Source organism: Adhaeribacter pallidiroseus (assembly GCF_003340495.1).
Classification (GTDB): Bacteria; Bacteroidota; Bacteroidia; order Cytophagales; family Hymenobacteraceae; genus Adhaeribacter; species Adhaeribacter pallidiroseus.
Window position 1 is genome coordinate 3515914 of record NZ_QASA01000001.1, and the last position, 57671, is coordinate 3573584.

The window sequence follows — 57671 nt, forward strand, 5'->3', positions numbered from 1 at the left end:
CTTTGCTCGAGGAAGCAGTACAACAAAAAGATTACCGACGCGCTATCCGGCTATATTATTTACATACGCTCAAACAACTCACCGACCAGGCACTTATTAACTGGCAACCGGGTAAAACCAACCGCAGTTACATTCGCGAAATTCAGCCGAGTAAACTGCGGAAAGATTTTGAAAAAATTACCGCTTTGTTTGAATACGTATGGTACGGTGGTTCGCCGGTAGATGAAACGCATTACAACATTACGCGGCAGGCATTTGTCACGTTTAACCAACTTATTGGCCGCCATGCGTAACTACCGAATTAGTTTGGCCTTGCTGGGTATATTATTTGCGGCGTTGGTAACCGTAGAATACTACCAACCCAAACCCATTGATTGGCGGCAAACCTTCGTGAACCAGGATAAAATACCTTACGGCACCTACGTGCTTTACCAATTGCTCCCCAATCTGTTCCGGAACCAGGAAATTACCACGGTCCGGCAACCCATTTTAAACCAACTGGAAGAAGCTCCCGTCCGGAATACAAATTATATTTTTATTAACAACGAGTTTGATTTAGATTCTTTAGATCAACAAGCTTTGCTGGCCCATGTAGCCCGCGGTAACCAGGTTTTTATTGCCGCTGAATCCTTCGCCAGAAAGTTTACCGATACTTTGGGTTTTACGGTACGCTTTACCTATAAAAAACCGGTTAAAGATCGATTCGAAATATATTTTATCAACCCCAACCTGGGTAAGCAGCGGTATTTTTTAAAAAAAGAGAAGTCCGAAGGGTATATTACCCTCCGGAAAAAAGCACAAGCAACAGCTTTAGGTAGAAATTCCGCTGGTTTACTTAATTTTATCGCTATCCGCTTCGGAAAAGGCGTTTTTTATTTAAACACGGTGCCGGCGGCATTTACTAATTATTACGTGCTTTCGCCCCAGCACGCCAATTACGCGGCAACGGCTTTATCTTACCTACCTACGCAACCTGTTTTCTGGGACGAGTACCAGAAACAAGGCGGGATGGGCGAGCAATCAGTTTTTCGGGTGTTATTGGCACATCCGCCGCTGCGCTGGGCTTACTATATTACGCTGGTTGCTTTGGTGTTGTACGTGTTGTTCGAAGGGAAACGCACGCAACGGGTAATCCCTATTCTGGAGCCACCTGCCAACGAAACATTAGCTTTTGTACGGGTGGTTGGCAACTTGTATTTTAATAATCGTAACCATAAAAACATTGCCGAGAAAAAAATCCGCTATTTCCTGGAATACCTGCGGCTGCACTTCTACGAAACATCACCGGTTAACGATCCGGAAGCGCAGGAACGCATCGCGGCCCGTTCCGGCGTGGCCCTTATCGAAGTAAATGAATTGTTTTATCTGCTGCAGAAAATTCATACCGTACCCATTATCACCGACGAAAATCTGGGGCAACTAAACCAACAGCTAGAAGCATTTTATCATCAAACCAAACAGTAACGAACAACTAAACGAAACAAATTATTTCATCGGGCAGAAGGAACAGTTACCACACACTTCTTTAGGGGAACTGTTCGGAAATTTAAAAAAATTTAGTTGCATGTCGTACATAAGCTTAAGTCGTGCACGTAATTTAAAATTTCAGGTAGATAGATAAGATCCTGAATAATGACAGCAATAGCTGAAAAGCATATTTTTAACTGCATTTAGCTCACTAAAACAAACGCTTGCAAGCCAAGTGGAACTGCAGCCACGCTATTACGTGTAACTAAGTTCGATTACCTTTACTTATATGGAAGAAACCTTTACCGATTTAGAACCCCGCGCGCAATTTTCGGAATTGCAGGAAGCCATGCTGGAGATAAAACAGACTATTGGCCGAATAATAGTAGGGCAAGAGGAAATGATTGAATTGCTCTTGGTGGCATTGCTCGCCGACGGGCACGTGCTGATTGAAGGCGTACCCGGGATTGCCAAAACTTTAACTGCCAAACTGCTGGCCCGCACCCTTGCCGTGCCGTTCAGCCGCATTCAATTTACGCCCGATATGATGCCTTCGGATGTGTTGGGTACGTCGGTGTTTCATCCGGGCACGGCCACCTTTGAATTTAAACCCGGGCCGATTTTTTCCAATATCATCCTGATCGACGAAATTAACCGGGCCCCTGCCAAAACGCAGGCTTCGTTGTTTGAGGTAATGGAAGAACGTCATATTACGCATAACGGCATAACCTATCCGCTTACCGAACCTTTTACCGTACTGGCCACCCAAAACCCGATCGAACAAGAAGGAACCTACCGCTTACCCGAAGCCCAGCTTGACCGGTTTATGTTTAAAATTGTGGTACCCTACCCGAACCTGAGCGAAGAAGTTGCCATCTTAAAAGTACACCATACCTATCCAGATATTAAAAACGACCTGGAAGCGGTACAGCCCTTATTAAATGCTGATAAAATAACCACATTGCGCCGGCAGGTGAAAACCGTACACCTCGACGAGAAACTGCTGGAATACATTGGGCAATTAGTAGTACAAACCCGGGCCCACAAAGCTTTATACTTGGGAGCCTCACCGCGGGCTTCTTTAGCTTTGCTTAATAGCGCAAAAGCATTAGCTGCTATGCGCGGTAGGAATTTTGTCACGCCCGAGGATGTGCAGGAGTTAGCGCCCGCCGTGTTGCGCCACCGCATTTTACTTACGCCCGATAAAGAAATGGAAGGTGCCCAACCCGACGACATTGTAAAACAGATTATCCAGAAAACCGAAGTACCCCGCTAGTGCAGTTTATTCGTCAACTCTATTTTACACCTCGCTGGTACTACTGCCTGGCCGCTTTAGTGGCTTTGTTGTTGCTATCTTTCTTCTTTCCGGCTTTATTTGGCGTAGCCCGCGTGCTGTGCGGCGTGTTGGCGTTGCTGGTAGTATTAGATGGTGCTTCTTTGTTCCGAACCAAACAAGGCCTATTTACCCAGCGCCAACTAGCCGAAAAACTTTCGAATGGCAGCGATAATGCGATAACCATTTACCTCGAAAACCATTATTCTTTTACCATTGCCGTAGAAGTAGTTGATGAGTTGCCGGTGCAACTACAGCTACGGGACAATATTTTTAAAATAAAAGTGCCGGCCGGCGAGGTGCATCGGATTACTTATCAGATCCGGCCGGTAAAGCGGGGAGTATATGCTTTTGGAGCGATAAATGCGTTCGTACGCGGTCCGTTAAGTTTAGTGCGTCGCCGGTACCAGTTTGCCCAGAACCAGGATGTGCCCGTGTATCCTTCTTTTATTCAGATGCGGCAGTTTGAATTACGGGCTTTTACAAGTCAGTTGGCGGAACATGGCCTGAAGAAAGTTCGCCGCGTGGGCCACCAGGCCGAGTTTGAGCAAATCCGACCGTACACGCCCGGCGACGATCCCCGGGTCATCAATTGGCAAGCGACGGCCCGCCGCTCCGAGCTCATGGTGAACAGTTTTCAGGACGAAAAATCACAACCCGTTTACTGCCTCATAGATAAAGGCCGGGTTATGCAAATGCCGTTTGAAGGATTAAGTTTGTTAGATTATGCCATTAATGCCGCTTTAGTGCTGGCCAATGTGGCCCTCAAAAAGCAAGACAAAGCCGGCATTATTACGTTTGCCGAAAAAGTAGGTACTATTTTACCCGCCGAAAGAAAAGCGGCCCACCTGCAAAAAATCTTGGATTTACTGTATCATCAGAAAACGCGCTACCTGGAGTCAAATTTTGAAAGTTTATACGCCGCGGTGCGCACCAAAATAAAACACCGGAGCTTGCTGGTATTATTTACGAACTTCGAAACCTTGCAGGCCGCTCAGCGCCAATTACCTTATTTAAAAAAACTGGCTCGCCATCACCTGGTATTAGTAGTATTTTTCGAGAACACCGAACTGCGCACTTTACTCGATGCCCCTGCCCGCACCACCGAAGAAATATACCTAAAAGCCATTGCCGAAAAGTTTGACTACGAAAAGCGGCAGATTGTGAAAGAATTTAACCGCTACGGCCTGCACGCTTTACTTACCGCACCCCACGTACTCACGGTAAATACCCTGAATAAATATTTAGAATTTAAAGCGCGGGGTTTGTTGTAAGCGCCGAGAAAGTATCGTTTATGGTTTAATCACAGTTACATAAATCAGTAAAAATTTAAAAAAATCAGCTTATTTCAGGATTTAGGGCTTCTTAAACACCGAAAGCTACACTAATTTTTATGCTGCTATATTGGAGATACAGCCTGTAACTATTAAGAATAGCTTCGACGGAGCTAAAAAACAAATAGCTTCTTGCAACTAGTTGCTGTAAAAATTTACATAAGATTGAATCCTATGCTTTACATACTAAGTATCGGGACAAAAATAAACGTAAGGATATTTCAAGGTAATGTTTTAGTTAGCAATAGTTTACAGGTCGAACAACGAACAACTAATAACGACCAACTACTTATTTAGTTAGCTTAGATACTCTACTTATTTTTAAATTGCTTCCCCGGTGCAGGTAGTGGTCGTATAGTTTATTAAACTTCCGAGGCAACTACGCCTATATAAATTAAGGTTACATGATTGAGCTGAAGCAAGTTTCTAAAACCTACGGTAGCGTAAAAGCGGTGCAGGATATTTCGTTTACGGTGGCCGAAGGGGAAACACTGATTTTGCTAGGAACCAGCGGTTGTGGTAAAACCACCGTACTCCGGATGCTGAATAAGCTTATCGAGCCTACCTCCGGGACGATTTTTTTAAAAAATCAACCCCTTAGCGCTATTCCAGCGGAACAATTGCGCCGTGGCATGGGCTACGTTTTGCAGCACACCGGCTTGTTTCCGCATTATACTATTGCCGAAAATATGGCCATTGTGCCCCGTTTGCTCCGCTGGAATTCGCGTCAGATTCAAGAGCGAACCATGGAGTTAATTCAGAAACTACATCTTTCCGCAGAACACCTGACCCAGTACCCCGACCAGCTGAGCGGTGGCCAAAAGCAACGCGTGGGTATTGCCCGGGCCTTAATGGCCGACCCACCGGTGTTACTTCTGGACGAACCTTTTGGCGCGCTCGACCCGATAACCCGCACGCACATTCGGCAAGAATTTTTACAACTCGACGAACTCAAACGCAAAACTGTGGTAATGGTAACCCATGATATTAGCGAAGCTTTTGAACTCGGCGACCGGATTTGCCTGATGCAGCAAGGCCGCATCGAACAAATAGGTACTCCCGAAGAATTAATTTTAAAACCAAAAAGTGATTTTGTAGCGTCGTTTTTAAGCGAACAACGCTTGCCCTTAGAATTAAAAACCTTAACTCTGGCTAATATTGGCTTCTCCGGCAATGAAGCACTTAATTCTAACCTAACCATCTGGGAAGCGCTTAGCACCTTACTCCCGGAAAAACCGGCCACCGGCACTCCGGAAGACAACGCTTCCGCTACCCAGGCAATTGATTTAAACAAGATTATGAAAGCTCTGCAACACTACCGGAAAAACTAATGGCCGCCGACTCTCCTACCCTGTTTTCGTTTATGCAGGAACAGTCCGGTAAATTGCTGGAACAAACCCTTACGCATACCGGTCTTACTTTTTTGTCTTTGCTGCTGGCCGTGGGCATTGGTTTACCGCTGGGAATTTTAATTGCCGACAAAAAAAAGTTAGCCAGTACCGTACTGGGTATCGCCGGAATTTTACAAACCATTCCCAGCATTGCTTTACTGGGTTTTTTAATTCCGGTGCTGGGCATTGGCGCCAAGCCGGCTATTGTGGCTTTATTTTTATACGCTTTACTACCCATTATTCGCAATACCTTTACCGGTATTACTGCCGTAGATGCTACCGTGAAAGATGCCGCTAAAGGCATGGGCATGACCAAATCCCAAATATTATTTCGGGTAGAATTGCCACTGGCCCTACCCGTTATTTTGGCTGGGATTCGCACGGCTACGGTTATTAACGTAGGCGTGGCTACGCTGGCCGCTTACATTGCGGCTGGTGGCCTTGGCGAATTTATTTTTGGCGGCATAGCTTTAAATAATGGTAATATGATTTTGGCCGGCGCTTTACCCGCTGCCGGTTTGGCTATTCTTTTTGATTTTTTACTAGGCCGGCTGCAAAATTTAAAATTCCGAAAAGTAAAGCGGATAATTTGGTTGCTACCGCTTGTTTTTTTGCTGCTGGCGGCATTTTACCTGGTACCACCAGCCTTTGGCACGAGCTTACTCGCCGGATTCACCCCGGAGTTTATGGGCCGGCAAGATGGATTCCTGGGTTTGCAGCAAAAATACGGGTTAAACATCCGCAACGTGGTTATCAGCGATGCGGTAATGTACCAGGCGGCTTTTGAAAAAGAACTCGACGTAATTAGCGGCTACTCTACCGATGGCCGGTTAAAAGCTTTTGACCTAATAATTCTGAAAGACGATAAGTTTATTTTTCCGCCTTATTACGCGGCACCTATTGTGCGGAATGCGGCATTACACCAATTTCCGGAATTAGCCGGTATTTTGAACAAGTTGGCCGGCCAGATAAATGATTCTATCATGACGGAATTAAATTACCGGGTAGATTACTTAAAGCAAACTCCGGAAACGGTAGCCCAGGATTTTTTAAAAAATAAGAAACTTTGGCAACCCCCTCGCCGGGGAAACAAAGGTACCGTGCGCATTGGGTCCAAGATTTTCGGGGAGCAGTATATCTTAGCCAGTATGTATACCCAGTTAATTCAGGGTTACTCAGATTACCAAGTAGAAACTAAAACTGGCTTGGGTGGTACCAAAATTTGCTTTGATGCTTTAATTAATAATCAAATTGATTTCTATCCCGAATACACCGGCACGGGTTTACTCGTAATTCTGCAACCTACTTCTAATCAGTTAAATCAATTAGGCACCAGTAAAGAAAAAGTATACCGGTTTGTACAATCAGAATTTCAAAAACAATATCAGATTACCTGGTTGCCCCCCATTGGGTTTAATAACGCTTATGCTTTAATGATGCGCCAGCAACAAGCACAAGCCACTAATATTAAAAGCATTTCGGATTTAAAAAATTATTTAAATAAGAAGTAATTGGTTAGCCTTTTTGTTGATCCTTTGGTTGGTTTTTGGAGCCGATTCCCGTCTCCATGCATTGGTGCTATCTAGTTTGACAAGCAACCAGTTTGCCTCATGGCCGGCGGGCCTCGTTTGGCTCTTCCGCACTGGCTAGTCTTCCTTTCCTCCTTACGTCGGAATACTGCTGCGTAGTACCGGAATCCTAGCAGGTGCTCCACAGCCAAACTGGTGTCAACTGCTCTTAGCTGCTGCTTTTGGGTTTGTTAGTTGATTTAGAACATTAATTAACCACATGTTATAGGATTAACTTTCTTGTTTAAAGTTAAGAAGTGAATGTTGCGAGAAATGACATTATTTAGAAAAAGCTTATGTATAAACAAAAAGCAATGGCTTTATTATTGAGAAAGTCATTCCCTTATTTTTTTTAATTTTGACAATCCTAGATTGCTGCAATAAGATCTTTTTAATTATGCTGATTTCTTTCAATCATTAGAAAAGCAGTAGCTAAGTGCAACTGACATCAGTTTGGCTATGGAGCACCTGCTAGGATTCCGGTACTGCGCAGCAGTATTCCGACGTGAGGAGAAAAGAAAGAAGTAGTAGCCACATCTCCTCCCTGTTTTTAGGGGAAGTGCCCTGTAGGGCGGAGGGGTTGAGGCCACGAGGCAATCTCAGCCCGTTCAAACTAGATAGCACCAACACATGGAGACGGGAACCGGCTCCAAAAAAACTAAAAACCCTCCCTCACACCCATCTACTTAAAAACTGGTTAAAATTTTCTTTGTACTGGTCACTAACGGCAATATGCATTTCGCCAATTTGTACCGTGTTGCGGGTAATGGCTTTAATTTTATCCAGAGCCACAATAAACGAACGGTGAATGCGCATAAACTGGCTCGATGGCAACTTTTCTTCTAAACTTTTTAGGCTGGTTAAAGATAACAAAGGCTTAGCCTCATTTTGCAGATGCACCTTCACATAATCTTTTAAGCCCTCGATGTACAAAATATCTTTATAAGCAATCCGGACTAGTTGGTACTCAATTTTTAAAAAAAGATACGCATCTTCTACTGGTGCCGTAACCGGGACAACGGGTTTAGAGACTGGTTGAATTAAATCGAAATAAGCTTTGGCTTTGGTGGCAGCTCGTAAAAATTCTTCGTAGTTAAACGGTTTTACTAAATAATCCAGGGCATATACCCGGTAACTTTCCAGGGCAAACTGGTTAAAGGCAGTGGTAAAAATTACGCGTGGGTTTTTACCGGGTTGGCCTTTATCCAGCACCCGGGCTAGTTCAATGCCGGTTAAATCGGGCATTTGAATATCCAGAAAAATCAGGTCTACTGGTTGAGCATGCAGGCCTTTTAAAGCTTCAATAGCGCTGGTATAACGGCCTGCTAAGTTCAGGAAAGGCGTTTGTTGAATAAAGGCACAAACCAGGCCCAGCGCCAATGGTTCGTCGTCGACGGCAATACAGGTCAGCATTAGGTTAGTTGTAAAGTTAAATTTACCCGGTATTCGTTTTCTACAGTGTTTTCCTGCACAGATAAGTTATACTGGTTCGGGTACAATAAATCTAAACGCCGCCGGGTATTTATCAGGCCAATGCCGTTACTTTCCTCCAGTACCAATTTTTTTTCGTTTACAATGGTATTGCTTACCTGCACCTGCAACTCGGCTCCCTGTTGCGCTACTTTTATCAGAATTGAACACGGTAAAACCGTACTCACTCCGTGCTTAAAAGCATTTTCCACGAAGGGCAACAACAACATGGGCGCAATCATTAAGTCATGCAAAGGGTTTGATTTTTCAAATACAACCCGCACGTTTTCGGTTAATCGTAACTGCATAAGTTGGATGTAATCTTCGATAAACAATAATTCTTTGCTGAGCAACGTGGTACCGCTGGTTGTTTCGTAGAGCACGTAGCGCATCATGCGCGATAAGGTATGCAAGGCCTGTCGCGACGAATCGACGTTGATCATCGTGAGGGCGTAGATATTATTCAGGGTATTAAAAAAGAAATGCGGATTGATTTGCGCTTTTAAAAAAGAAAGCTCCGTGCTGGTTTTTTCCTGTTCCAGCAATTGCCGCAGTTGGGCATCTTTCTGCCACTTCTGGACTGTGGTTATACTCGTGCCAATAGCCAATACCATTACCGTAACAAAAAAACTCCCGATAAGGGAATACCACAGCGGTCCGTTGCCCTCCCGCCTGGGCCGGCCCGGATGAAAAGCCTGGTGCATGAGTTCGGGTAAGTTTAATCCTATTTCTACCAAATAAATAATAACTACTGCCCCAACTGCCGTACCAAGCGCCGCCAGCACAAACCAGCCGATTTTGTTGGGTAATAAAAGCTTCGGTACCCATACGTAGGCATTTAAATAAAAGGCGCCCAGCCATAAACTAAACAGAATGGCTTGCTTAATCCACAATTGCACCGGCAATTTTACCTCGGAGGTTAGCGGTTGAAACAACAATAGTAAAAAGGCCACCAATACCCAGATTAAAATCTGAATCAGCAGGGAAATATTACGACGAATTAAAACAGCCATTAAGTTAAAGATACTCTTAAAAAGAATTTTACTGGCAAATTAATGATAATGCCACAAAACCTGCCGCCGCATCGACCAGCCACCTATTCACACCGACCAAAGAGCAGTATTTATCTATTAATCTTTTAATTTTTAAATTTTGTTCTTCTTCCCAGGTTTTATAGGCTTCTTTTTGGTTTTGGTCGATGTTTAAGGGGTGTTTATCTATTCCTTTTTTTAATCTGTGTCCGGCGCTATTGTTTTGTACTGTTCAGCTATTGTTTTGTACTGTTCATCGGCCGCAAATTCTTCTGGATTTAGTAAAACCAATAAATGGTTGCGGTAAAAAGAGGAGGTAGCTTTCAGGCATTTAAATTATACAACTAACATGAAAAATTTTATTTACACTTTTCTTTTAATCGTCTGGGGTAGTTCGTGGGCCCAGGCGCAGGTGCCGGTTGGCGCTCCCGGTGGTGCTGCGTCAGCAAGCAAATCGCCCACGGTTAAACTGGAACTTATTACCGATGTTCCTCGTGGTAATGCCAGTATCAGCGGCTCGGTCATGGATTCTACATTAAATAAAGCGGTAGAATTTGCCAACGTGGTGCTGTACAGCAAAGCTACCAATAAAGCTTTGGACGGCGTAATGGCCGATGACAAAGGAAGATTCACGTTGAGTAAAATCGCGCCCGGCGATTATAAATTGCAGATTTCTTTTATTGGCTACACCGATAAAATAATTGGTGCGGTACAGATTCAGAAAGGCCAGGAATTAAACTTAGGCGCCATTAAAATCCGGCCGAGTGTACTGGCCTTAAAAGAAGTTACCATTACGGCTCAAAAAGCCATGATTGAAGAAAAAGTGGATCGTCTGGTGTACAACGCCGAAAAAGATATTGCGGCTAAAGGCGGCGATGCCAGCGATGTACTCAAAAAAGTACCCATGCTCACGGTTGATCTGGATGGTAATGTATCGCTGCGGGGTAGTCAGAATATCCGGGTACTCATTAACAACAAACCGTCTACGATTATGGCTAGCAGCGTGGCCGATGCTTTAAAACAAATTCCGGCCGATATGATAAAAACGGTGGAAGTAATTACGTCGCCTTCGGCCAAGTACGACGCCGAAGGTTCCGGCGGGATTATTAATATCATCACCAAGAAAAATAACCTGGAAGGCCTTACCCTGAATATTGATTCGGGTGTAGGTAACCGGGCCTCTAACCTGAGCTTAAACGGCAGCTACCGGAAAGGCAAAATAGGCTTTAACTTAGGGGGCTTTGGGCGCGCCTTTTATAACAAAGCCGTATCTACCTTAAATCAGAGTACTTTTTTAAATAATGCTATTTTCCGGACTAATCAGAGTACCAATGCTTTTGATAATGGTTTGTTCGGGCAATATTCTTTGGGGTTCGACTACGATATTTCTAAAATCCAATCGCTCACCGCCGGTATTCGTTACGGCGTTCGCAACTTAACCCGGGACCAGGAAATGACTACCCATTTATTCACCAACGATAGCTTAATTTCTACTTTGTTTCGGAACGTAGATAATAAAGATTTATCGAATACCGTAGACGTAAACCTGGATTACCTGCGCACTTTTAAACCGCAGCAGGAATGGAGCATTTCCACGCAGTTTAGCCGCAACAACTTAACGAATAACTTTGATGCCGATATTCTGAACAACAGCGACAGCGAAATAACCGAACGGCAGCAAAACGTTAATAACAACATTAACCAGGAAGTAACCCTGCAAACCGATTACACTGATCCGATTGGCAAAAACCAAATGGTGGAAGTAGGCGCGAAAACCATCTTCCGGAGTGTAACCAGCGATTATTCGTATCTGGTAGCAGGTTCTACCGGCGACTTTACTTTCGACCCAAACCGCTTAGCGGGCTCTTTGGATTACAACCAGAACGTAGGCGCCGGTTATTTATCCTACACCTACACCACCGCAAATAAGTACTCCGTGAAAGTAGGTGCCCGATACGAACACACTGCCATTGAGGCCCAAACCCAGAATGCCGGGGAGTTTAGCCAAGATATTGTAATACCCAATTACAGCAACCTGGTGCCGAGTTTAAATATCTCGAAAACTTTAAAAAACGGTACTACTTTAAAGGCTGCTTACAACCGCCGCATTCAACGGCCAGGTTTACAGCAGTTAAATCCGAATTTTAACACCGCCAACACGCAAAACATTACCATTGGTAATCCTGCGCTACGCCCCGAACTCACCGATAATTTTGAATTAGGGATCAGTACCAACATTAAAAAAACGTACCTGAATGTAGCTTTATTTTCGCGCCTCACGGATAATGCCATTTCGCGGGTAATTATGCCCTATGATTCTATCACCGGGGCGGTAATTACTACTTACGAAAACATTGGCTCGCAACGAGCTTACGGCACCAATGTTTTCGGGAATATTAATATCACGCCTACCTGGAGCGTAAACGGCGGCATTGATCTATACTACTCTTTCTTGGAAGGGCAAACCGCCGGCCTGGATGGCACTTCGGTTACCGTACGCAACTCGGGTTTAAACACTAGCGGCCGTTTAATGACCCAGATTCAACTACCTAAAGGCTGGGGCATTCAAGGATTCAGCTTCTTCCGGGGCTCCATGGTGCAGTTGCAGGGTACGCAAAGTGGTTTTAAAATGTACTCGCTGGGCGTGAAAAAAGATTTTGCCGATAAAAAAGGCAGTATTGGTTTAGCCGCCGAAAACTTTGTAACCCGGGGCATGGTCCTTAAATCTGAATCTACGTCGCCGTTATTTACCCAAACCAGCAACATGCGCCTACTTAACCAAGGCGTAAAAGTTACTTTTAGCTATAAAATCGGGAAAATGAGCTTTGATGCGCCGCGCCGGAAAACCCGTTCGGTAAGCAACGACGACGTAAAAAGTGGCGATGATTCTGGCAACGGTGGCGGACAGCAAACTCCTAAGAAATAAAAACCATTACCAACAGCACCGCGGTTTAACCTCAGGAAATAATCGCCGAAAAATAAAAATTTAAAAAAAATAGACTTTAACCTAATTATTCATGAAAGCTACCGGGTAGTTTAAAACCCACTTTTATTCGGGAAATCTAACTTCGAAAAGTAAATTCAGTAACCAACCTGATAGCACTGGAAACGGAATAATACTTGAAAGTTAGATTCTCCCGATGAAAAGCTTCAGCAGAATTAAAAAAATTTTAAATTTTTGCTTCTTTATTTAAAAACAGGCTGGGGTACATGAACTATAGCTACTATTCTTACTTAAATTTCAACTTTTGTCTTTACCCAATAAACTCATCAACGCAGGGTATCAGGTTTTTAGATTTTCATTTGTATATTTAGTTATCCAGAGTTTTCCAGTTGAAAGTAAATGTAGTGGTATGGCCTTATTTAATACATCGCGGCGTAAGTTTCTGGCTTTAATAGCTACTTTGCCTTTGTTTGGCTTATGGGCTTTATACCCGAAAAAACAGGCCGTTACATTAATTCCAACTCCCGCCTGCGATGACCACGACGAGCCTACTCCTTCGCAAACCGAAGGTCCTTATTTTAAACCCGAGTCGCCGGAACGCCGCAGCTTTATGACAGGGAGTATTACCGGCACCAAGCTTATTGTAAGCGGCCAGGTATTAAATACTAATTGCCAGCCGGTGGCCAAAGCTTTACTCGATTGGTGGCACGCCGATGATGCCGGCAATTATGATAATACTGGCTTTAAGCTTCGCGGGCATCAATACACCGACCAGAAAGGCAATTTTTATTTAGAAACCATTGTACCGGGTTTGTATCCGGGCCGTACCCGGCACTTACACGTGAAAGTGCAGGCTCCCGGCCAGCAGGTTTTAACTACGCAATTGTATTTCCCGAACGAAGCTAAAAACACTCAAGATGGCATTTTTAACCAGGCGCTTACCATGCATATTAAATCAGCCCCTGATAAGTTGAAGGCCCATTTTGATTTTGTACTGGTAGCCTAAAAAACAAGTTTATTTTTAAAAAATCCGGATTTATTTGCTTTAATCCCTTGCAATTACCAGTAAAAACCTAATTTAGGTACTTATTTGATTTTAAACCATTAATTATACTTAGTCCATTTATGAAAAAATTTAAAATTTCTGTTTCGGCGTTAGCTTTGGCCTTATTGTTTGGCGGTACTACCGGTTTTATCGCTCCTAAAAACCCAGTTAAAAAAGAAACAAAAACCGCGGCAGTTACTACCCTGGAAGTGGACCCCGCAGCCAGCACGGTAGGTTGGACCGCGAAAAAAGTAGGTGGCCAGCACAACGGTACCGTAAAATTAGCTAAAGGCAGCTTACAGGTGAACGGTAAAAAACTGGTAGGAGGCAACTTTGTAATGGACATGACCTCGATTACCGACGTAGATATTACCAACGAAGAATTTAACAAAAAGCTTACTGGTCATTTAAAATCCGAAGACTTTTTCTCCGTCGAAAAAAATCCAAACTCTACTTTTAAAATTACGAAGGTAGCCCCTATAGCTAATGCCAAAGCCGGCGAACCTAATTATACCGTAACCGGTGACCTTACCATAAAAGGCACTACCAACCCGGTTACTTTTCCGGCTACCGTTAAAACCGATGGCAACAGTGCCGAAGCTACCGCTAAGATAGAAGTTGACCGGATTAAATACGACATTAAATACCGCTCCAGCTTATTAGGTACTGCCGCTGATAAAATTATCGACGATACCTTTGTGATGGATGTGAAATTAGTAGCGGGTAAATCTAAAACCGCTAAGTTGTAAGCATACTTGCTTGGTTAAGCACCCAACGCTTCGTTAAAAAGCAAAAAATTAAAAAATGCTTTCTGGCGGACAGTTATAATAAAAGGTAGTTAGTTCTAGCATTTAGAACCAACTACCTTTTTTATATTAAAGTAGTTTGAATGACCATACCGGCCTCTAAGGTTTTTTGAATAGGGCACCGGGAAGAGATATCTTTTAACCGGGAAATTTGCTCCGGGGTAAGGTCGCCGGTAAGTTGCAAGGTTTTACTGATTAAAGTACGCTTATCACCGGCAGCCAATGCACTTTCGGTGTTGGAAAGAGTTCTTTGTTGTAATGTTACCTCTGCCCGCTCTAATGGCCAATTTTTACGTTGAGCGTACATGTGCAGGGTAATTACGGTACAAGAACCTAAAGCACTCATAATGTAATCCATGGGTGTGGGTCCGGTATCTGCTCCTGTTTCCACTCCCGATTCGTCAATAACTGTAATTTGGTCGCCCATTTTAACCGTAGCTACCATGCCGGAATTACGATCTACACTAACAATTACGCCGCTCATTTGCTTTGTTAAGTAATAACTGATTACAAAATTTTTATTACGCGCCTGCCGGTTACAAGTTAGCCTCCAGGTTATATTCTGGCTTCGTTATTTTTTTGCCTATATCAGTGACTTCACTGACAACTCTTACACAGCGGTTTGGGCTACGTCGGTGCCGGCGGTTTCTACCCATTTCCGGGTGGCCGATCTCTGATTAGCATAACAGAATAGGTTGGTGGTAAACGCCAATCAGAGATTGGCCGCACCAAAACTGCTTAGAGCGCTTTCGCTAACTCTAAGCACAACTACGCGACTTTAAATAAACAGCTACACTCAAAATTATAACCGTGAACTATCGTCTATGGACTATGGACTAACCTTAATTCCGGACCGCAATCATTAAGCTGAGTTCTTTGTAGCGCATATTAAATTTCTTGGCAATCATTTCGTTGGTGAGGCTGCCTTTGTAAATGTACACCCCGCTGCGGTAATATTCGTGGGTAAATAAGGTTTCGTTCACGCCGCCGTATTTCGAGATTTCAATAAAAATAGGCGTGAAAATATTGCTTAAAGCATTGGTAGCCGTACGCGGTACCCGCGAGGCAATATTGGGCACGCAGTAATGGATAATATCGTATTTCCGGAAAACGGGCCGGCTGTGGGTAGTTAGCTCCGAGGTTTCAAAACAACCGCCCTGGTCAATACTCACATCAATAATAATGGAACCCGGATTCATTTGGGACACGATGGACTCGCTGATGATTAAAGAAGGTTTTCCATCTTTCACCGAAAAAGCGCCAACAACCACATCGGCCTGCTTAATCATATTATTCAGAATGGCTACATCCAGCGTAGAAGTAAACAACTGAGTGCCAATATTTTGCTTTAAACGGCGTAGTTTATAAATATGGTCGTCGAATACTTTTACTTCTGCGCCCAGACCCAGGGCGGCGCGGGTGGCGTATTCGGCCACGGTGCCGGCTCCCAGAATAACCACCTGCGTAGGGGGCACCCCGGTAATACCTCCCAAAATAACCCCTTTGCCCTCGTTGCTGGAACTTAAGTATTCCGCGGCTACCTGCATCACGGTGCTGCCGGCAATTTCGCTCATGGCCCGAACTACCGGGCGGGTGTCGGATTTATCTTTTAAAAATTCAAAGGCAATGGCGTTTATTTTTTTGCGGCACAAGGCATTAATGTATTCGGCGGTTAAGTTACCTTGTTGCAAAGCGGAGATTAAAGTTTGGCCGGGCCGGAAATTTTCAATTTCGTCGTAGGTAGGCGGGGCAATTTTTAAAATAATATCGGCTTCGTAAATTTCGCTCGTCGAATAAACCACGCGGGCGCCGGCTTCGGAAAATTCGTGGTCGGAATACCGGGAGGGGCTTCCGGCTCCGCTTTCTACCCATATTTCGTGCCCTTGATCGGTTAATTGCCGCACCGCTTCGGGCGTAAGCCCCAAACGGTTTTCCTGCAACGACGTTTCTTTGGGTAAACCAATAAATAACCGCTTGCGCCTGGTTTCCACCGCCAGCATCGATTCTTTCGGATAAAGCGCCCGACTGGCGGCATTTATAGCTTCAAAACCCGAAGGAATATGTTCCATCATACCTAATTAATGTTTCAACGTAATAGTACGCGCCTCCCCGGCACCAACTTCCAAAGTTACGAGCAAATACGTTTCGGGCAATAACGATTTTATCTTCGAAGGCCATTCCACCATACAGATGTTCCCGGAATCCAGGTAATCCAGCACGCCCATATCCAAAGCTTCTTCTTCGCTGTTGATGCGGTAAAAATCGAAATGGTACAGCTTTTCGCCCTGAGTGGTTTCATATTCGTTTACCAGGCTATACGTGGGACTGCTCACCGCATCAGTTACGCCTTTAACGGCCCCAATTGCTTTAATAAAAGTAGTTTTACCCGCTGCCATATCGCCTTCAAATAACCAAACTGTCTGAGTCGCGGCAAAACGGATGAGTTCGGCCGCGGCCCCGGGTAAATCTGCTTTTGATTGTACGTGTAAAACAAGGGAACTAGCTTCGGGCTTATCCATTCTTCGGCGACAATGTCACAAAAGGAATAATTATTTCTTCTAAAGATACACCGCCATGCTGAAACGTATCTTTATAATAGTTAACATAATAATTAAAATTATTGGGGTAAGCAAAAAAGTAATCTTCTAAAGCAAAAACGTAGGCCGTCGAAATGTTTTCTTTAGGCAGGAAAATGCGTTCGGGTTTGCGTACCACGTACACGTCTTTATCGGTAAAGCCCAGGTTTTTGCCGTGCTTGTAGCGCAAGTTGGTATTGGTGTTGCGGTCGCCGATAATTTTAAAGGGCCGCTTGCACCGGATCGTGCCGTGGTCGGTGGTAATAATCAGTTTGCCTTTTTTATCGGCTATTAATTTTAATGTTTCAAACAACGGGGAGTGCAAAAACCACGAGCGGGTAAGCGAGCGGTACGCCGACTCATCCGGGGCCAGTTCGCGCACCATGGTGCTATCGGTGCGGGCATGCGACAGCATATCCACGAAATTGTACACGATAACATTTAATTTATTTTTATCCAGGTTGCTGAATTTACTTACCAAATCTTTACCCGCCTGAATGTTGGTAATTTTATTGTAGCTAAATTTTTCCTGGATGCGGTTTTGCTGAAGTAAAATTTCCAGAAATTGCGATTCCTGCAAGTTTTTCCCTTCTTCATCGTCGTCGTTTACCCACAGGTTGGGGTATTTTTTCTGAATATCGGAAGGCATCATACCGGCAAAAATAGCGTTACGGGCGTAAGCCGTGGTGGTGGGTAAAATGGAATAATACATTTCCTCGTTATCCACCGTAAAATATTCCGCAATAATCGGTTCCAGCACTTTCCACTGGTCGTAGCGCAAATTATCAATGAGCACAAAATAAACCGGCTGCTGGCTTTCTTTCAGCATCGGGAATACCCGTTCTTTAAAGATTTCGTGCGACATGAGCGGGCGTTCGTCGGCTTCGTCGTTAATCCATTCTTCGTAATTATCCATCACAAACTTGGCGAAGTTGGAATTGGCTTCGTCTTTTTGCATGCTAATGACTTCGGCCATGCTTTTACCTTCGGTTTCGTCAATTTCCAGCTCCCAGCGCACCAGTTTCTTATAATTTTCGGCCCATTCTTCGTGGCTCAAGCGCTCCCCAAAGGCCATACCCAAAGTGCGGAAATCGCGTTGGTAACTGCTGTTGGTTTTTTCGGAAACCAGCCGTTTGTTGTCCAGTATCTTTTTAACGGAAAGTAAAATCTGATTCGGATTTAATGGTTTAATGAGGTAATCGGCGATTTTAGCCCCAATGGCTTCTTCCATAATGTGCTCTTCCTCGCTCTTGGTAATCATTACCACTGGAATGGTGGGCTTAATGGCTTTAATTTCCGATAATGTTTCCAGACCCGAAATGCCGGGCATATTTTCGTCCAGAAAAACCACATCGTAATTATTTTCCGAACATTTTTCAATAGCATCGGCCCCGCTGGGTACGGGCGTTATATCGTAGCCTTTATCTTCCAGAAAAAGAATGTGCGGCTTCAATAAGTCTATCTCGTCATCGGCCCATAAAATATTATATCTTTGCATAGTTTTATTTTTAAAACAAATCGTGCTTTTTACTGGTTTTGGCCACTGCTGATTTTAAAAAAGTAATGGCGGTAATTATTATTTAACAGTGAATACGCGTAAACAGTTATTATTTCCGGAACGCAGCACCGTTATTTACAAATATTTACTAGCTAAAATCGCCAACCATCAACGGTTAACTCCTTAATTCATTGAATAAGAAAAAAATTTTTAATGACCCCGTATACGGATTTATTACCGTTCCGTCGGAGCTTTTATTTGATATTATTGAACATCCGTATTTTCAGCGCCTGCGCCGGATTAAACAATTAGGTTTAACGGACTTTGTTTATCCGGGAGCCCTGCATACGCGGTTTCACCACGCGGTGGGTGCCATGCACCTCATGAACAATGCGTTACAAACTTTAAGCAGCAAAAATAACGAAATTTCGGAGAAAGAATGCGAAGCTTCGCTGATAGCTATTTTGCTGCACGATGTGGGCCATGGCCCGTTTTCGCACGCGCTGGAAACTTCTATTTTTAAAAATGTATCGCACGAACAGCTTTCGGTGCACATCATGCACCAGTTAAACGAAGTATTCGGCGGAAGATTGAGTTTGGCCATTAAAATTTTTACGGATACCTATCCACGCCGCTTTTTTCACCAGTTAGTGTCGAGCCAACTCGATGTGGATCGCTTGGATTACCTGAACCGCGATTCGTTTTATACCGGTGTGCTGGAAGGTAAAATCGGGGCCGACCGCATTATTAAAATGCTGAACGTGCACGAAGACCAGTTGGTAGTAGAAGAAAAAGCGATTTACTCCATCGAGAATTTTCTGGTAAGCCGGCGGCTGATGTACTGGCAGGTGTATTTGCACAAAACGGTATTAAGCGCCGAACACATGCTGATTAAACTGGTACAACGAGCCCGCTTTTTGCATCAGTCCGGGGTAGAGATTCCGGCTAGCGCGGCGTTGCATTTTTTCTTGTCCGAAAATATCTCTCTGGCCGATTTTAAAGCCGAAAATAACATTCTGCAAAAATTTACCGCCCTGGACGATTACGATATCTGGCTAGGAATTAAAACCTGGTGCGCGCATCCGGATAAAATATTAGCGCTTTTAGCTACCAGCCTGCTCGAACGAAAATTATTTAAAATTTTAATTTCCAGTAAGCCTTTCGACGAAGATATGCTCCTGGGGATTGCCGAACTGGTGCAGGAACAATTTCGTGTAAATGAGTTTGAAGTACCTTATCTCATGATTTCGGGCAAAATCAGCAACAACGCTTACGAAGGTCATGGCAAATCTATTGATGTGCTTACCAAAATAGGCCACGTAGTAGACGTTGCCGATGCCTCGGATTTACCGAATATTCATGCCCTGAGCACTACCGTAGAAAAGTACTTTGTGTGTTACCCGAAGGAAATTGCGTTGTAAGTTTTTTAAATTTTTTAAAATCTTACAAGTCTTACATAAAAGGTACTTAATAGTTTTTAAGATAGGGAGGCGTTTAAACCTAAAATAATCTTTACTTTTGCGCCGTGCACAAAATGGCTTTTCTTTTATCAGTACTGGTTCTGCTATTGGCAACAATTCCTTGTTGTTTAGCGGATAATTGCCTGAACGAAAAGCCCGCATCCGATAAAACCAAGAAAGATAAAGACGCTGGTCCGGAAGCGGAAGGTGGCCTTTGTTCCCCGTTTTTCCAATGCCAGAGTTGCCACACGTTAGCTTTTACCCCGCCAATGTCCCGGGTGGTGATGCTTTTTTTCCCGGAAGCCAGCTGTTACCCGGTTTACTCCCCAACCTTTTTTTATCAATTTCTTTCTACTATCTGGCAACCGCCTAAAATTGCCTAATCCTTTCTGAAAAGCCTTTCTGCTATTTACTAGTAGCAGTTATCAGTACTTTTTTAAATTTTTAATGGATTTAGAGCAATGAAAAAGATAATGCTTTTTATAATAGCATTGGTTAGCACTTTGGTGGCCAATGGGCAAAACACCTTAACGGCTTATATTAAAGACGCCGAAAATCAATCGCCCTTAGTGGGAGCTACTGCTTTATTAAACAACTCGCCAATTGGTACTACCGCTGACGCTACCGGCCAGGTAGTTATTAAAAATATACCAAACGGATCGCAAACTTTCCGATTCTCTTTTGTGGGTTACCAGGAGCAGGTAGCGCACATTACCTTCCCCAGAACAACTGCCGAACCGATTATTATTTTACTGGAAGCAAGCGGCTCCGAGCTGGAAGCCGTGGAAATCACGTCCACCCGCAGCACCCGCACCATCCAAGATATACCTACCCGGGTAGAGTTTATGGCGGGCGAAGAACTGGAAGAAAAAGGCAACATGAAACCCGGCGACATCCGGATGATTTTAAGCGAAAGTACGGGCATTCAAACCCAGCAAACGTCGGCCACGTCGGCCAATGCCAGTATCCGGATTCAGGGTTTAGATGGCCGGTACACGCAAATTTTAAAAGATGGCTTTCCTTTGTATGCCGGTTACTCGGGTGGTTTGGGCTTGTTGCAAACGCCTCCGCTGGATTTAAAGCAAGTAGAAATCATAAAAGGCTCGGCTTCTACGTTGTACGGCGGTGGCGCCATTGCCGGGTTGGTAAACTTAATTTCGAAAACTCCGCCGGAAAAGCCCGAGCTCCGTTTTTTGTTCAATGGCACCTCGGCGGGCGGCCTGGATTTAAATGGTTTTTATGGCCGGCGTTTTAAGAAAACCGGACTAACTATTTATGGAGCCCGGAACAGTAATGCCGCATACGACCCTTCCGGAACCGATTTATCGGCGATTCCTCAATTTAGCCGGTATACTTTCAATCCGCGTTTGTTTTTTTACCCCACCCAGAAAACCCAACTAAACCTGGGCATTAACACCGTTTTTGAAAATCGCTTAGGGGGCGATATGCATTATATTAAAGGCGAACAACCAAACAATCATTCCTATTTTGAGCAAAACAAAACCCAACGGCTCTCTACGCAATTTGCCGGGAGTTATCACTTCAATAACTGTAGCCAGATAAATTTAAAAAACAGCGTTAGTTATTTTAACCGGACACTTACGCTACCCCAATATGCCTTTGCAGGAGCGCAAGTAAGCACTTTCAGCGAAGCTACTTATTCGCGACAAGGAGAACAAGCCGACTGGGTTACGGGAGTTAACCTTTGGACGGAACAATTCCGGGAAAAACAGTTGCCAGCTACGCCGCTCCGGAATTATAACCAGACCACCGCAGGCGCTTTTGTGCAAAGTAGCATTAAAGCTACCGATTGGCTACATCTGGAAACTGGTCTTCGGTCGGATTACGTGGCAGATTATGGCTTTGCTTTTTTACCCCGCATTTCGGCTTTGTTTAAAATAAAGCCGAACTTAACTTCCAGGTTGGGCGGTGGCTTAGGCTACAAGGCTCCTACTATTTTTACCGAGGAAAGCGAACGCTTGCAATACCAAGGAGTTTTACCCATAAGCCCGGATAACAATAAATTAGAGCGTAGTTACGGGGGTAATCTGGATTTTACCTACCGGGCTACTTTGGCTAACGATGCCATTAGTTTTAATATTAACCACTTATTCTTTTATACTTTTCTGAAAAACCCTTTAACGCTGGTGCCTTCGGCGAACAAATTATACCAGTTACAAAATCGCTTAGGGCACTTAGATACCGAAGGAACCGAAACCAATATAAAAATCGGTTACGAGGGCTTTAACTTATTTCTGGGTTATACCTTTACGGACACCAAAATTCACGAAGGTGAGGTTAAAACAATTAATCCCTTAACACCCAAACACCGGATAAATGCGGTATTGCTGTACGAAGTGGCAGAAAAATGGAAACTGGGATTAGAGTCGTATTACTTTAGCCGGCAAAAGCTTAGCGATAATACCACGGGCAAATCGTACGTAATTTCTGGCTTTATGGCAGAAAAGCGCTGGGAACAGTTTTCCGTTTATGTTAATTTTGAAAATTTCTTAGATGTCCGGCAAACCCGGTTTGATTCCATTTATACCGGTAGCATTACCAATCCGGCTTTCCGGGATATTTATGCGCCCTTAGATGGTTTTATGGTGAATGGCGGCTTGAAACTTCGTTTGTAGAAGAACACTACTCGCTTAAAAAAATCAGGTTTGAAATTACTAAAAAGCAGTTTTAAGCCTGATTTTTTAAATTTTTTAATTCCATCAGCCGACTTTGCAGTGTTTTTTTTCGCAATTACTAAAATACTGTTTATAAGCAATGGCGGTAATTAAGCAACTCGTCTTTTAAAGATTCTTCCCGTTCTTTAGCTTGGTTAATGTTATTTAATAAGGCAGTTCTATCCGCACCCTGGCTGTTAGGCAACTGTGCTTCCAACAACAATATTTCTTTTTGAATGGCTTCTACCTGGGTAATTAAACCCGAAAGAAACGATGGGCTGGGGCATTCTACTAAAGGTTCATCATCATCGCCGGAGCAGCCAACTAGGCCGGAAAGTAACCCGGAAAGCAGTAAAAGCATTAAAAATTGTTTCATGCAAGTATTACAAATAGCTTTCAATCTAATTTTATTCGGGGTAATTTATAAAGATAAACTATTTAATAAGAAATCAGAATAGCATTTTACGAGCGGTTAACAGCTTGTCGAACCTGCTTCAGCACCCATAATCTTATTTAAGGTTGGTTTTTAAAATTTATTGCTCTTAGTGGCTTTTTAAATGCATGTAATCCTACTTTAATTCTGCTGGCGTTTATATTCTCCATAATCTTCTAAACTAATGGGATCAGACTTAAAAGACAAGGGCTCCATTTTCAATTTTATAAAATATTAAAAATCAAACAATTAAAAATAAACGCCCAGAAATCACCTGATTATTCTGGGCAATTTAACAACAATATTCCCGCGCCTATCTTAAAGAAATGGCACTTTAATTAAATTCTTTATTATTTTTGGCGCATGAAATTTACCGTCGGACAAATAGCTGAATTATTGGGAGGAACCGTAGAAGGCAGTGCAACAGCTTCCGTGTACAAACTGGAAAAGATTGAAGAAGCCCAGGAAGGCTCACTGGCGTTTTTATCCAACCTGAAATACGAAAACTTTTTATATACCACAGCCGCTTCGGCGGTAATTGTATCGCACCAACTAGAATTAAAACAAGCCACCCAAGCCGCGCTTATCCGGGTAGATGATCCGTACCTGAGTTTTACCCGTTTGTTAGAAGAATACCAAAAGCTAAAAGGCCGTTTGATGCAGGGAGTAGAAAACCCGAGCTTTATCGGCGAAAACGTAAGCATTGGCGAAGCGCATTACCGGGGCGCCTTTTCGTATATTGGCCATAATTGCCGCATTGGCGATCAGGTGCGCATTTACCCGCAAGCTTACGTGGGCGATAATGTAACTATTGGCAATAACACCACTATTTTTGCCGGTGCCAAAATTTACGCCGATTGTGTGATTGGCAATGACTGTATTATTCATGCGGGAGCCGTTATTGGTAGCCCGGGTTTTGGCTTTGCCCCCCAAAAAGACGGCACCTACCGCGATATTCCGCAACTGGGCAATGTAATTCTGGAAGATAAGGTAAATATTGGCGCCAACACCACCATCGATTGCGCCACCATGGGCTCCACCATTGTGCGCGAAGGCACTAAAATAGATAATTTAGTGATGTTGGCGCATAATGTAGAAGTGGGCCGGCATACCGTAATTGCGGCCCAAACCGGCATTTCGGGTTCTACTAAAATTGGTGACCATTGCGTTATTGCCGGCCAGGTGGGAATTGTGGGCCATATTGCGCTGGCTAATAAAACTACGGTGGGTGCCCAATCCGGGGTTTCTAAATCCATCAAAGAAGAAGGTACTTTTATACAAGGTTCGCCGGCTTTTGATTATAAACAAAACTTACGCGCTTTAGCCGTACTGCGGCGCTTGCCGGAAATTGAAAAACAAGTAAACGAACTGAAAGAAAAGATTTAACTTGCACCGGTAATTCGAAATAAAAGCTTAATTAATGGGGACATTAGTCAATCTTTTATTTATGAATTAAGATATTATAACGTAAAACGTACCACTTAACACGTTACGCGTACCTAGTAAATGAACGATAAGCAACACACCATACAATCGCCGGTAACGGTTTCGGGCATTGGCCTGCACACGGGCGTAATGGCCAACATGACTTTTTTACCCGCGCCGGTAAATCATGGGTATAAATTTCAGCGCATTGATTTACCGGGCCAGCCCATTGTAACTGCCGATGTAGATAACGTAGTTGATTTATCGCGGGGCACTACCATTGAACAAAACGGCGCCCGGGTAAACACCGTGGAGCACACTTTGGCCGCCGTGGTAGGTTTGCAAATCGATAATGTGCTGATTCAGCTGGATGGCCCGGAACCACCCATTATGGATGGTTCTTCTATTGAATTTATTCTGGCTTTAGAAGCCGCCGGTTTAGAAGAACAAAATGCCCTCCGCAATTATTTCGAAATTCCGCAGGGCATTCATTACCGGGATGGGGAACGTGAAGTAGAATTAGCGGCTTTACCCCTAAACGACTACCGCGTTACCGTAATGGTAGATTATAATTCGCCGGTATTGGGTAGCCAGCACGCTTCTATCACTGATATTAATCAGTTCCGGGACCAGATTGCCTCGAGCCGCACTTTTTGCTTTTTGCACGAACTCGAAGCGCTTTACAAACAAAATTTAATTAAAGGTGGCGATTTAGCCAATGCTATTGTGGTAGTAGACCGGGTTGTTACCGAAGAAGAACTGACCAACTTAGCTACTCTGCTGAACAAACCCAAAGTAGCGGTAAAGAAAGAAGGAATTTTAAATAACGTAGAACTGCGTTATAAAAACGAACCCGCCCGCCACAAACTACTCGATTTAATTGGTGATTTAGCTTTAGTGGGCCGGCCTTTAAAAGGCCAGATTTTAGCGGCTCGTCCGGGCCACGCGGCTAACGTAGCTTTCGCCAAAAAAATTAAAAAACAAATGCAAGAAGCCGCTATTTCCAATGTGCCTACCTACGATCCTACCAAGGAACCCGTGATGGACATTAACAAAATAGCGCAAACGCTGCCGCACCGCTTTCCATTTCTGCTCATCGATAAAATCATTTACCTCGACGAAAATACCGTCATCGGGGTGAAGAACGTTACCTTGAACGAGCCGCAATTTCAGGGGCATTTTCCGGCCAACCCGGTTTATCCGGGGGTTTACCTGATTGAATCCATGGCGCAAACCGGGGGAATCTTAGTACTCAGCACTGTACCCGATCCGGAAAATTACTGGACCTATTTCTTGGGCGTAGATAAGTGCCGCTTCCGGCGTAAAGTTATTCCGGGAGATACCATTATTTTTAAATGCTGGCTACTGGCGCCAATTAAACGGGGTATTGCCAAAATGGAAGGCAAGGCTTTTGTAAACGGTAAAGTAGTTATGGAAGCCGAAATGTCGGCAAGCATCGTCCGAAAGGAAGGGGTGTAAAAGAATTATGAATTAGAAATTAGGAGTTAGAAATTTTTATCGATGCCTTTAGCATCTTTTTTGATCTACTAATTCCTGTTAAAACTGTTGGAACCAAACGCATGAATTTTTCCGGCATTAAAATTTCTAATTTTTAATTCATAATTTTTAATTTAACAGAAAGAATGAATCAACCATTAGCCTATATTCACCCGGAAGCTAAAATTGCGCAAAATGTAGTAGTAGAGCCTTTTTCTACCATCTACAAAAATGTAGAAATTGGCGAAGGCACCTGGGTTGGCCCCAATGTTACGATCATGGAGGGCGCCCGGATTGGTAAAAACTGCAAGTTATACCCGGGTTGTGTTATCTCGGCGGCTCCGCAAGATTTAAAGTACAAAGGCGAAGCCAGCACGGTACACATTGGGGATAATACCGTTATCCGGGAATGCGTTACCATTAACCGCGGTACGGCGATGGATAAAAATACCACTAATATCGGGGATAATTGTTTGGTAATGGCTTACGTGCACATTGCCCACGATTGTATTATCGGCAATAATGTAATTCTGGTAAACTCCGTACAATTGGCCGGCCACATTGAAATTCAGGATTTTGTGATTGTGGGGGGCACAACCGCTGTGCAGCAATTTGTAAAAATTGGGGCTCACGCCATGGTAGGTGGTGGCTCTTTGGTGCGGAAAGATGTGCCGCCTTTTGTAAAAGCCGCCCGCGAACCGCTAACCTACGCGGGTATAAATTCTATTGGCTTGCGACGCCGGGGTTTCTCGAACGAAAAAATTAACGAAATTCAGGATATTTACCGCACCTTATTCTTGGGTGGTTTAAATCATAGTAAAGCCCTGGATAAAATTGAACTGGAAATGGTACCTAGCGACGAACGCGACGAGATCATTAATTTTTTCCGGACTTCGGAACGGGGCGTCATCCGGGGATATTCGCAGAAAGATGCAGATTAAGCTCCTGGGGCTCGGCAAACGCTACAATTACGATTGGATTTTTCGGCACCTTTCTTATGAGTTTATACCGGATAAAGCTTACGCCATTCTGGGGTATAACGGCTCCGGTAAATCCACTTTTATCAATACCTTATCGGGCAATTTAGTACCCAGCGAAGGCACCATTCAGTACCAAAATAATTCCCAAACAATACTGGTCGAAGAAATTTACCGGTATTTATCTTTTTCAGCGCCCTACCTGGAATTGGTAGAAGAATTTACCTTAACCGAGTTACTGCAATTTCATACGCACTTTAAACCGCTGCGGCATCTTACTCCGAACCAGCTTATTGAGCGGATGTACCTGGAAAAAGCCCGGCATAAATACGTAAAAGATTTTTCGTCGGGTATGAAACAACGGCTAAAATTGGGATTGGCTATTTACACCGATGCTCCCCTCCTGCTTTTGGATGAACCCACCACCAATTTAGACCAGGCCGGGATAAACTGGTACCTCGAACACGTCAGCCAAAACCGGAAAGATCGCCTGGTAGTAGTTTGTTCCAATATTGCCCACGAATATCAATTCTGCGACGAAACGCTGGATATTACCCAATTTCATCCCGTTAAATAATTACCAAATGAAGGGGGTTACGAGAGTTGGAGACCAGAAAAGAATGGGTTCTGAAAGGAGCTATTCTTCTCTATAGATGTCATTCTGGAAGAATCTTATCGGTTACCTACTGGTTAGATTCTTCCAGAATGACCTCCGTAGACGGAAAGCAACAGGAGCACTGTCGTTTTATCGTTCTTATTAGCAATGCTAGTAGTTGTTGGTAAAAGTAAGTGAGTAGGGCCAACTCCCGTTAGTTATGTTTTCCGCAGGACAAGTTGATTGCCTGCAGAAAACATAAAATTTAAAAATTTACTGTTAATGCAGCTATTTTGAGCTTCTCCAATACAATTTGCTTCTGCTATCCTTATTCCTGAGTAGTAGACTCCACCGAACTTGACTGTGTTGGTACAGGGGCTGGAGTGGCATTGCTGGTACGAGCCGGTGTTGGTTTCTTGGCGGCTGGTGCCGGAGCAGCTTTCGGGCTTGCCGGACGAGCCACCGACCGAACAGGCGCTGGTTTTACGGCCGGGGCTGGGGTTTGTGGAGCTGTTTCAGCCGGAGCCGCTTCGTTCGAAGTATTTTCAGTAGCATTACTTTCGGCGGCTTTCGCCTTTTTGCCGGCTTTTTTCTCTTTCTTATCTTTTTTGCCGGTTACTGCTTCTTCTACATTTTCTACGGTAGATACAATCGAGTTCAATACGTCGTTCATCACAAACTCCGAGCCTTCGTTAATTTTGCGTTTGGCTTCTTTCAGCACGTTTTTAATGGTAGCCTCGGTTTCTTTTTTAATGTCGCGCACCAATACTTTCATGCGTTTATTAAAATCCCGTTGTAAGTCCTTGGAAGGTAATTTGTTCGTGGTACCGGCAGTTGGCTTTTTCTTGCCTGTTTTTTCCTTATCCGTTTTTTTCTTTTCTGTTTTTTTCATAATAGTGAAAGCGCTAAAATTATTCCTTTATAGTAGCAATTTAAACCTGGGATTGAACCACAAAATATCGCTTTAATTTATACTTATAAAATAGCTTATTAGATATTAAATTACTGTTATTTTTTATAAGTGCTATGCGCAATATATACTTGGGGAACTTGCTTTTGTTTTAGTATCAAAAGAGCTTCGGCAAAATCACGAAGCAATTTTCTATATTTGCACCCCAACTTGTAAAAAATGAATACTGCATATAAACGCTATACCATTACTGCCGCTTTGCCTTACGCTAATGGGCCGGTGCACATTGGCCATTTAGCCGGGGTATATATACCCGCCGATATTTACGCGCGCTACCTACGCTCGAAAGGAGCCGACGTAAAGTTTGTTTGCGGCTCCGACGAACACGGCGTACCCATTACCATCCGTGCCCAAAAAGAAGGCATTACCCCACAAGAAATTGTAGACAAGTACCACAACCAGATTAAAAATTCGTTCGCCGACTTTCATATTTCCTTTGATATTTATTCCCGCACTTCCAACGAAACGCACCGCGAAACCGCTTCCGGCTTTTTCACCAATTTACACGAAAAAGGCGTATTCGAAGAAAAAACGTCGCAGCAGTATTTCGACGAAAAAAGCCAGCAGTTCCTCGCCGATCGCTACATTGTAGGAACCTGTCCGCGCTGCGGCAACGAAAACGCGTACGGCGACCAATGCGAAAAATGCGGTTCTTCACTGAGCCCGACAGAGCTAATTAACCCCAAAAGTATGCTAAGCGGCGAACCGCCGGTATTAAAAGAAACCAAACACTGGTATTTGCCCCTGGATAAATACGAAGACTGGCTGCGCGAATGGATTGTAGAGGGTCATAAAAACGATTGGAAAACCAACGTATACGGCCAGTGTAAATCCTGGATCGACGGTGGTTTGCAGCCCCGCGCCGTAACCCGCGATCTGGATTGGGGCGTACCCGTGCCGCTCGAAGAAGCCCAGGGTAAAGTATTGTACGTGTGGTTCGATGCGCCGATTGGTTATATTTCGGCTACCAAAGATTTAACGCCGGATTGGAAAACGTACTGGCAAGACCCGGAAACCAAGCTGGTGCATTTTATCGGGAAAGATAATATTGTATTCCATTGCATTATTTTTCCGGTAATGTTAAAGGCGCACGGCGATTATATTTTACCAGACAACGTGCCGGCTAACGAATTTTTAAATTTAGAAGGCGATAAGATTTCTACGTCGCGCAACTGGGCGGTTTGGCTACACGAGTACCTGCAAGATTTCCCGGGCAAAGGCGATGTATTGCGTTACGTACTGTGCGCGAATGCCCCTGAAAACAAAGACAATGATTTTACCTGGAAAGACTTTCAGGCCCGTAATAATAACGAGTTACTGGCCATTTTCGGTAATTTCGTAAACCGGGCATTGGTGCTCACCCATAAGTATTTTAACGGTCAGGTTCCCGAGAAAGGAGCCTTAACCGATTTAGATCGGGAAGTCTTAAGTCAGTTCGAAACGTATCCGGATAAGGTGGCCGCCGCTCTGGAACAATACCGGTTTAAAGAAGCTTTACAGGAAGTAATGAATCTGGCCCGATTAGGCAATAAGTACCTGGCCGATACCGAACCCTGGAAAATCATTAAAACCGACGAAACCCGCGTTAAAACGATTTTAAATATTGCCCTGCAAATTGCCGGTTCTTTAAGTATTCTGATTGAACCGTTTTTACCAACGTCGGCGCAAAAACTGGCCGACATGCTGAACATTCATTTAGGTAAGTGGTACGAAGCCGGCATGACCGAGTTTATTATTCCGGGCCACTCGATTGGCGAAGCGAAGTTGTTGTTTGAGAAGATAGAAGATGCTACGGTAGAAGCCCAGGTGCAAAAACTGCTCGATACCAAACAAGCTAATATACTCGCCAACTCGGTAGCCGCACCGGCTAAAGAAAACATTTCTTTCGATGATTTTTCCCGAATGGACATCCGTATCGGTACCATTCTGGAAGCCGAAAAAGTAGCGAAAACCAAAAAATTACTCAAATTAAAGATTGATACGGGCCTGGACCAACGCACCATTGTGAGTGGCATTGCCGAATACTTTATTCCGGAAGCAATTATCGGGCAGCAAGTAGCCGTGTTGGTAAACTTAGCCCCTCGCGAGATTAAAGGCATCCAGAGCCAAGGCATGATTCTGATGGCCGAAAACGCCGACGGTTCCCTGGCCTTCGTACAACCTTCGGCAGTAGTGAAAAACGGCGGTACGGTATCGTAATTACAGGTTAAACTGATTTTAACATTACATTAAATTTTACATAAAAATAAAGAAGTTGTACCTACTTTAGAATTATTTGAAGTAGATACAACTTCTTTATTCTTTACACTACTTATTTTGCAATTGTAAAAAACACACAGTTAAGTGTTAAAAACAACAAGACATTAGTTCTTCTATTAGGATATTTAAAAATTATTTAAAAAATGGAACAAACTCAGTCAATAAAAGACCTCATAGTTGACATTGATGAAAAAAAAGTCTATTTACCCGAATTTCAAAGGGACTTTGTTTGGGAAATATCTAAAACTTACGACTTGTTTGACTCACTTATAAAAGATATTTTCATTGGTGCTATAATTTTTGGCATCCCTTCCTTTGACATAGCTATCCGAGAAATTGATAATAGGAAAAAAATTGCAAAAGGCAGGAGAAGGCCTTCCCTTGTAGTTAAGACTATAACTAAAAAAGAAATTGAAGATATAAATAAAGTTGGTGGAAATTTTAGATTAATACTTGATGGACAACAGAGGACCACTTCAATTTATAGAGCCTTAAAGGGAACCGATGAAGTTTGGTTCATCTCAAAAAATGAGGATGAAATAGAGGCAGGCAGCTTTGAAAATGCAAAGCTTGAAGAATTACTTGAAGAGATATCTGGTGAGCAAGATCCTGAGAGGCTTTCAATTAGGCTTTCAGATGTTTGGGATATTGAACAAAATGACTATGATGAAGATGAAATTCGAGATAAGTTCTTTTATACTACCGCTTATTATAAGATGTATTCAAGTGATGAAGAATTTGACAGAAAAGCTGAATTTAAGAAGTTCCGTAACTTAAGAAAAAAGATTGCAGATCTATTTAAATCAGAAAAACTACTTTCTTATTATCTTCTTGACATGAATCTGGAAAAGTTTGTTGTCTTTTTTGAAAGAAGTAATACAAGAGGTGTACAGTTAAATTTTATTGATATTCTAGCAGCAAAGCTTTATACTGGAAATTTCAATCTTAAAGAAAAGATTAAAGAATTTGAGATTCAAAATCCAAACATATATTTAATTCCTGAGATAATAGTCCGTTCAATTGCATTTATAAAGAGTTCTCCAAAGGAGATTGATCGAAATTATATTTTAACTTCATTGAATGCTGACGATTTTAAAAGATGGTGGGATAGTGCTTGCAAATTATATAAAGTTACTTTAGATTTTCTATATCAGAATAATTTTATAATATCCCAAGAATGGATGCCATATGATAATATGATAATTCCTTTAATGAATTTTTTACAAGAGGTGGGTGGTGATTTCCATAGAATGAATCTTAATCAAAAAAAGTTTATAGAATACTGGTATTGGAATTCTATCTTCTCACTTAGGTATTCAGGTTCATCAAATGAAAGAATTATTGAAGATTCAAATATATTGATTCAAATAGCTAGAGAGAAAAAGATAAATTCTTCAAGTTATTTTAATAGGTTATCCAAAATTCAAACGCTTTCTACAGATGACATTTACTCGTTTGACAAGAAGGCAAATGCTGTTTATAAGGGTATATTAAATCTAATTAATTACGAAAAATCTGGCTTAATAAATTGGAATAATGATGCTAAACTTTCATTAAATTCCTCATTAGAAGATCATCATATTTATCCAAAGAACTATTTAAATCAATTATTAACTACTGAAAATGAAAAAGATTTAATTGATTGCGTAGCTAACAGGACTTTAATGCCAAAAATTCAAAACATTAAAATTAGCGACCAAGCGCCTTCCAAATATCTCAACGAAATTAAAGATTTAAATAAAAATATAGAGAAATCCTTAGATAATCATTTAATAACAACAGATCTGTTAAATGGTGAGTATGATAATGAATTTAGTTTCTTTATAGAATTAAGAGCGAACTCCATCTTTGAAATTATTAAAAAGAGGCTAATTGACACAAGAGATTTGATTAAAGATGAATTTTATGAAGAAATAAAGTATGATGAAGCAGTTAATATAAATGTTTATAGTACTTATAAAGGTAAAAAGGCAGAAGCAACATTTAATCCAGCAACAGCAAAAGTATTTTTTAAAGGTAAATTATACGCAAGCCCGAGTGCAGCAGCAATTGCGGTAAAGATTGAAAATGGCGCAAGCGATACTGCCACAGAAAATGGATGGACATTTTGGAAATTTACTGACGAGAACGGAATAGAGAAAAGAATTAATGATTTGAGGAAATAGGAGTAATGAATTAAAGAAATGTTTTATAGGTTAAGTTTATGTAAGAAGTTTCTAATTAGTTTTATACAATTTTGCTTAGCATTTGTGTAAGCAGGCTCTACGCATTTTAGGACAGTCAATCTCCAGGTTGGTGTAACTGGTAATTAGGAATGCCTGCTAAACTTAAAATATTACTTAAAAGCCCCCAAACTAACCCATGCTCTCCTCCGAAGAAATAGAACAAAAGATTAAAGACATTAAACCTTTTCTTCAAAAGGAATATTTGATCGACCAAATTGGTTATTTTGGATCTTTTGCCAGAGGCGATTACCGGGAAGATTCGGATGTGGATATTCTGGTGGCGTGTAAAAGAGGCATTGGCTGGAAGTTTTTTGATTTAAAAGATTACTTAGAATCGGTGCTTGGCAGAAAGGTGGACCTAGTTACCGAAAACTCTCTGAGAAAGCAGTGGAAGGAAAATATTCTGAGCCAAGTGAAATACTTATGAAAAAAGAAGAACGGAGTTTTCGAGAATATATGGAAGACATGATCGAATCTATAGACAAGATTTTGAAATACATTGGAACAATCTCCAGCGTAAATGATTTTTTAAATAATGATTTGGTAATAGATGCGGTAACTAGGAATTATGAGATTATTGGAGAAGCAGCAAACAAGATACCTTTAGAGATCAGAGCCAAATACCCGGAAGTTCCTTGGAAACAAATGTATGGCTTGCGGAATTTTGCTGTTCATGATTATCACAAAATAGACCATATAATTCTTTGGGAGATAGCACAGGACCATCTTTTAAAAAATAAAACTATGTTGGAGAGTATCCTTAAAACAGAGAGCAGCCAAGACTAGTTATACCTGTTTGATTTTGTTTTAAGATTTAACTTAACTTCCTTCACTTTGGTATGCGGAGAGTTGGCAAAGTAGTTTCTCCACATAGCAAATTATTATATCACTGGCGTTGAGCCAGTTGTATGATAAAAATTAAAAAAAACATGCGCATCCTCAAAGACCTGCCCGAACTCCTGCAAGCCGAGGTTATTACCCCCGATACTGCCGATAAGATCCGGGATTATTATAAAAGCAAAAGCCGTTCATCTACCTCTACCAACCCGCTTTTTATTGTTTTCGGTATTTTAGGCGCTTTATTAATCGGGCTCGGGATCATTCTTATCATGGCGCATAATTGGGATGAGCTTTCGCGGTCTACCAAAACAATTCTCTCCTTCTTACCCCTACTGATTGGCCAAGGAATTTGCGCTTATGTACTAATCAAAAAACAGGATAGTAGGGCTTGGCGAGAAAGTGGATCCGCCTTTTTGTTTTTTGCCGTAGGTGCCAGCATCGCGCTGGTCAGTCAGATTTATAATATTCCGGGTGGTAGCGGTACTTTCTTATTCACCTGGATGTTGCTTTGTCTCCCTTTGGTTTATATTTTAAAGTCTTCCATTACTTCTTTACTTTACATCAGCGGGAGTACGTATTATGCCACACAAATCGGTTATTGGTCCAACTTTACAGTTCCTTATTTATATTGGTTGCTACTGATTGGCGTTCTGCCCCACTACTACCAATTATACCAACTAAAACCCAACAGCAATTTTACGACTTTCCATCATTGGCTGGCTCCGGTTTCTTTAACGATTGCTTTGGGAACAGTAGCGCAAAAAGCCGATGAATTATTATTTATTGCTTATTTCGGCCTTTTCAGCTCTTTTTATATGTTCGGAGATTTAAAATTTTTAGCGCCGCATAAACTACGAAACAATGGTTATAAAGTAATAGGTACCCTTGGTACTATGGCATTATTACTCGTCTTAAGTTTTAACTGGCTTTGGGATGATTTACAAAGTCGGCCCTTTCCTTTTAATCAATTGGCAAAAGCACCGGAATTCTATGCCTCGGTTATTACTTCTTTAGTAGCAACCGGGCTTCTTTACTTTTCTTTTAAAAATAAACCGCTGAGCCGCATCCAACCCCTTGCACCGGGGTTTCTGTTTTTCATATTCCTGTTCGTTTTGGGGCATTTTTCCCCGGCTGCAGTGGTGTTGATCAATGTCTATATTTTATTAATCGGCGTGTTAACCGTTAAATCCGGAGTCCGGCAAAACCATTTAGGGCTACTTAACCTGGGTTTGTTGTTGATTACCGCTTTGGTAGTTTGCCGGTTTTTCGATACCGATCTCAGCTTTGTTATCAGAGGCATTTTGTTTGTTTTGGTGGGTTTGGGATTTTTTATGGCAAATTATTGGCTGCTTCAGAAAAGAAAGACGCATGAATACTAAAAAAATCGCCCTTTTTACCTTTCTGCTGGTGGCTCTGGCTCAGGTATATGTTCCGGCCAGCATGATCTTGAACCAGGAAAAAGTTTGGCGTACCGGCAAAGAGTATAAATTTAAAACGGCCCCAATTGATCCGAGTGATCCTTTCCAGGGAAAATATATTACGCTCAGTTTCGCCGAAAACCGTATTAAGATTCCAAAAAATGAAAACTGGCTCCCCGGAGAATTTGCTTATGTTTCGGTGATAACCGATTCGGCCGGTTTTGCTAAAATAAAAGCGATTTCTAAAAAAGAGCCGGCTACCAACGCGGATTACTTTAAGGCCACGGTGAGTTATGTAACGGAAGATGAACCCAACCAGGTGATTATTGATTTTCCGTTCGACCGCTATTACCTGGAAGAATCAAAGGCGGCCGATGCCGAGCAGTTATACCGCCAAGCGCAGAACGACACGACCCAAACAGCCTATGCGCTGGTAAGTATAAAAAACGGTAGGGCGGTTATAAAGGATGTTCTGGTTGGCGAAACGACCATCCGGGAGCTAGTTAAAGCACATCAGAAAAAATAACGCCTATTTGCTAGTAAGGCAAAACATAACCAAGCTCCGGGTTTAGTTTTCGGGTTTGATTTTACCTGTAATGTTTGTTACAAACCTGAATTTTTAAATTTTTATTGCGGAAGTTACCTTATTTTAAGGTTAGCACGCTCTCTATTACTCAAATTTTAACTTTTAAAATTTCTTTCCAATGCGTAGAATAGCGCGGACTTTTTTGAGAAAGAGTCATTTTCCAGTTTTTCTCAATGCCTCCCGCGGCGTAACTAATCATATTCTCGGCCCACTCGTTCTTGCCCATTTTTAAATTTAATTTGTCCAGGGCAGCCATCAGCTTCTTACTTTTATCCCGGTCGGTGGTATCGAACAAATTAGTTTGTACCTGATTTTCCGGCGTAAATTCCGATAAAATAACGCCGGCTTTTTTGTATGAGTATCCATTTTGGAATATCTGCCGCAACCCTTGCCAAGCGTACCGGATTAATTCACCCGTATCGGCGGAGGCAACGGGCAAGCAAATAGTGGTGGCTCGGTGATACTGCGGTGCCTGCACCGAAAATTTATTGGTCCGGATAAAAACACTAATGGCTTTGGCCGCGCTGCATTGCCCACGGAGCTTTTCGGCCGCGCGGGTGGTGTAAGTAGCCACAGCTTCCTGGAGTTCGTCCAGGGTGGTAATGTAGCGCGAAAACGAACGGGTACAGGCAATATTCTTGCGCGTGATGTCTTCGGTTATATCCAGTTCCTGGCACGGATTACCTAATAATTCTTGCCGGAGCCGTACGCCTACGACCCCACCCAAGTGCTTGTATACCCAAGCGGCGCTGCGGTCTACTAAATCAGCGGCGGTATATACCTGGTGTTGATGCAATTTTATAGCGTAGCGGCGACCTATGCCCCAGATATTCTCTACGGCTAAATGCCGGCGGGTAGCGGCTTGTTTCTCCGGCGTATCGAGTAAAGCTACTCCGTTATAAGCAGCGTTTTTTTTCGCCAAGTGGTTGGCTACCTTTGCCAACGTTTTAGTGGGAGCCACCCCAACACATACGGGCAAGTTTAAATACTGCCCAATAGTTTCCCGAATGGTTCTAGCTTGTTCTTCCAGCTTTGCGGCCGGAATATGGTCCAGATTAACAAAAGCTTCGTCGATGGAGTAAACTTCTACCTCGCCAAACATTTTTAAAATTTGCATCACGCGCCGCGACATATCGCCGTACAGCATAAAATTCGACGAGAATACCCGGATTCCTTCGCGCTCGATGAGCGGCTTCGCCTGAAATAAAGGTTCGCCCATTTTAATGCCTAAATCTTTTGCTTCCTGCGATCGGGAAATAATGCAGCCATCGTTATTGGATAACACTACTACGGGTTTACCATTCAGCCAGGGTTCAAACACCCGCTCGCACGATACAAAAAAGTTATTGCAATCAATCAGCGCGATCATGACCGTATAGTTTATGTAATACATGAATCACTACTCCCCACACCACAAAATCCATTTCAGAAGTTATTTCCAGAAGTTGGTATTTCTCATTTTCTGGTCGTAAGAATAGTCTTTCACCCACATAATGCAGCCGTTTTACAGTAAACTCCCCTTGTACCAGGGCCAGCACAATATTACCGTGTACCGCTCGCAACGACTTATCTACCACAATTATATCCTTGTTATAAATGCCGGCATTTTGCATGGAATCGCCGCTCACTTCTACAAAAAAAGTAGCGGAAGGGCGTTTTACAATAAACTCGTTTAAATCTAAAGTACGTTCGGTAAAATCAGCAGCTGGCGAAGGAAAACCAGCGGGTACCTGGTGTTCGTAAAGTTGCACCGCTACCGAGTTGGTGAGACTAGTTGGAGAATAAGTAGCAAGTATCTGCATAAGGATTTAGCAAATAGAGTTTTTTATTTGCTAAATATACTAGCATATTCTACATTATGTTTATTATTTTACTAAATATTTTAGTTTTAAATATAGATTAACCTTTTACTTACACCTGGGAGGCTAATAAATACAAAACGGCCATGCGGATAGCTACGCCATTTTCTACTTGGTTTAGAATGATAGCTTGCTTGGAATCAGCGGCATCGCTGCTGAGCTCTACACCCCGGTTTATGGGACCCGGGTGCATAATCACGATTTCTTTATCCAGGCTATCCAGCAGCTTTTTGTTGATGCCGTAGTACAATGTGTATTCGCGCAACGAAGGAAAATACTTCATCTGCTGCCGCTCTAGCTGAATGCGCAATACGTTGGCCACATCGCACCACTCCAGGGCCTTGCGCACGTTTAGCTCTACTTTTACACCTAAAGCGCTAATGTACCGGGGCAATAAAGTTACCGGGCCGCACACCATAACTTCGGCGCCCAGCTTTTGTAAAGCAAAAATATTGGATAGCGCTACCCGCGAATGCAAGATATCGCCGATAATGGCTACTTTTTTTCCGGCCACCTCGCCTAAACGCTCCCGGATGGAAAAAGCATCCAATAAAGCTTGGGTAGGATGCTCGTGGGTACCGTCGCCGGCATTTACAATGTTGGCTTTTATGTGTTTCGATAAAAAGTGCGGTGCCCCGGCGCTGGCGTGACGCATCACGATCATATCTACTTTCATGGCCAGAATGTTATTGACGGTATCCAGCAAGGTTTCGCCTTTTTTTACGGAACTGCCGCTCGCCGAAAAATTGACAATATCGGCAGATAAGCGTTTTTGGGCTAGCTCAAACGATAGCCGGGTGCGGGTAGAATTTTCAAAAAAAACGTTGGCAATGGTAATGTCGCGCAGCGAAGGTACTTTTTTAATCGGGCGGTTCAGAACTTCTTTAAAATTATCGGCCGTTTCAAAAATTAACTGAATATCGGCGGGTGTAATGTCTTTAATTCCTAAAAGATGCCTAACGCTGAGTGCTTGCATGGATTACTTTTCTTCGGTTTTGGTAATGAGCCAAATGTTATCTTCGGTGCTTTCGGCCGTACGCCATTCTACCAGTACCCGCTGCGACGATAACGAATTTACGGACTGCCCCACGTAGGTGGCTTCAATGGGTAAATCGCGGCTATAACGCCGGTCAATTAAAACCAGTAATTCTACTTTCTGCGGCCGGCCGTAGGCAATCATGGCGTCCAGGGCGGCGCGTACGGAGCGGCCGGTATATAATACATCGTCCACCAGAATTACCTGCTGGTTTTCAATGATAAAATCAATTTGGGTGGCATTAGCGGTAAGCGGGCTTTCGCGGCGGCGGAAATCATCGCGGTGAAAAGTAATATCCAGGCGACCTGTGCGGATGGGCTTGCCAATAATTCTTTGCAGGGTTCTCTGGAGGCGTTCGGCCACAAATACACCGCGGGGCTGTAAACCCAGGATAACCGAATTCGAAAAATCATGGTGATTTTCGATCAGTTGCTGCGCCAGGCGTTCCAACATCATTTCGAGCAACTGACTACTAACGATTAATCTTTTCTGCATTTTCGACCAGAGATATCGGACAAAGATAGGTAATTAGTCGATAGCCCATAGTCGATGATCTATAGAATTTTTGTTAGTCCATAATCAATGGCCCATGGTTCACAGTTTAGCTTATTTGTAAAAAGGTATTGGGAGGAACTAATTAGGAATACTTATAAAAGCAAAAATTTTAACCATTTAATTTAATCCCGCTGCTATAGTTTGTAAACTATTACCACCAGCCATCAACCACTAATCACGAACTGTAATCTGGGATTATCAGTTAAACGAGAAAAGGTTTAAATACTTGTTAATTGCTTTTTGGAAAAGTGTTCAATTCACTCCTTCAATTTGATTTTCGTAAATGGTAACTAATTTATGATTCTCAATTAAGTGTAAAACCTCTTGCCAGCATTTGTCTACTATCCGATAAAACTCCTTCATACTTTTGTTACCAATCCGAACATGAATAACCTTGGGCGGCGGTATCGAAAGAAGTACTCTGTTGGAGAAGTCACTATCTTTAGTGATAATGATCAGGTTTTGCCCCCGAGCATAATTCCAAATATTTTTATCTTTTGCTTTTGGGTCTATGTCTATTTGATGAATGTAGTCTGCCGTATTCACAAGCTAAAATAATAGGGCAAATTAACATCAATTAAATATTTAGGCATAATTACGCCGCCATTTCCCGGAGGGTATATTTCCGCTCCATTAATTGAATTGCGAACTGCTTACATGCTTCTAAATCTTCTTTTTCCAATACCGGATATTGATGCAATATTTCTTCTTCACTCGTTCCTGTCAATAAAAATTCGAGTATCGTCTGGACTGTAATTCGTAAACCTCTGATGGTAGGTCTCCCATTGCATAACTCGTCGTCAATCGTTATTCTTTTTAATATAGTGTTCATAGATTTAAATTGATTATGGTTTGCTTATTTATTTACAGCAACACTTATTTACAACAACTATAGATTAAAAGACTACTTAAACACCACTTTATTTAAATAAAACACATTGCGAGCCGGGCCTTTGGCTGGCCGCACACGCTGGTAACCGTAAGCAATAAAAACATTGTTGTACCACGATAACAAGCCGGTTTTTTCCGCTTCGGTTACTTTTTCGCTCGGGTCGTTGGCCAGTACGGCAACTTTGCTGTTATCTTGGGTAACGCTGTCTTGCTGAATAATTTTGTAGCGGATGTTTTTTTCGTCGCTGTAAGCCATGATAATTTTATCGCCACTCCGGATCAGCTGGGTATTTTCTACCAGGTTTTCCTGCATGGCATCCCGTAGGGTAAAACTGTTATCCCAAACTAATTTACCTTCTTTATCAAAGGCACAGGCAATGGTGTGGGTATAGCGGTAGCCATCGAACACCCGGGCCAAAGGCGTTAAGCCGTAACTATACGTACTGGAACTGCTGTATTGCGGGTAATACGCTTCGGCCACCAGCAACATGCCTTTTTCGTAATAAATAATGTCGTGCAACAAAATACGGTAGCGCAGCCGGAATTCTTTATCCTTGGCTTTAAAACGAGCGGCTTTGCGGTAAAGCCGCTCGCGCCGGCCTTTACGCATGTAATCGAAGAAATGCCGGAAACTTTTAAAATCGTAGTAAATAATATCGTTTTGGTCGTTAAACAACTGGCTGGTAAAAATGCCCTGCGCGTAGCGCATGTCGCGCAAGGAATAAGTACCCACTAAGGTTTTGGCAATGCTGTCGCCGGGACTTAACTGACCGGTGATTAAACTGCGGTTGAGTTTAGATTGCAAAATTTTAATGCTGTGCAGGTTGCCTTCCGGCGAAAACCGTTTTACCTGCAATCGGCCAATCTTGCCATTCGATTCTGAGAGCACAAACTCGGCGCGTTGCGTGGCGGTGTCGGCGTTAAAAGTGGCCAGGGCATCTGGTTTATCGTACAGCGCCGGGATGGTCCGAATCTGGTCGTTTTGTAAATCCAGATTTAATACGATTAAATGACGCAAGTCATAGGCTATAAAATAAGCATTGTTATCCAGCACTTTAAACCGGTCTATTTTTAAATCAGCGGGTAAATCGTATTCGCGCAAATCGTAGGTAACTTCGGAGTAAGACGCGTTTAAATTGTTAATTTTTAAAAAAACAAACTCCCAGGGCCGGTACGTTAGGAATAGCAGGTAAATGTAATTTTGGTCGGCGTAAATATGCTGCAAAGAGTAATCGTCCTGAATAGGTATTTGGCCGGACCAGATTTTATTTAAATTCTGATCGAAGCGGGAAAAAACAAATTTTTCGCGGGAGCTTATACCCGAGTAATCGTGGGCGTACACAAATAAAGTACTGTCTTGCAGCGGAAATACTTCGAAGTGAGAATCCGAGATAGTAGCTTCAAATTCCACGCGGTTCGGCTGAACCGGCTCTTGACTATAAGCAATGGACGACTGAAAAATTAAAAAAACGACTAGTAAAAACCACCTAGCTTGCAACATTAAAACCCTATTACCTGGACTTAGTGAGACGAGAAACAACAAACAATATTTAATGTATAACTTATACGGCAGTTATGCAAAGGATGCAGAATAGTTTGAAAAATTATTTAAAAAAGCCAAATCTAACTCGTAAAGTAAACTAAATTTTTTATTGAAGATTTCGTATATTCACTAAAATAAACCACCACATGCAAAAAATTGAAGTTACCGGCAGGATTGATAATATGGGAATTTTACGATTAGATGACCCTCTAAAAGTTAAAGAAAAAAAAGTAAAAGTAATTATTTTCCTACCAGAAGAGGAAGAAGATACTTTATGGCTAAAATCCATAACTCATAATGCCGCTTTCGACTTTCTACATAATGAATCAGAAGATATCTATCGTTTAACAGACGGACAACCATTTAATGATTAGAGGTAAAATAGTTCTGGTACCTTTTCCATTTGATGATTTTAGCGGAACAAAAGTAAGACCGGCCATCTGTTTGACAAATGAAATAGGATTTTATAATCATATTGTAATTGCCTTTATAAGCAGCCAAGTACCAGATATTTTCGATCAGTCAGATTTCATTTTAGAGAAAACCGATAAAGATTTTGCAACAACCGGACTTACTGTTAGATCTGTTATCAAATTGCACAGGTTAGTAACTATCCCTAAAAACCTCATAAAAAGACAATTAGGCACATTACCTTCTAAGTGGCAGATGGCAATAGACAAGAACTTAAAAGTTTTATTTAACTTAAAATAATTTTAAAAGTAGTTAAACAGCAAATATTTAAAGCTACTTTACTTACAGATCAAAATCAACGCAATCTGCGTAAATCAGCGATCTAATTACCTAAACCCAGAATAATATCGTATTCCTCCGACTTTAAAGGCAATACCGATAAGCGCGATTGCCGCAACAAAGCCAGATTTTCTAAGCGTTGGTCTTTTTTAATTTGATCCAGGGTTACCGGTTCTTTAAAATCACGGGTGGGTACCAGATCTACGGCTTGCCAGCGGGCATCGTCGGTAGTTGGGTCGGGGTAAGCTTCGCGTTCTACGGTAGCCAGGCCCACTACGGCTTTTTCCGATACACTGTGGTAAAATAAAACCGGGTCGCCAGCTTTCATTAAAGCTAAATTGTTACGCGCCTGAAAGTTACGAACCCCCGTCCAGGCGGTTTTTCCATCTTTTACTAAATCGGCCCAGGAATAAGCCTCCGGTTCTGATTTTACGAGCCAGTACTGCATGAATTTTTAAATTTTTATAATAGAAGTTACCGCGCCAAAGATAATTTTATTTCTTTTATTTCGGCAAGAGTGCCCGCCGACAAGCACCAGCAGAGCAAATGAAGCAGTGGCAAATTGCTTTTTTTTGACCGCTGCCGGTACCAGAAAAGTGTATCTTTGTAAAAAATAAGCAGCCTTGAAAAATAAAGATATTATCCGGAGCTTTCGTTTAGTGGTTTCGTTGTTGGAACTACACGACGAAAATCCTTTCAAAATTCGCACTTACAGCAATGCCGTAGCGAACCTCGAACGTTTAGAAATTCCGCTGGCGGGTTTACGGGTAATTGATCTGGAACAACTGGAAGGTATTGGTAAATCCATCGCGAGTAAAATTTTTGAGTTAAACCAGACGGGCAGCTTTCCGGAATTGGATGCTTTGCTAACGGCAACGCCACCCGGAGTAGTAAAAATGTTGCAAATAAAAGGCATTGGCCCGAAAAAAATACGCGCGATCTGGAAAGAATTAGGCGTAGAAACTTCCGAAGATTTGCTGCAATCCTGCGAAAACAACCAGATTGCCGCCCTAAAAGGTTTTGGTGCCAAAACCCAGGAAACAATAAAAAACGCGTTGCTTTATTCCGAGTCGAGCAAGGGCAAAGCACATTACGCTACCGTAGAGAAATACACCGACGAACTGGCAATTTTTTTAAAAAATAACTTAAAAACAGAGCTAGTAGCCATAGCCGGCGAGGTACGGCGGCGTCTGGAAATCATCGAAACCATGCTGTTTGTGGTAGGCACCGATCAGCCTTTACAAGTACCCGTTGTGCTGCAACAACGCCCGGAATTGCAACCAGATCCGGTAAAATCCGGGCCTTTCGTGTGGCGCGGCCTCGAATCGCAAACTGGCGTGCCCGTAGAAGTAAGAATAGTCGCTCCCCAAAATTTCTACAATGCCTTGTTTCTACACACGGGCGCTCCGGCTCACCTGAATACCAGCTATAACGAAACGGCTAGTCTGCTGCAATTAGCGAATCAGCAAACATTTACTTCCGAAAAAGAAATTTACGAGAAAGCCGGCTTAGCCTACATTGAGCCCGAAATGCGCGAAGGCACCCAGGAAATTGCATTGGCCCGCGAAAACCGGCTGCCGGTATTAGTAACCAACGACGATTTACAAGGCATCCTGCATAACCATACTACGTACAGCGACGGAGCCAATACTTTAGCCACCATGGCCACCTATTGCCGTGACCATGGTTACCAATACCTGGGCATTTGCGACCATTCCAAAGCCGCTTTTTACGCCAACGGTTTGGTGGAGCATAGAGTAAAAGAACAACACCGCGAAATAGATTCTTTAAACCGCGAACTGGCCCCGTTTAAAATATTTAAAGGCATTGAGGCCGATATTCTGGCCGATGGCTCCCTGGATTACAACAACGAAGTACTGAGTACTTTTGATTTTGTGGTCGCCTCGATCCATAGTAATTTAAAAATGGAAGAGAAAAAAGCCACGGAACGTTTATTGGGCGCTATTCAGAATCCGTTTACTACCATTCTGGGCCACCCCACCGGCCGATTACTTTTACAGCGCGAAGGGTACCCCATCGATTATAAAACCATTATTGATGCCTGTGCTTTTTACAAGGTTATTATTGAAATAAATGCCAACCCCTGGCGGCTGGATTTAGATTGGCGGTGGGTAGAATATGCCTTGAGCCAAGGAGTATTGCTGAGCATTAACCCGGATGCCCACAGTACTGCTGGTTACCACGACATGCATTACGGCGTGCAGGTAGCCCGCAAAGGCGGTTTAACCAAAGAAATGACGTTTAATGCTTGGCCCCAGGAGAAAGTAGCGAGCTATTTTGAAGATCGCCGGATAAAAGCGCTGGCAGAAGTGAAATGACGAAAATATTAGTCTTGCGTTTTTCTTCCATTGGTGATATTGTACTTACTACGCCGGTGGTGCGCGCCCTGAAACAACAATTGCCCGGCGCCCAGATTCATTACGCCACCAAATATAACTTCCGCAGCCTGGTCGAGTCTAATCCGTACATCGACCAGGCGCATTACCTGCGTAATAACTTAGGCGAGTTAATTAAAGAATTGCAAGCGGAAAAATTTGATTACGTTGTAGATTTGCACCGCAACCTGCGCACCAGCCTTTTAAAATTTAAATTAGGCGTACCGGCCAAAAGCTTCGATAAGTTAAATTTTAAAAAATGGCTGCTGGTGCGTTTTAAAATAAACAAGTTACCGAATATACACATTGTAGAGCGTTACTTAGCCGCCGCAACGCACCTGGGAGTAACCAACGATGGTCAAGGACTTGATTATTTTATCCCGGCAGCCGATGAAGTAGCTCTAACCAGTTTACCCGTAACGCACCAAAATGGATATTATGCATTTGCCATTGGCGCACAGCATTATACCAAACGCTTGCCCACCGAGCGTATCATTGAGCTTTGTGCCCAAATAAATGCTCCTGTTATTTTGCTGGGCGGCAAAGAAGACCAAGCCGCAGCCGCAGAAATCACCAATTATTTTAAAAATCGATCAACAACTAACGAACAACGAACAACGATTTACAACGCCTGCGGTCAGTATAATTTAAATCAATCCGCTTCGCTGGTAAAACAAGCCCAGGCTGTTTTCAGTCACGATACCGGCTTAATGCATATTGCGGCGGCTTTTCAGAAGAAAATTTTTTCTATTTGGGGAAATACGGTACCCGAGTTTGGTATGTACCCTTATAAAACCGAATTTAAAGTGTGGGAGCGCCCCAATCTGTATTGCCGGCCTTGTTCTAAAATTGGTTATAGCAAATGCCCACAAGGACATTTTAAATGCATGCGCGAAATAAATTTTGATATTACCCTTACTTAGCCCTGCTGCATTTTTTCAGATTTTTAAAATTTTTGTCTTTTTCCGAACCAAAAGTTAGATGCAAAAGTAGGTTCTTGTGGCTATTCCTCTCCTATTTTCTAAAAATATGCTTACCTTAATCTAACTGTTAAAGTAAAGCCTCATGAAACAATATGATACTCTGGTAGATGCCTTGCGGGATTTGGAAAACCGGGGCTACAACGTAAACTTTAACGTAGCTCAGGATTGCCTGGAATGCGCGGAAATTAATTTAAAATTATACCCCGAAGATTTTGAAGTAGTTGAGTTTTACCGCTTCGAGGGGCCCACTGACCCTGCCGATAGTTCGATTCTGTACGCCATTACGGGTAAAAACGGCACCAAAGGCGTGCTTGTAAATGCGTATGGCGTTTATTCCGATTCTGGTTCTGAAGCTTTAATGGCAAAACTAAATCTGGTGTAAACTTCTACCCGGATCAGAAAAAACGCCTTAACCCGCACTAAAATTTAAAAAATAAATTGCATTACCAAGCATCTGGTAGCTTTTAACCGGTACCATACAAGCAAAAATTTAAAAAAATGAACAGAAAACTTTGCTCGCACTTACAAACGCTGGAAGAAATAAAACCAGCCGATAAATATTTTTGCGAAGAATGCGTGAAAACCAATTCTAGCTGGGTGCATTTGCGGGTTTGCCAAACCTGCGGCAAAGTGCATTGCTGCGACGACTCGCCTAACCAGCACGCCACCAAACACTACCAAGCCACCGACCACCCAGTCGTCATTTCGGCGGAACCCGGCGAACAATGGCTCTGGTGCTTCCCCGATGAGCAGTTTGCCACTTATTAAATCTGATGCTCTCGTGTCTGGAATAATATAGCATTAACCAACTTACAACTGATTTTGTACAGGAATATTCTGGCAGCCCAAGTACTCGGAAAATCGTCTGGCTCCAGGTAAATTCTTCGCCTGCCCGACTCTTACAGATAAACTTTAGCGATCCGGGCTAATTAATCCAACCTTTTTTGCTAATCATAGTATCACACCTATATACCGGTTGGTTTTGTTAATTGGGCAAGCTACTCGGGTATAAAAATCCAACTATTTACCTTAACCTACTACTATGAAAAGTTTCAGATACTATTTTTCGATATTGCTTATATTCCTAACCCTTACCATAACTAGTTGCGAAGTGGTTGGTGATATTTTTAAAGCCGGCATGTGGACCGCCGTTATCGGTATTATTATAGTTGTATTATTTGTGCTCTGGATCGTCCGCAAAATCCGGGGGCCGCGTTTGTAGTTTACAACCTTTATTTCAGCCGTTAAAACAAAAAAGCTCCTCTACAGGAGCTTTTTTGTTTCGGGCACTTACCAAAAACCTCAGTAAGTGTTATTTTGACTTCTCCGGCGGCATAGTTCCCAGAATCCAGTCCCACAGCGGCGAAGAAACGCCGTAAGCTTTATCGTCGTGCTTGTAATGATGAATGCTGTGGTGGATCCACAATATTTTTAAAAAATTCTTAGGTGGAGCGTAGGCATGTACCGCGTAATGCACGAACAAGTAAATGGCGTAGCCAAACAAAAACCCGGACAAAATGCCAAATACCGCCGAACCAAAAATAAGCTTAAACACAAAAAAGAAAAACGAGGCCAGAAACAAGCTCACGATGGGGGGCATGGCTAAACGCGATTTATCTTTCGGGTAATCGTGGTGGTTGCCATGAAAGGTATACTGGATGTTTTTCTTTACTTCGGTATCGGTATCCATGTGAAACAAGTGCCGGTGCGCCATGTACTCCACGAACGTAAACAAAAACCAACCCACCAGAAAAAGTGCCACCGCCGATAGAACGGTAATAAAGCCGTGGAGCAGCCCGTAATAAATTAGAGCTACGGCGATAACCATAAAAATAGCAATGGGTAATGCAATGTGCGTACGGGTAAGCCGCTCTAAAACGGGATTCTTAAAAATTTGGGCCGTGCCTTTATGATTTGGTTTCATCTGTTTTAAACAATTGTTTAAATTTAGTTCTACAATAAGTAAGATTAGTTTTAATAAATTAAGGTTGCAAAGCTTTATTATTCTTTTTTAACCAGATATTGGTCTATTAACTGGCATAATTCGCCGGCATTGGGGTTTGCGCTAGCATACGTGATGGTTGCTTTAGCATAAAACTGTTTGCGGTGGCTTAATGTTTCAGAAAAAAACCGATATAGCTGTTCATCGCTTTTCCCGGCTAATAACGGTCGAACGGCAATACCTTCGGCTTTCATCCGCGACAGGATCTCGGTAATGGGTACTTCAATGTAAATGCTAACGCCATGCCGGTTGATAAAATCCATGTTTCCTTCGAAGCAAGGAGTACCGCCGCCGGTTGCAATGACGCCCTGCTCGTATTCCTCGGTAGCTTGCCGCAAAGCGATTGCTTCCGTTTTTCGGAACCACGATTCGCCGGTTTTTTCAAATATTCTCCGCACGCTTTTTCCTTCTTTGCGCTCAATGTAATGATCGAGGTCCGTGAACGGTACGTGCAAGTGCGTAGCCAGCTGCCGACCCAAGGTAGTTTTACCCGAACCCGGCATTCCGACTAAAAAAATACGATTATCCAGCACAAAACAGCATTAAATACAGCGGTAAAAGTATTAAGACTTTCGGTAGCATGCCAGAAAGAACGTTATTAGTTTTATTTTTTAGGGTTAAGTAGCTTTTTTAGTGATTGTTACACTTTCATTATTTGATTGTCACGCCTTCATTAATAGATGTAATTAAGTGTAATTTTTTAAATTTAAGGTATTATTTGGAGCCTTTTCAAGTCTCCAGGCATGGGTGCTATCTAACTGGCTAGCTACAAGTTGGCTCACGGCCGCTTGGCCCCGTTTGGCTCTTCCGCACTCGCTAGCCTTCCTTTCCTCGCTCCGCTACGGAATACTGCTGCGCAGTACCGGAACCCTAGCAGGTGCTCCACAGCCAAACTAGCGTCATTTATTCTTGGCTACGGCTTTTCTGGTTGGCAAGGCATTGTATGCGGCACTAATTAAAATTAGGATGCTTAATGAAGAGGTTGAAATTAAAAAATTTTAAAAATCAACTTTGCTTAACCATTTTACCAAGTACCATTTACCACTTTAGGGCACGAGTTTACTTGTGGGCATTGCTAAAATTTTCTTAAAAATTGCTATTTCCTAGTTGTATATTCTAAGTAGTCACGGCGGTAAATACGTGCTCTAACAATATGTTATTTGCTACCTGGTAACTGGTACTTGGTAAATGGTAAATGTAAAAAGCCACCTCTCCTTCCCTGTTTTTAGGGAAAGTGCCCTTCAGGGCGGAAGGATTAAGCTATAGCTTCACCCGTGGATCAACAAAAGCATATAGCATATCTACCAGAATATTAATCAGGACAAATAAAAAGGCAACCAGAAGAGTAGCGCCAATTACTACCGGAAAATCCAGGTTCTCGACGGCGTGTAGGGTAACGGAACCCAAGCCTTTCCAGTTAAAAATATACTCAATAAAGAAAGCACCGGCCATCAGTGAAGCCAACCATCCGGAAACCGCCGTTATCACGGGGTTTAGCGCATTTTTTAAAGCATGCCGCCAGATCACCTGGCGGTAAGACAAGCCTTTGGCCCGGGCCGTCCGGATAAAATCTTGCGCAAGTACATCAATCATGGAAGCGCGGGTAAGCTGCATAATCACCGCCAGGGGCCGGATGCCGAGTGCAAAAGCGGGTAAAATTAAATTTTGCCAAACCAGGTGCCTACCCGTAAAAGCATCAATTTCGTAGAGCTGGCCGGTGAGGCTCAGGCCGGTAAAATTGCTCCAGTAAAAACCAAAGGTAATGGCAATTACAATGGCCGCTACAAACGAGGGTACCGAAATTCCCAACACCGATGTGGTAACTAAGGCATGATCCAGAATACTATGCGGTTTCAATGCCGCTACCATGCCTAAGAATATACCCAGAATAGTAGCCAACACCATAGCTGCTCCCGCCAGCCACAAAGTACCCACTAAATGGTCCAGCAAAATAGCGGTAACGGGTTTATTACTCTGGAAGGAGCGCCGTAAATAAGGCACTTTCAGTACAACCACTTTATTGGTTAAGGTAAATAAACGTTGATAGTGATACTTCTGCTGGTTATCCGGCGTATGCGGGTGGATGGAAACGGGCGAAATATCGTTGAGGTAGTAGAGTAGCTGCGCGGGCAATGGTTTATCTAAACCTAAATCTACCATGATGGCTTCACGGGTGGCAATGTCGTTGCGCTGCCCGGCCAACATAGCTACCGGATCGCCGGGCAAAACGTTAAACAAAAAAAAGACCGTTACTACCACGCCCATCATAATCAGCAGGCCGTGTAACAGTCTTTGCCCCACGAAGCGCAGCAAACTCATAATTGCTGCTCTATTGTTTGAATATCCGGCGTATCGTTATAATGCCATTTACCAACTACTTGTCCGTTTTTAAGCAGCATAATACCGGGGTTGGAGCGCATCATGGTTTTTAAAACCGTAGCATCGCCAAAGTAATAAGGCGCACTTAAATTAGTTTCGTGCCGGAATACATCATAGTCCTGACTGCTGCTGGCCGTAATGACTACCGGTTTAATGTTTTTACTGGATTTTTCGGCGGCGGCAATCAAGGGATTTATTTGCGTAAATACCTTCTGGTCGGCTTTGCTGGCATCTTGCACCAAAATAATTAACTTATTGCCGGTAAACACTTCCTGCGTAAAATCACCGGTATCGTTCCACACGTTGAAATCCGTGATTTTAGGACCATCCTGAGGGTTAAGTGGTACCATTTTTTTAAATTTCCAGGTCGAATCGGTGGGATAATCGGTAAATTCTTTCTCTTCCCCGTTCTTAGCCATAATGTATTTGTAGCGCAACGGTGCCGAAGGTTTCATGAGCGTCGGAATGTTGTTGCCCACTTTATACGCCCGGAAATCTACGAATGGCTCGTGATTATAGGCGTAAATGCCAATGCCAAACGAGATTACTGCCGTAATAGCCACCAGTACGCTGGCTACTTTAGCCGTTCTGGTCTCGGGTAAATACCGGCGCGTTGCCAGTAAGATGAAGATTAATAGTAGGAGTACCATGTCTTTCGAGAACGATTGCCAAGGCGTTAATTTAATGGCATCGCCGAAACAGCCGCAATCCGTAACTTTGTTAAAATACGCCGAGTAGAACGTGAGAAAGGTAAAGAAAACCATTAGCACGAGTAAGCTCGCCAGAATCTGCCGCAAACGCCAGCGCAGCAGCAAAGCCACGCCCAGTATAATTTCTAAAGCACTCAACAGAATAGATAAGTAGAGCGCATACGGTTTAAAAATTAAAAAAACCGAGGAAAAATCGGTGGCGAACACTTCAAAGTATTCTTCGAGCTTAATGGCGGTGCCCACCGGGTCGTTAATTTTAATTAATCCCGAAAAAATAAACAGGCCACCCACAAAGAGCCAGCTTAATTTGCTAATTACTTTCATCGGCGGCAAAGTTTAATTTTATAAGCGCAAAAACGGCATAGTTAATCATGTCGCGGTAATTAGCTTCTACCCCTTCCGAAATTAAGGTGTGGCCCTGGTTGTCTTCTATTTGCTTGGTGCGGTACAGCTTCATCAGAATAATATCGGTAATCGAAGATACCCGCATATCGCGCCAGGCTTCGCCGTAATCGTGGTTCTTGGCCAGCAGCAGTTCGATGTTTTTATCAATGTGCGCATTATACTGTTCGGCCACTTGGGGGGCCGGAATTTCCAGCTCGGTGTGGCCGGTTAAATCCATTTGCATTAAAGCAATTACGCAGTAGTTCACAATACCCACAAACTCCGAGGTAATATCTTCCGCAATCTTCTGCACGCCTTTTTCCTGAATGGAGCGGATGCGCTGGGCTTTGATGAAAATCTGGTCGGTAATAGACGGCAAACGCAAAATGCGCCAAGCGGTACCGTAATCAATGGTTTTTTTTAAAAATATTCCGTGGCAGGCGCTTATTACCCGTTTATATTCCGACAGCGTTTGATTAATCAACTTTTTAGGCTTATTTTAGAGATTCGTAAACAGATATCCCGGTTTGAAGGCGAAAGATACGTTTTTTTACAAAAAGAGTACGCTCAACTGCCACGGAAAAATCCTTTCGCTGGCAACCCCGGTAGTAATGGGGATATTAAACGTAACTCCCGATTCTTTTTACGATGGCAACCAATACACCACTATCGATAAAATAGTGGCGCAAGCCGAAAAAATGCTGGCCGAAGGAGCCACCATCCTGGACATTGGCGGTTACTCGTCCAGGCCGGGAGCAACCGATATTTCGGTGGAAGAAGAAAAAGCCCGGGTAGTACCGGCCATTGCAGCTATCCGGAAAGCTTTTCCGGGTACTATTCTATCGATTGATACGTTCCGGGCCGACGTAGCCGAAGCGGCCGTACAAGCGGGGGCCTCGATTATCAACGATATTGCGGGAGGTACTCTGGACGAAAACATGTTTGCCAAAGTGGGCAAGCTCCAGGTGCCTTATATTTTAATGCACCTGCGCGGTACGCCGCAAACCATGAAACACTTAACCAGTTACGATAATTTAATTGTAGAGCTGGTTACGTATTTTGAGCAGAAAATAGCGCAACTCCGGGCGGCCGGCGTAGTAGATATTATAATAGATCCCGGTTTTGGGTTTGCTAAAAACACTGAGCAAAATTTCACGCTGCTGCGTTCTTTACCCGATTTCGACTTGTTGGAGTTGCCGGTTTTAGTGGGTTTATCGCGTAAATCGATGACCTATAAAACCTTGGGCATAGAAGCTCCGGAAGCCTTGCCGGGTACCATTGCGTTAAACACCATTGCGTTGCTACAAGGCGCCAGCATCTTGCGGGTACACGATGTAAAAGAAGCCGTACAGACCATAAAACTGGTAAATAGGTTGCAAGTTACAGGTTACAGGTTGCAGGTTAGCAAATAATTATTTGGTTGATTGCTTTACTGCTTGCATTTGCGACTTTTAATAATTTTAAAGTTGGGCAAATTTTAAAATAAAGAGCTTACAACAACATGCAGAAATAAATATTAAAAATAGACGTTACCTAATTTTTTAATTAAAAATCATATTGAATAAAAATTTAAAAATAAACCTTCAACCTGTAACTAATTACAACTTGTAACTTGCAACTTAATATAACTTGCAACTAAACACAACTTGTAACTTGCAACCTTTAACCTGTAACTAAATTTGATACCGTTATTTACCATTGGATTTTTGGAAATAAACTGGCTCGATATCGCGGATATCTTGTTGGTAACGGTATTGCTGTACCAGTTATACAAAGTGCTTACCGGCAGCGTAGCCCTTAAAATATTCGTGGGTTTGCTTTCGGTTTACTTATTGTATTTAGTGGTAAAAGCAGCGGGCATGGAGCTGCTTACCATTATCCTGGGGCAGTTTATGGGCGTGGGCGTGCTGGCCATGATTATTTTGTTTCAGCAGGAAATCCGGCGATTTCTGATGATGATTGGCAAAAGCTCGCCTTTTAACAAAGACAACTTTTTCCTGGGATTTCCGTGGCGCAAAGCCGAAACCGAAAACCGCATTAATCTCACGCCTTTTATCGAAGCGGCCAAATCGTTGGCCGGTAAAAATACCGGGGCCTTAATTGTATTTGCCCGTAGTTCCGAGCTTAAATTTTACGCTGAATCCGGCGATTTAATTGATGCCGTAGTCTCCAAACGTTTATTACTTTCTATTTTTAATAAAACCAGCCCTTTGCACGATGGTGCCGTAATTATCGCCAATAACCGTATTAAAGCGGCCCGCTGTATTTTACCCGTTACCGAAAACAACGATGTACCGGCCTCGATGGGTTTGCGCCACCGGGCGGCCATTGGTTTAAGCGAAGTAACGGATAGCGTGGTGCTGGTAGTATCGGAAGAAACCGGGCAAATTTCGTTGGTACGGAACGGCGAAGTGTACCGCAACCTCGCCGCCGCTGATTTACGTTCCAAACTCAACCACTTCCTCTTCGACATCGAACCAAAATCTACCACTCCGGCCGGCGAAAAATCGGTATCGGTGGCGTAGGTTTCAACTTTTTATCTTTATTTTAAAGCATAAATATTACCTGAACCAGCTACTATTTATGTCGGCAATTTGGTACACATGCGTACTAAATTAAGAAATGATTGATAACTAATGCGTATTATCCCAACAGAAAACGGGCTTCTGCCGGCCGTAAAGAGATTATCATTCAGGCTAAAAATTTAGCTTTTAAAAACAGCAATTCTATTTTACTCCAGATGTACTGGCAAATAGGCCAACTGATTGTAGAAGATGAACAGCAAGGTAAAGCTAAAGCTGCCTACGGCAAAGAAGTGCTCCAGAACCTCTCCCGGCAGCTTACCCTGTAATTTGGCAAAGGTTTCGACGAAAGTAACTTGCGTAATATCCGTGTTTTTTATCTGGCTTTCCCCATTCGTGACGCGCTGCGTCACGAATTAAGTTGGACGCATTACCGCATTTTAAATCGAATTGATAATGCATGACCTTCGGCAGCAATAGGCAAAGGATGCCATAGAAGGGAACCGGAATACGCGTACCTTACAACGTAATATCGCCAGCCCATATTTGGGACGCACACTCGAAATACCTAAAACAAACAATAACGCAACTGAAACAAAAACTTTATTAAAGATCCGTACATTTTTGAGTTTTTAGGGTTTCCTAATGATATAGATGTAAGTGAAAGTAAAATCGAAACGGCTCTTATTAATCATTTACAGCAGTTTTTAATGGAACTGGGCAAAGGCTTTGCCTTTGTAGCCCGGCGGCAGCATATTGTAACGGACACTTCCGATTTTTACATTGATCTGGTTTTTTATAACTATTATCTTAAATGCTTTGTGCTGATTGATCTTAAAACGGACAAACTCACGCATGCCGCCATTGGCCAAATGAATATGTACGTGCGCATGTACAACGATCTGAAACGCAGTGAAGACGATAATCCTACGATTGGTATTATTTTGTGCACCGAAAAAGACGAAACAATTGTAAAATATTCCGTATTAGCCGAAAACGAACAGTTTTTTGCCAGTAGATACCGATTATACTTACCTAAAGAAGAAGATCTAAAGCAATTAATAGAAACTAGCCGGATATATTTGGAGCTAAAGCAACAATATTAAACCAACTTCCATGATTCTTATTATAATCAATAGCCAACATTAACTGGTTAGCAAAAGTACATTCATGCTGCAAACCGAAAGATTACATATTGAACTGGCTAATCCGGGGGACAAAGAATTCATCTTCCGGCTACTCAATAGTCCAAACTGGCTAAAATACATTGGCGACCGGGGCATAAAAACCCTTGAGGATGCCGAAAACTACATCCGAAATGCTTTAATTAAAAATTATCACGAAAAAGGCTTTGGATTATATAAGTTAGTACTAAAAGCAGATAAAACGCCTATTGGTATTTGCGGATTTCTAAAAAGAGATTATCTGGATTCGGTAGATATTGGCTACGCCGTTTTACCCGCTTATGAAGAAAAAGGGTATACGCTGGAAGCTGCCGCGGCTGTTATGGATTACGGTAAAACTTACTTAAGCTTGCAAACTGTTTATGGTATTACCACCGAAGCCAATCTGGCTTCGCGACACATTCTCGAAAAGCTGGGTTTGCAGTTAACCCATAAGAGACCTGACCCCGAATCCAAGTACGAATGGCTGGTATATGCAACTAAAAAATAACTAGTAATCAGGAGTAATTTAAAAAATTTAAAAAATGAACTCATGCCATACCATTACTTGCCGCCACCTGAGCCGCTGAAAAATTATATCCGCTTTTTCTGGATCCTGGAAAACAAGGATTCTAGTGCTGATCTTAAAACTTTTACCATCATGGCGGATGGTTGCCCGGGGCTAATTTTTCAAAAAACAGAGAGCCAACCATTTTACCAGAACGGCAAAGTACTCCCTACCACTTTTTTATACGGGCAAGCCACCACGCACGCGCAAATTGCTTTAAGCCGGTCCACTACCATTGGCATTTACTTTTACCCGCACGTTTTTCCGGAAATTTTCGGGTTTAACGCCCACGAACTTACGAATACCTGTCTGAACGTAGATGAATTAGCCTCCAGCCGGCATTTTTATCTTACAGAGCAATTAATGCAAGCTACCTCCGCAACAGAACAAATCAAATTATTATCGGCTTACTTACTGTCGCAAATTAATTGCCACCACCGGCTAGGCAATGGTTTAATAAACGAGGCAGTAGCCCAAATTGTGAAAACCAAAGGCAATATTGCGGTAAAAGATTTGCAGAAAAACTTACGCCTAACCGAACGCAGCCTGGAACGGAAGTTTAAACAAAATGTAGGTATTTCCCCCAAAATGTTTAGCCGGATTTGCCGTTTCCAAGCCGCTTTAAGCCAGGTAAAAAACTATACCGGTAATAAGCTTTCGGATATTGCCTACGAAAACGAATATGCCGACCAATCGCATTTTATTCGGGAATTCAAGGAGTTTGCTGGTTTCACGCCTTATCAGTTTCAAAAACAACCCAGCTCCGACTTTATTAGCTTACCCGAATTAATCCGGTAATTAATGTCGGTTTTGTTCTATTTTCAGAAAACCTGCTCCTCTATTTTTGTTTTGAACTTAAATAGAACACGTTATGAAAATTGTAATTTTTGGCGCTACCGGTGGTACGGGCCGCCACTTAGTGGAACAAGCTTTAGCCGATGGGCATTCCGTTACCGCCTTTGTCCGTGATCCGGCCAAGCTCCCTTTGAATCACAAAAATTTAAAAATAGTACCCGGCGATGTGCTCCATTATTCTACCGTAGAACCCGCGGTAGTCGGCCAGGAAGCGGTATTATCTGCGCTGGGCTCCGGCACCCAAAAAGATACTTTACGATCCACCGGCACGCGCCACATTATTCAGGCGATGGAAAAGCTCGGCGTAAAACGCTTGGTCTGCGAAACATCCTTGGGTTACGGCGATAGCCGCCAGGTACTCGACCGCACCCCGTTTTATTTTAAATATTTGATTGTACCCTTGCTGCTCCGGCACGGCTTTGCCGACCACGAATTACAGGAAAGCTACATTAAACAAAGCACCTTAGATTGGATTATTGCCCGCCCCGGCAACTTAACCGATGGCCAACGCACGGGCGTGTACCGGCACGGCTTTCCGGCGAATGATCAAAAAATTACCGTTAAAATTTCGCGGGCCGATGTCGCTGATTTTATGCTCAAGCAACTAACGGATAATACTTATTTGCGCCAAACTCCGGGTTTGTCTTATTGATGAGTATTGGCTTAGTGCTGCTGAATGGCTATATTACTTACCGAAAACTACGGCGTTATTAAGTTTTATTTAAAGATAAAACGTAGCGATTACGTTTATCCACAAGTTAGGCGCAATAAAATAATGAAAAGAGTATTACTTATATTTTTATCCTTTTTCCTGGTTTTTATGGCTTGTAATCAATCAACTAAAAATATTAGGAGAAACTCCTCATTAAGCGACTATCCTGAACTAGTAGAAAGATTAGGAAAAAAAGAATTTACACCTCAAAATAATTTCTTTCTTCTGAACAAAGCATCTAATTCAACATGCAAAATTACTTGGGGAAATAGCAGTGGAATAAGAAGCAGTAAAGAGAAGATTGACTTCTACTTAGCTAGAAGATTATATTTCCAATGGGAAAACTCTCAATATTTAATACTTAAAGGTGGGACAGGTTCAGGAGTATGGATTAATTTGGTGTTACCATTCGACAAATTAGAGAAAGTAAAAACCTTTGATAATATGTTGTGCTTTGACGCTGAAAACAATCTAGTTGCTTCTCAATATTACAATGATACCGTTTTAGTGGTTCAAAATTTAAAATCTGACCAAAAGCAG

At 42.7% G+C, this 57671-nt stretch carries 57 protein-coding genes and 1 pseudogene (2 of these 58 only partly in view); 37 read left to right on the forward strand and 21 right to left on the reverse strand.

The genetic code is table 11. The features are described from left to right. From AHMF7616_RS13950 to AHMF7616_RS13975, 6 genes are all read left to right on the forward strand, one after another. A protein-coding gene (locus AHMF7616_RS13950; RefSeq protein ID WP_115373443.1) for a DUF4129 domain-containing protein crosses the window boundary here: on the forward strand, positions 1-293 show its 3' portion. It extends 457 nt beyond the left edge of the window; only the last 293 of its 750 coding nucleotides appear in the window; its start codon lies beyond the left edge, outside the window; the stop codon is at positions 291-293. Then, positions 286-1464: a DUF4350 domain-containing protein gene (locus AHMF7616_RS13955; RefSeq protein ID WP_158546170.1), complete on the forward strand. Its 1179-nt coding sequence runs from the start codon at positions 286-288 to the stop codon at positions 1462-1464. The genes AHMF7616_RS13950 and AHMF7616_RS13955 overlap by 8 nt, the downstream gene beginning before the upstream one ends. Before the next feature lie 292 nt (positions 1465-1756). Then, on the forward strand, positions 1757-2743 hold the full coding sequence (locus tag AHMF7616_RS13960; protein WP_115373445.1) for an AAA family ATPase: 987 nt from the start codon (positions 1757-1759) through the stop codon (positions 2741-2743). Further along, positions 2743-4074, forward strand: coding sequence for a DUF58 domain-containing protein (locus AHMF7616_RS13965; RefSeq protein WP_115373446.1), 1332 nt, complete (start codon positions 2743-2745; stop codon positions 4072-4074). Before AHMF7616_RS13960 ends, AHMF7616_RS13965 begins: the two co-directional genes overlap by 1 nt. Positions 4075-4538: 464 nt before the next feature. Continuing rightward, positions 4539-5465 (forward strand): ABC transporter ATP-binding protein, encoded by a 927-nt coding sequence (locus AHMF7616_RS13970; protein WP_115373447.1) that lies wholly within the window; start codon positions 4539-4541, stop codon positions 5463-5465. Continuing rightward, entirely contained in the window at positions 5465-7036 is a 1572-nt protein-coding gene (locus AHMF7616_RS13975; protein ID WP_115373448.1) for an ABC transporter permease/substrate-binding protein, read from the forward strand. The genes AHMF7616_RS13970 and AHMF7616_RS13975 overlap by 1 nt, the downstream gene beginning before the upstream one ends. Before the next feature lie 729 nt (positions 7037-7765). Here AHMF7616_RS13975 and AHMF7616_RS13980 read toward each other — a convergent pair. Further along, positions 7766-8506: a LytR/AlgR family response regulator transcription factor gene (locus AHMF7616_RS13980; RefSeq protein ID WP_115373449.1), complete on the reverse strand. Its 741-nt coding sequence runs from the start codon at positions 8504-8506 to the stop codon at positions 7766-7768. After that, entirely contained in the window at positions 8506-9576 is a 1071-nt protein-coding gene (locus AHMF7616_RS13985) for a sensor histidine kinase (RefSeq protein ID WP_115373450.1), read from the reverse strand. The genes AHMF7616_RS13980 and AHMF7616_RS13985 overlap by 1 nt, the downstream gene beginning before the upstream one ends. A gap of 367 nt (positions 9577-9943) precedes the next feature. Here AHMF7616_RS13985 and AHMF7616_RS13990 point away from each other — a divergent pair, with 367 nt between their 5' ends. From AHMF7616_RS13990 to AHMF7616_RS14000, 3 genes are all read left to right on the forward strand, one after another. Next, positions 9944-12520: a TonB-dependent receptor gene (locus tag AHMF7616_RS13990; protein ID WP_115373451.1), complete on the forward strand. Its 2577-nt coding sequence runs from the start codon at positions 9944-9946 to the stop codon at positions 12518-12520. A 427-nt stretch (positions 12521-12947) separates the two neighbouring features. Beyond that, positions 12948-13544, forward strand: coding sequence for a dioxygenase family protein (locus tag AHMF7616_RS13995; RefSeq protein ID WP_115373452.1), 597 nt, complete (start codon positions 12948-12950; stop codon positions 13542-13544). A 119-nt stretch (positions 13545-13663) separates the two neighbouring features. Beyond that, positions 13664-14332 carry a YceI family protein gene (locus tag AHMF7616_RS14000; protein ID WP_115373453.1) on the forward strand — a complete coding sequence of 223 codons (669 nt, stop codon included), beginning with the start codon at positions 13664-13666 and terminating at the stop codon, positions 14330-14332. Between the two features lie 121 nt (positions 14333-14453). Here the strand turns inward: AHMF7616_RS14000 and AHMF7616_RS14005 are convergent, their stop codons facing one another. The 4 genes from AHMF7616_RS14005 to porX all read right to left on the reverse strand — a co-directional run bounded on the left by AHMF7616_RS14005 (position 14454) and on the right by porX (position 18463). After that, entirely contained in the window at positions 14454-14873 is a 420-nt protein-coding gene (locus tag AHMF7616_RS14005) for an OsmC family protein (RefSeq protein ID WP_115373454.1), read from the reverse strand. 358 nt (positions 14874-15231) lie between these two features. After that, entirely contained in the window at positions 15232-16461 is a 1230-nt protein-coding gene (locus tag AHMF7616_RS14010) for an alanine dehydrogenase (RefSeq protein ID WP_115373455.1), read from the reverse strand. 6 nt (positions 16462-16467) lie between these two features. After that, a complete protein-coding gene (tsaE, locus tag AHMF7616_RS14015; protein ID WP_115373456.1) occupies positions 16468-16908 on the reverse strand; it encodes a tRNA (adenosine(37)-N6)-threonylcarbamoyltransferase complex ATPase subunit type 1 TsaE in 441 nt (146 codons plus the stop codon). Continuing rightward, a complete protein-coding gene (gene porX, locus AHMF7616_RS14020) occupies positions 16901-18463 on the reverse strand; it encodes a T9SS response regulator signal transducer PorX (protein WP_115373457.1) in 1563 nt (520 codons plus the stop codon). Before porX ends, tsaE begins: the two co-directional genes overlap by 8 nt. Before the next feature lie 191 nt (positions 18464-18654). Between porX and AHMF7616_RS14025 the strand changes: the two genes are divergently transcribed. The 3 genes from AHMF7616_RS14025 (at position 18655) to AHMF7616_RS14035 (ending at position 22559) form a co-directional block, all read left to right on the forward strand. Further along, entirely contained in the window at positions 18655-19884 is a 1230-nt protein-coding gene (locus AHMF7616_RS14025; protein WP_115373458.1) for an HD domain-containing protein, read from the forward strand. A gap of 113 nt (positions 19885-19997) precedes the next feature. Continuing rightward, complete coding sequence (locus tag AHMF7616_RS14030; protein WP_115373459.1) at positions 19998-20306, forward strand: hypothetical protein; 309 nt, start codon at positions 19998-20000, stop codon at positions 20304-20306. 78 nt (positions 20307-20384) lie between these two features. Next, positions 20385-22559, forward strand: coding sequence for a TonB-dependent receptor (locus tag AHMF7616_RS14035; RefSeq protein ID WP_115373460.1), 2175 nt, complete (start codon positions 20385-20387; stop codon positions 22557-22559). A 130-nt stretch (positions 22560-22689) separates the two neighbouring features. Here AHMF7616_RS14035 and AHMF7616_RS14040 read toward each other — a convergent pair whose 3' ends face one another. Further along, positions 22690-22974, reverse strand: a complete 285-nt coding sequence (locus tag AHMF7616_RS14040; protein ID WP_115373461.1) for a hypothetical protein — start codon at positions 22972-22974, stop codon at positions 22690-22692. Between the two features lie 420 nt (positions 22975-23394). On the opposite strand from AHMF7616_RS14040, the gene lpxD reads away from it, so the two are divergent. The 4 genes from lpxD (at position 23395) to AHMF7616_RS14060 (ending at position 27507) form a co-directional block, all read left to right on the forward strand. Continuing rightward, positions 23395-24417 carry a UDP-3-O-(3-hydroxymyristoyl)glucosamine N-acyltransferase gene (gene lpxD, locus AHMF7616_RS14045; RefSeq protein ID WP_115373462.1) on the forward strand — a complete coding sequence of 341 codons (1023 nt, stop codon included), beginning with the start codon at positions 23395-23397 and terminating at the stop codon, positions 24415-24417. A gap of 120 nt (positions 24418-24537) precedes the next feature. Continuing rightward, positions 24538-25935: a bifunctional UDP-3-O-[3-hydroxymyristoyl] N-acetylglucosamine deacetylase/3-hydroxyacyl-ACP dehydratase gene (locus AHMF7616_RS14050; RefSeq protein WP_115373463.1), complete on the forward strand. Its 1398-nt coding sequence runs from the start codon at positions 24538-24540 to the stop codon at positions 25933-25935. 164 nt (positions 25936-26099) lie between these two features. Continuing rightward, the gene (gene lpxA / locus AHMF7616_RS14055; RefSeq protein ID WP_115373464.1) at positions 26100-26894 is read left to right on the forward strand and encodes an acyl-ACP--UDP-N-acetylglucosamine O-acyltransferase; all 795 of its coding nucleotides are present in this window, start codon (positions 26100-26102) and stop codon (positions 26892-26894) included. Next, positions 26884-27507 (forward strand): ABC transporter ATP-binding protein, encoded by a 624-nt coding sequence (locus AHMF7616_RS14060; RefSeq protein ID WP_115373465.1) that lies wholly within the window; start codon positions 26884-26886, stop codon positions 27505-27507. The genes lpxA and AHMF7616_RS14060 overlap by 11 nt, the downstream gene beginning before the upstream one ends. Before the next feature lie 346 nt (positions 27508-27853). On the opposite strand, the gene AHMF7616_RS14065 is transcribed toward AHMF7616_RS14060, so the two are convergent. Further along, positions 27854-28417: a hypothetical protein gene (locus tag AHMF7616_RS14065; protein WP_115373466.1), complete on the reverse strand. Its 564-nt coding sequence runs from the start codon at positions 28415-28417 to the stop codon at positions 27854-27856. 237 nt (positions 28418-28654) lie between these two features. On the opposite strand from AHMF7616_RS14065, the gene metG reads away from it, so the two are divergent. The 6 genes from metG to AHMF7616_RS14095 all read left to right on the forward strand — a co-directional run bounded on the left by metG (position 28655) and on the right by AHMF7616_RS14095 (position 35763). Further along, positions 28655-30694 carry a methionine--tRNA ligase gene (metG, locus tag AHMF7616_RS14070; RefSeq protein WP_115373467.1) on the forward strand — a complete coding sequence of 680 codons (2040 nt, stop codon included), beginning with the start codon at positions 28655-28657 and terminating at the stop codon, positions 30692-30694. Positions 30695-30897: 203 nt separating this feature from the next. Further along, entirely contained in the window at positions 30898-32919 is a 2022-nt protein-coding gene (locus tag AHMF7616_RS14075; protein ID WP_199474230.1) for a GmrSD restriction endonuclease domain-containing protein, read from the forward strand. A gap of 196 nt (positions 32920-33115) precedes the next feature. After that, complete coding sequence (locus AHMF7616_RS14080; RefSeq protein ID WP_115373468.1) at positions 33116-33406, forward strand: nucleotidyltransferase family protein; 291 nt, start codon at positions 33116-33118, stop codon at positions 33404-33406. After that, positions 33403-33765 (forward strand): HepT-like ribonuclease domain-containing protein, encoded by a 363-nt coding sequence (locus AHMF7616_RS14085; RefSeq protein ID WP_115373469.1) that lies wholly within the window; start codon positions 33403-33405, stop codon positions 33763-33765. Before AHMF7616_RS14080 ends, AHMF7616_RS14085 begins: the two co-directional genes overlap by 4 nt. Positions 33766-33908: 143 nt before the next feature. Continuing rightward, positions 33909-35198, forward strand: coding sequence for a DUF2157 domain-containing protein (locus tag AHMF7616_RS14090; protein ID WP_158546171.1), 1290 nt, complete (start codon positions 33909-33911; stop codon positions 35196-35198). Continuing rightward, the gene (locus AHMF7616_RS14095) at positions 35188-35763 is read left to right on the forward strand and encodes a GDYXXLXY domain-containing protein (RefSeq protein ID WP_115373471.1); all 576 of its coding nucleotides are present in this window, start codon (positions 35188-35190) and stop codon (positions 35761-35763) included. The genes AHMF7616_RS14090 and AHMF7616_RS14095 overlap by 11 nt, the downstream gene beginning before the upstream one ends. 148 nt (positions 35764-35911) lie before the next feature. Here the strand turns inward: AHMF7616_RS14095 and AHMF7616_RS14100 are convergent, their stop codons facing one another. The 7 genes from AHMF7616_RS14100 to AHMF7616_RS14130 form a co-directional block, all read right to left on the reverse strand. Beyond that, positions 35912-37192, reverse strand: coding sequence for a Y-family DNA polymerase (locus AHMF7616_RS14100; RefSeq protein ID WP_115373472.1), 1281 nt, complete (start codon positions 37190-37192; stop codon positions 35912-35914). Further along, on the reverse strand, positions 37176-37625 hold the full coding sequence (locus AHMF7616_RS14105) for a LexA family protein (RefSeq protein WP_199474234.1): 450 nt from the start codon (positions 37623-37625) through the stop codon (positions 37176-37178). Before AHMF7616_RS14105 ends, AHMF7616_RS14100 begins: the two co-directional genes overlap by 17 nt. A 109-nt stretch (positions 37626-37734) precedes the next feature. Continuing rightward, the gene (locus AHMF7616_RS14110) at positions 37735-38658 is read right to left on the reverse strand and encodes an aspartate carbamoyltransferase catalytic subunit (RefSeq protein ID WP_115373474.1); all 924 of its coding nucleotides are present in this window, start codon (positions 38656-38658) and stop codon (positions 37735-37737) included. 3 nt (positions 38659-38661) lie between these two features. Continuing rightward, positions 38662-39213: a bifunctional pyr operon transcriptional regulator/uracil phosphoribosyltransferase PyrR gene (gene pyrR, locus AHMF7616_RS14115; protein WP_115373475.1), complete on the reverse strand. Its 552-nt coding sequence runs from the start codon at positions 39211-39213 to the stop codon at positions 38662-38664. Between the two features lie 312 nt (positions 39214-39525). Then, positions 39526-39819: a DUF5615 family PIN-like protein gene (locus AHMF7616_RS14120; RefSeq protein ID WP_233507555.1), complete on the reverse strand. Its 294-nt coding sequence runs from the start codon at positions 39817-39819 to the stop codon at positions 39526-39528. A 49-nt stretch (positions 39820-39868) separates the two neighbouring features. Continuing rightward, positions 39869-40105 (reverse strand): DUF433 domain-containing protein, encoded by a 237-nt coding sequence (locus tag AHMF7616_RS14125; protein ID WP_115373476.1) that lies wholly within the window; start codon positions 40103-40105, stop codon positions 39869-39871. A gap of 72 nt (positions 40106-40177) precedes the next feature. Further along, positions 40178-41665 (reverse strand): hypothetical protein, encoded by a 1488-nt coding sequence (locus AHMF7616_RS14130; protein ID WP_147275686.1) that lies wholly within the window; start codon positions 41663-41665, stop codon positions 40178-40180. 188 nt (positions 41666-41853) lie between these two features. On the opposite strand from AHMF7616_RS14130, the gene AHMF7616_RS14135 reads away from it, so the two are divergent. Next, positions 41854-42081, forward strand: a complete 228-nt coding sequence (locus tag AHMF7616_RS14135; RefSeq protein WP_115373478.1) for a hypothetical protein — start codon at positions 41854-41856, stop codon at positions 42079-42081. Then, positions 42074-42418 carry a type II toxin-antitoxin system PemK/MazF family toxin gene (locus AHMF7616_RS14140; RefSeq protein WP_233507558.1) on the forward strand — a complete coding sequence of 115 codons (345 nt, stop codon included), beginning with the start codon at positions 42074-42076 and terminating at the stop codon, positions 42416-42418. The genes AHMF7616_RS14135 and AHMF7616_RS14140 overlap by 8 nt, the downstream gene beginning before the upstream one ends. 82 nt (positions 42419-42500) lie before the next feature. Here AHMF7616_RS14140 and AHMF7616_RS14145 read toward each other — a convergent pair whose 3' ends face one another. Then, positions 42501-42905 (reverse strand): EVE domain-containing protein, encoded by a 405-nt coding sequence (locus tag AHMF7616_RS14145; protein ID WP_115373479.1) that lies wholly within the window; start codon positions 42903-42905, stop codon positions 42501-42503. Positions 42906-43080: 175 nt separating this feature from the next. Here AHMF7616_RS14145 and polX point away from each other — a divergent pair, with 175 nt between their 5' ends. The 5 genes from polX to AHMF7616_RS14170 all read left to right on the forward strand — a co-directional run bounded on the left by polX (position 43081) and on the right by AHMF7616_RS14170 (position 47058). After that, positions 43081-44796, forward strand: coding sequence for a DNA polymerase/3'-5' exonuclease PolX (gene polX, locus AHMF7616_RS14150; RefSeq protein WP_115373480.1), 1716 nt, complete (start codon positions 43081-43083; stop codon positions 44794-44796). Beyond that, positions 44793-45776: a glycosyltransferase family 9 protein gene (locus AHMF7616_RS14155; protein WP_115373481.1), complete on the forward strand. Its 984-nt coding sequence runs from the start codon at positions 44793-44795 to the stop codon at positions 45774-45776. The genes polX and AHMF7616_RS14155 overlap by 4 nt, the downstream gene beginning before the upstream one ends. A 142-nt stretch (positions 45777-45918) precedes the next feature. Next, on the forward strand, positions 45919-46218 hold the full coding sequence (locus AHMF7616_RS14160) for a phosphoribosylpyrophosphate synthetase (RefSeq protein WP_115373482.1): 300 nt from the start codon (positions 45919-45921) through the stop codon (positions 46216-46218). Positions 46219-46334: 116 nt separating this feature from the next. Then, positions 46335-46604 (forward strand): UBP-type zinc finger domain-containing protein, encoded by a 270-nt coding sequence (locus tag AHMF7616_RS14165; RefSeq protein WP_115373483.1) that lies wholly within the window; start codon positions 46335-46337, stop codon positions 46602-46604. A gap of 274 nt (positions 46605-46878) precedes the next feature. Beyond that, the gene (locus tag AHMF7616_RS14170; RefSeq protein ID WP_115373484.1) at positions 46879-47058 is read left to right on the forward strand and encodes a hypothetical protein; all 180 of its coding nucleotides are present in this window, start codon (positions 46879-46881) and stop codon (positions 47056-47058) included. Positions 47059-47148: 90 nt separating this feature from the next. Here AHMF7616_RS14170 and AHMF7616_RS14175 read toward each other — a convergent pair whose 3' ends face one another. The 5 genes from AHMF7616_RS14175 to AHMF7616_RS14195 all read right to left on the reverse strand — a co-directional run bounded on the left by AHMF7616_RS14175 (position 47149) and on the right by AHMF7616_RS14195 (position 51795). Further along, on the reverse strand, positions 47149-47760 hold the full coding sequence (locus tag AHMF7616_RS14175; RefSeq protein WP_115373485.1) for a sterol desaturase family protein: 612 nt from the start codon (positions 47758-47760) through the stop codon (positions 47149-47151). A 77-nt stretch (positions 47761-47837) separates the two neighbouring features. Then, on the reverse strand, positions 47838-48371 hold the full coding sequence (locus AHMF7616_RS14180) for a shikimate kinase (RefSeq protein WP_115373486.1): 534 nt from the start codon (positions 48369-48371) through the stop codon (positions 47838-47840). Between the two features lie 727 nt (positions 48372-49098). Next, complete coding sequence (locus AHMF7616_RS14185; protein ID WP_115375617.1) at positions 49099-50151, reverse strand: ABC transporter permease; 1053 nt, start codon at positions 50149-50151, stop codon at positions 49099-49101. Positions 50152-50153: 2 nt separating this feature from the next. Continuing rightward, positions 50154-51251: a BT_3928 family protein gene (locus AHMF7616_RS14190; RefSeq protein ID WP_115373487.1), complete on the reverse strand. Its 1098-nt coding sequence runs from the start codon at positions 51249-51251 to the stop codon at positions 50154-50156. Then, positions 51238-51795, reverse strand: a complete 558-nt coding sequence (locus tag AHMF7616_RS14195; protein WP_115373488.1) for a DUF1599 domain-containing protein — start codon at positions 51793-51795, stop codon at positions 51238-51240. Before AHMF7616_RS14195 ends, AHMF7616_RS14190 begins: the two co-directional genes overlap by 14 nt. 43 nt (positions 51796-51838) lie before the next feature. Here AHMF7616_RS14195 and folP point away from each other — a divergent pair, with 43 nt between their 5' ends. From folP to AHMF7616_RS14230, 8 genes and pseudogenes are all read left to right on the forward strand, one after another. Then, positions 51839-52723: a dihydropteroate synthase gene (gene folP, locus AHMF7616_RS14200; RefSeq protein ID WP_115373489.1), complete on the forward strand. Its 885-nt coding sequence runs from the start codon at positions 51839-51841 to the stop codon at positions 52721-52723. 267 nt (positions 52724-52990) lie between these two features. Continuing rightward, positions 52991-53836: a diadenylate cyclase CdaA gene (gene cdaA / locus AHMF7616_RS14205; protein WP_115373490.1), complete on the forward strand. Its 846-nt coding sequence runs from the start codon at positions 52991-52993 to the stop codon at positions 53834-53836. Between the two features lie 101 nt (positions 53837-53937). Continuing rightward, positions 53938-54297: pseudogene (locus AHMF7616_RS27170) on the forward strand (DUF1016 N-terminal domain-containing protein). 141 nt (positions 54298-54438) lie between these two features. Continuing rightward, on the forward strand, positions 54439-54939 hold the full coding sequence (locus tag AHMF7616_RS26730; RefSeq protein WP_199474419.1) for a PDDEXK nuclease domain-containing protein: 501 nt from the start codon (positions 54439-54441) through the stop codon (positions 54937-54939). A gap of 64 nt (positions 54940-55003) precedes the next feature. Next, a complete protein-coding gene (locus tag AHMF7616_RS14215; RefSeq protein ID WP_115373491.1) occupies positions 55004-55507 on the forward strand; it encodes a GNAT family N-acetyltransferase in 504 nt (167 codons plus the stop codon). A gap of 42 nt (positions 55508-55549) precedes the next feature. Next, complete coding sequence (locus tag AHMF7616_RS14220; protein WP_115373492.1) at positions 55550-56362, forward strand: helix-turn-helix domain-containing protein; 813 nt, start codon at positions 55550-55552, stop codon at positions 56360-56362. Positions 56363-56435: 73 nt separating this feature from the next. Then, positions 56436-57071 carry an NAD(P)-dependent oxidoreductase gene (locus tag AHMF7616_RS14225; RefSeq protein WP_115373493.1) on the forward strand — a complete coding sequence of 212 codons (636 nt, stop codon included), beginning with the start codon at positions 56436-56438 and terminating at the stop codon, positions 57069-57071. A 123-nt stretch (positions 57072-57194) separates the two neighbouring features. Beyond that, positions 57195-57671, forward strand: the 5' portion of a protein-coding gene (locus tag AHMF7616_RS14230; RefSeq protein WP_147275687.1) for a hypothetical protein. 165 nt of this gene lie beyond the right edge of the window; 477 of the gene's 642 nt are visible here — the first part of the coding sequence; its start codon is at positions 57195-57197; the stop codon falls past the right edge of the window.

Coding starts and splice junctions, on each gene's coding strand:
- AHMF7616_RS13955 (WP_158546170.1), top strand. CDS start 286: ATGCGTAACTACCGAATTAGTTTGGCCTTGCTGGGTATATTATTTGCG.
- AHMF7616_RS13960 (WP_115373445.1), top strand. CDS start 1,757: ATGGAAGAAACCTTTACCGATTTAGAACCCCGCGCGCAATTTTCGGAA.
- AHMF7616_RS13970 (WP_115373447.1), top strand. CDS start 4,539: ATGATTGAGCTGAAGCAAGTTTCTAAAACCTACGGTAGCGTAAAAGCG.
- AHMF7616_RS13975 (WP_115373448.1), top strand. CDS start 5,465: ATGGCCGCCGACTCTCCTACCCTGTTTTCGTTTATGCAGGAACAGTCC.
- AHMF7616_RS13980 (WP_115373449.1), bottom strand. CDS start 8,506: ATGCTGACCTGTATTGCCGTCGACGACGAACCATTGGCGCTGGGCCTG.
- AHMF7616_RS13985 (WP_115373450.1), bottom strand. CDS start 9,576: ATGGCTGTTTTAATTCGTCGTAATATTTCCCTGCTGATTCAGATTTTA.
- AHMF7616_RS13990 (WP_115373451.1), top strand. CDS start 9,944: ATGAAAAATTTTATTTACACTTTTCTTTTAATCGTCTGGGGTAGTTCG.
- AHMF7616_RS13995 (WP_115373452.1), top strand. CDS start 12,948: ATGGCCTTATTTAATACATCGCGGCGTAAGTTTCTGGCTTTAATAGCT.
- AHMF7616_RS14000 (WP_115373453.1), top strand. CDS start 13,664: ATGAAAAAATTTAAAATTTCTGTTTCGGCGTTAGCTTTGGCCTTATTG.
- AHMF7616_RS14005 (WP_115373454.1), bottom strand. CDS start 14,873: ATGAGCGGCGTAATTGTTAGTGTAGATCGTAATTCCGGCATGGTAGCT.
- AHMF7616_RS14010 (WP_115373455.1), bottom strand. CDS start 16,461: ATGATGGAACATATTCCTTCGGGTTTTGAAGCTATAAATGCCGCCAGT.
- tsaE (WP_115373456.1), bottom strand. CDS start 16,908: ATGGATAAGCCCGAAGCTAGTTCCCTTGTTTTACACGTACAATCAAAA.
- porX (WP_115373457.1), bottom strand. CDS start 18,463: ATGCAAAGATATAATATTTTATGGGCCGATGACGAGATAGACTTATTG.
- AHMF7616_RS14030 (WP_115373459.1), top strand. CDS start 19,998: ATGGCTTTTCTTTTATCAGTACTGGTTCTGCTATTGGCAACAATTCCT.
- AHMF7616_RS14035 (WP_115373460.1), top strand. CDS start 20,385: ATGAAAAAGATAATGCTTTTTATAATAGCATTGGTTAGCACTTTGGTG.
- AHMF7616_RS14040 (WP_115373461.1), bottom strand. CDS start 22,974: ATGAAACAATTTTTAATGCTTTTACTGCTTTCCGGGTTACTTTCCGGC.
- lpxD (WP_115373462.1), top strand. CDS start 23,395: ATGAAATTTACCGTCGGACAAATAGCTGAATTATTGGGAGGAACCGTA.
- AHMF7616_RS14050 (WP_115373463.1), top strand. CDS start 24,538: ATGAACGATAAGCAACACACCATACAATCGCCGGTAACGGTTTCGGGC.
- lpxA (WP_115373464.1), top strand. CDS start 26,100: ATGAATCAACCATTAGCCTATATTCACCCGGAAGCTAAAATTGCGCAA.
- AHMF7616_RS14060 (WP_115373465.1), top strand. CDS start 26,884: ATGCAGATTAAGCTCCTGGGGCTCGGCAAACGCTACAATTACGATTGG.
- AHMF7616_RS14065 (WP_115373466.1), bottom strand. CDS start 28,417: ATGAAAAAAACAGAAAAGAAAAAAACGGATAAGGAAAAAACAGGCAAG.
- metG (WP_115373467.1), top strand. CDS start 28,655: ATGAATACTGCATATAAACGCTATACCATTACTGCCGCTTTGCCTTAC.
- AHMF7616_RS14075 (WP_199474230.1), top strand. CDS start 30,898: ATGGAACAAACTCAGTCAATAAAAGACCTCATAGTTGACATTGATGAA.
- AHMF7616_RS14080 (WP_115373468.1), top strand. CDS start 33,116: ATGCTCTCCTCCGAAGAAATAGAACAAAAGATTAAAGACATTAAACCT.
- AHMF7616_RS14085 (WP_115373469.1), top strand. CDS start 33,403: ATGAAAAAAGAAGAACGGAGTTTTCGAGAATATATGGAAGACATGATC.
- AHMF7616_RS14090 (WP_158546171.1), top strand. CDS start 33,909: ATGCGCATCCTCAAAGACCTGCCCGAACTCCTGCAAGCCGAGGTTATT.
- AHMF7616_RS14095 (WP_115373471.1), top strand. CDS start 35,188: ATGAATACTAAAAAAATCGCCCTTTTTACCTTTCTGCTGGTGGCTCTG.
- AHMF7616_RS14100 (WP_115373472.1), bottom strand. CDS start 37,192: ATGATCGCGCTGATTGATTGCAATAACTTTTTTGTATCGTGCGAGCGG.
- AHMF7616_RS14105 (WP_199474234.1), bottom strand. CDS start 37,625: ATGCAGATACTTGCTACTTATTCTCCAACTAGTCTCACCAACTCGGTA.
- AHMF7616_RS14110 (WP_115373474.1), bottom strand. CDS start 38,658: ATGCAAGCACTCAGCGTTAGGCATCTTTTAGGAATTAAAGACATTACA.
- pyrR (WP_115373475.1), bottom strand. CDS start 39,213: ATGCAGAAAAGATTAATCGTTAGTAGTCAGTTGCTCGAAATGATGTTG.
- AHMF7616_RS14125 (WP_115373476.1), bottom strand. CDS start 40,105: ATGAACACTATATTAAAAAGAATAACGATTGACGACGAGTTATGCAAT.
- AHMF7616_RS14130 (WP_147275686.1), bottom strand. CDS start 41,665: ATGTTGCAAGCTAGGTGGTTTTTACTAGTCGTTTTTTTAATTTTTCAG.
- AHMF7616_RS14135 (WP_115373478.1), top strand. CDS start 41,854: ATGCAAAAAATTGAAGTTACCGGCAGGATTGATAATATGGGAATTTTA.
- AHMF7616_RS14140 (WP_233507558.1), top strand. CDS start 42,074: ATGATTAGAGGTAAAATAGTTCTGGTACCTTTTCCATTTGATGATTTT.
- AHMF7616_RS14145 (WP_115373479.1), bottom strand. CDS start 42,905: ATGCAGTACTGGCTCGTAAAATCAGAACCGGAGGCTTATTCCTGGGCC.
- AHMF7616_RS14155 (WP_115373481.1), top strand. CDS start 44,793: ATGACGAAAATATTAGTCTTGCGTTTTTCTTCCATTGGTGATATTGTA.
- AHMF7616_RS14160 (WP_115373482.1), top strand. CDS start 45,919: ATGAAACAATATGATACTCTGGTAGATGCCTTGCGGGATTTGGAAAAC.
- AHMF7616_RS14165 (WP_115373483.1), top strand. CDS start 46,335: ATGAACAGAAAACTTTGCTCGCACTTACAAACGCTGGAAGAAATAAAA.
- AHMF7616_RS14170 (WP_115373484.1), top strand. CDS start 46,879: ATGAAAAGTTTCAGATACTATTTTTCGATATTGCTTATATTCCTAACC.
- AHMF7616_RS14175 (WP_115373485.1), bottom strand. CDS start 47,760: ATGAAACCAAATCATAAAGGCACGGCCCAAATTTTTAAGAATCCCGTT.
- AHMF7616_RS14190 (WP_115373487.1), bottom strand. CDS start 51,251: ATGAAAGTAATTAGCAAATTAAGCTGGCTCTTTGTGGGTGGCCTGTTT.
- AHMF7616_RS14215 (WP_115373491.1), top strand. CDS start 55,004: ATGCTGCAAACCGAAAGATTACATATTGAACTGGCTAATCCGGGGGAC.
- AHMF7616_RS14220 (WP_115373492.1), top strand. CDS start 55,550: ATGCCATACCATTACTTGCCGCCACCTGAGCCGCTGAAAAATTATATC.
- AHMF7616_RS14225 (WP_115373493.1), top strand. CDS start 56,436: ATGAAAATTGTAATTTTTGGCGCTACCGGTGGTACGGGCCGCCACTTA.